The 48,516-nt window shown below is 43.7% G+C and carries 48 protein-coding genes and 1 pseudogene; 32 read left to right on the top strand and 17 right to left on the bottom strand.

The window, feature by feature from the left end; translation table 11 throughout:
• Positions 1 to 271: 271 nt before the first annotated feature.
• The 7 genes from ISR87_07860 to ISR87_07830 are packed head-to-tail and all read left to right on the top strand — an operon-like array spanning position 272 to position 6,082.
• A complete protein-coding gene (locus ISR87_07860) occupies positions 272 to 1,324 on the top strand; it encodes a glycosyltransferase family 2 protein (GenBank protein ID MBL7025359.1) in 1,053 nt (350 codons plus the stop codon).
• Positions 1,324 to 1,707, top strand: a complete 384-nt coding sequence (locus ISR87_07855; GenBank protein MBL7025358.1) for a DUF423 domain-containing protein — start codon at positions 1,324 to 1,326, stop codon at positions 1,705 to 1,707. The genes ISR87_07860 and ISR87_07855 overlap by 1 nt, the downstream gene beginning before the upstream one ends.
• On the top strand, positions 1,704 to 2,201 hold the full coding sequence (locus tag ISR87_07850; protein ID MBL7025357.1) for a GNAT family N-acetyltransferase: 498 nt from the start codon (positions 1,704 to 1,706) through the stop codon (positions 2,199 to 2,201). Before ISR87_07855 ends, ISR87_07850 begins: the two co-directional genes overlap by 4 nt.
• 27 nt (positions 2,202 to 2,228) lie before the next feature.
• Positions 2,229 to 3,596, top strand: a complete 1,368-nt coding sequence (gene glmM / locus ISR87_07845) for a phosphoglucosamine mutase (GenBank protein MBL7025356.1) — start codon at positions 2,229 to 2,231, stop codon at positions 3,594 to 3,596.
• A 50-nt stretch (positions 3,597 to 3,646) separates the two neighbouring features.
• Positions 3,647 to 4,204: a GNAT family N-acetyltransferase gene (locus ISR87_07840; protein MBL7025355.1), complete on the top strand. Its 558-nt coding sequence runs from the start codon at positions 3,647 to 3,649 to the stop codon at positions 4,202 to 4,204.
• A gap of 6 nt (positions 4,205 to 4,210) precedes the next feature.
• Complete coding sequence (locus ISR87_07835; GenBank protein ID MBL7025354.1) at positions 4,211 to 5,482, top strand: NAD(P)/FAD-dependent oxidoreductase; 1,272 nt, start codon at positions 4,211 to 4,213, stop codon at positions 5,480 to 5,482.
• A gap of 3 nt (positions 5,483 to 5,485) precedes the next feature.
• Positions 5,486 to 6,082, top strand: coding sequence for a lysophospholipid acyltransferase family protein (locus ISR87_07830; protein ID MBL7025353.1), 597 nt, complete (start codon positions 5,486 to 5,488; stop codon positions 6,080 to 6,082).
• Between the two features lie 9 nt (positions 6,083 to 6,091).
• Here the strand turns inward: ISR87_07830 and ISR87_07825 are convergent, their stop codons facing one another.
• The 4 genes from ISR87_07825 to ISR87_07810 form a co-directional block, all read right to left on the bottom strand.
• A complete protein-coding gene (locus ISR87_07825; protein ID MBL7025352.1) occupies positions 6,092 to 7,039 on the bottom strand; it encodes a c-type cytochrome in 948 nt (315 codons plus the stop codon).
• A gap of 13 nt (positions 7,040 to 7,052) precedes the next feature.
• On the bottom strand, positions 7,053 to 7,601 hold the full coding sequence (locus tag ISR87_07820) for a hypothetical protein (GenBank protein ID MBL7025351.1): 549 nt from the start codon (positions 7,599 to 7,601) through the stop codon (positions 7,053 to 7,055).
• 188 nt (positions 7,602 to 7,789) lie between these two features.
• The gene (gene radC / locus ISR87_07815) at positions 7,790 to 8,473 is read right to left on the bottom strand and encodes a DNA repair protein RadC (protein ID MBL7025350.1); all 684 of its coding nucleotides are present in this window, start codon (positions 8,471 to 8,473) and stop codon (positions 7,790 to 7,792) included.
• Positions 8,474 to 8,647: 174 nt separating this feature from the next.
• Entirely contained in the window at positions 8,648 to 10,270 is a 1,623-nt protein-coding gene (locus tag ISR87_07810; GenBank protein ID MBL7025349.1) for a CTP synthase, read from the bottom strand.
• Between the two features lie 340 nt (positions 10,271 to 10,610).
• Here ISR87_07810 and ISR87_07805 point away from each other — a divergent pair, with 340 nt between their 5' ends.
• From ISR87_07805 to ISR87_07745, 13 genes and pseudogenes are all read left to right on the top strand, one after another.
• On the top strand, positions 10,611 to 11,888 hold the full coding sequence (locus ISR87_07805) for a 4Fe-4S dicluster domain-containing protein (protein ID MBL7025348.1): 1,278 nt from the start codon (positions 10,611 to 10,613) through the stop codon (positions 11,886 to 11,888).
• A 27-nt stretch (positions 11,889 to 11,915) separates the two neighbouring features.
• A pseudogene (locus ISR87_07800) lies at positions 11,916 to 12,509 on the top strand (YdeI/OmpD-associated family protein).
• Positions 12,510 to 12,609: 100 nt separating this feature from the next.
• Positions 12,610 to 12,987 carry a VOC family protein gene (locus tag ISR87_07795; protein MBL7025347.1) on the top strand — a complete coding sequence of 126 codons (378 nt, stop codon included), beginning with the start codon at positions 12,610 to 12,612 and terminating at the stop codon, positions 12,985 to 12,987.
• 9 nt (positions 12,988 to 12,996) lie between these two features.
• Entirely contained in the window at positions 12,997 to 13,494 is a 498-nt protein-coding gene (locus ISR87_07790; GenBank protein MBL7025346.1) for a DUF4199 domain-containing protein, read from the top strand.
• A 132-nt stretch (positions 13,495 to 13,626) separates the two neighbouring features.
• Positions 13,627 to 14,262 carry a hypothetical protein gene (locus tag ISR87_07785; protein ID MBL7025345.1) on the top strand — a complete coding sequence of 212 codons (636 nt, stop codon included), beginning with the start codon at positions 13,627 to 13,629 and terminating at the stop codon, positions 14,260 to 14,262.
• Between the two features lie 88 nt (positions 14,263 to 14,350).
• Positions 14,351 to 16,900: a phosphoenolpyruvate carboxylase gene (locus tag ISR87_07780; GenBank protein ID MBL7025344.1), complete on the top strand. Its 2,550-nt coding sequence runs from the start codon at positions 14,351 to 14,353 to the stop codon at positions 16,898 to 16,900.
• A 38-nt stretch (positions 16,901 to 16,938) separates the two neighbouring features.
• The gene (locus ISR87_07775) at positions 16,939 to 17,631 is read left to right on the top strand and encodes an SGNH/GDSL hydrolase family protein (protein MBL7025343.1); all 693 of its coding nucleotides are present in this window, start codon (positions 16,939 to 16,941) and stop codon (positions 17,629 to 17,631) included.
• A 272-nt stretch (positions 17,632 to 17,903) separates the two neighbouring features.
• Entirely contained in the window at positions 17,904 to 19,709 is a 1,806-nt protein-coding gene (locus ISR87_07770) for a DEAD/DEAH box helicase (GenBank protein ID MBL7025342.1), read from the top strand.
• Positions 19,710 to 19,718: 9 nt separating this feature from the next.
• Positions 19,719 to 20,996, top strand: a complete 1,278-nt coding sequence (locus ISR87_07765; GenBank protein ID MBL7025341.1) for a DEAD/DEAH box helicase — start codon at positions 19,719 to 19,721, stop codon at positions 20,994 to 20,996.
• A 63-nt stretch (positions 20,997 to 21,059) separates the two neighbouring features.
• The gene (locus ISR87_07760; protein MBL7025340.1) at positions 21,060 to 21,491 is read left to right on the top strand and encodes a hypothetical protein; all 432 of its coding nucleotides are present in this window, start codon (positions 21,060 to 21,062) and stop codon (positions 21,489 to 21,491) included.
• Between the two features lie 38 nt (positions 21,492 to 21,529).
• Positions 21,530 to 22,459 carry a TIGR01777 family protein gene (locus ISR87_07755; GenBank protein ID MBL7025339.1) on the top strand — a complete coding sequence of 310 codons (930 nt, stop codon included), beginning with the start codon at positions 21,530 to 21,532 and terminating at the stop codon, positions 22,457 to 22,459.
• A 97-nt stretch (positions 22,460 to 22,556) separates the two neighbouring features.
• Positions 22,557 to 23,057 (top strand): thiol peroxidase, encoded by a 501-nt coding sequence (gene tpx / locus ISR87_07750; GenBank protein ID MBL7025338.1) that lies wholly within the window; start codon positions 22,557 to 22,559, stop codon positions 23,055 to 23,057.
• A 145-nt stretch (positions 23,058 to 23,202) separates the two neighbouring features.
• Positions 23,203 to 24,867 (top strand): hypothetical protein, encoded by a 1,665-nt coding sequence (locus ISR87_07745; protein MBL7025337.1) that lies wholly within the window; start codon positions 23,203 to 23,205, stop codon positions 24,865 to 24,867.
• Here ISR87_07745 and ISR87_07740 read toward each other — a convergent pair.
• The 4 genes from ISR87_07740 to ISR87_07725 are packed head-to-tail and all read right to left on the bottom strand — an operon-like array spanning position 24,854 to position 28,394.
• On the bottom strand, positions 24,854 to 26,125 hold the full coding sequence (locus ISR87_07740) for a hypothetical protein (GenBank protein MBL7025336.1): 1,272 nt from the start codon (positions 26,123 to 26,125) through the stop codon (positions 24,854 to 24,856). The genes ISR87_07745 and ISR87_07740 overlap by 14 nt on opposite strands.
• Positions 26,122 to 26,619 carry an HAD-IIIA family hydrolase gene (locus ISR87_07735; GenBank protein MBL7025335.1) on the bottom strand — a complete coding sequence of 166 codons (498 nt, stop codon included), beginning with the start codon at positions 26,617 to 26,619 and terminating at the stop codon, positions 26,122 to 26,124. The genes ISR87_07740 and ISR87_07735 overlap by 4 nt, the downstream gene beginning before the upstream one ends.
• Before the next feature lie 12 nt (positions 26,620 to 26,631).
• On the bottom strand, positions 26,632 to 27,681 hold the full coding sequence (locus ISR87_07730; GenBank protein MBL7025334.1) for an N-acetylneuraminate synthase family protein: 1,050 nt from the start codon (positions 27,679 to 27,681) through the stop codon (positions 26,632 to 26,634).
• A gap of 29 nt (positions 27,682 to 27,710) precedes the next feature.
• Positions 27,711 to 28,394 carry an acylneuraminate cytidylyltransferase family protein gene (locus ISR87_07725; GenBank protein ID MBL7025333.1) on the bottom strand — a complete coding sequence of 228 codons (684 nt, stop codon included), beginning with the start codon at positions 28,392 to 28,394 and terminating at the stop codon, positions 27,711 to 27,713.
• A gap of 95 nt (positions 28,395 to 28,489) precedes the next feature.
• Here ISR87_07725 and ISR87_07720 point away from each other — a divergent pair, with 95 nt between their 5' ends.
• Positions 28,490 to 29,377: a DMT family transporter gene (locus tag ISR87_07720; protein ID MBL7025332.1), complete on the top strand. Its 888-nt coding sequence runs from the start codon at positions 28,490 to 28,492 to the stop codon at positions 29,375 to 29,377.
• Here ISR87_07720 and ISR87_07715 read toward each other — a convergent pair.
• From ISR87_07715 to ispD, 5 genes are all read right to left on the bottom strand, one after another.
• On the bottom strand, positions 29,374 to 30,009 hold the full coding sequence (locus ISR87_07715) for a glycosyltransferase family 29 protein (protein ID MBL7025331.1): 636 nt from the start codon (positions 30,007 to 30,009) through the stop codon (positions 29,374 to 29,376). The two genes, ISR87_07720 and ISR87_07715, sit on opposite strands and share 4 nt — an antisense overlap.
• Positions 30,010 to 30,012: 3 nt before the next feature.
• Positions 30,013 to 31,098: a LicD family protein gene (locus ISR87_07710; protein MBL7025330.1), complete on the bottom strand. Its 1,086-nt coding sequence runs from the start codon at positions 31,096 to 31,098 to the stop codon at positions 30,013 to 30,015.
• Positions 31,095 to 31,775 (bottom strand): phosphocholine cytidylyltransferase family protein, encoded by a 681-nt coding sequence (locus ISR87_07705; GenBank protein MBL7025329.1) that lies wholly within the window; start codon positions 31,773 to 31,775, stop codon positions 31,095 to 31,097. The genes ISR87_07710 and ISR87_07705 overlap by 4 nt, the downstream gene beginning before the upstream one ends.
• A 124-nt stretch (positions 31,776 to 31,899) precedes the next feature.
• Complete coding sequence (locus ISR87_07700; protein ID MBL7025328.1) at positions 31,900 to 32,964, bottom strand: CDP-glycerol glycerophosphotransferase family protein; 1,065 nt, start codon at positions 32,962 to 32,964, stop codon at positions 31,900 to 31,902.
• Positions 32,965 to 32,983: 19 nt separating this feature from the next.
• Positions 32,984 to 33,664: a 2-C-methyl-D-erythritol 4-phosphate cytidylyltransferase gene (gene ispD / locus ISR87_07695; GenBank protein ID MBL7025327.1), complete on the bottom strand. Its 681-nt coding sequence runs from the start codon at positions 33,662 to 33,664 to the stop codon at positions 32,984 to 32,986.
• Between the two features lie 183 nt (positions 33,665 to 33,847).
• Here ispD and ISR87_07690 point away from each other — a divergent pair, with 183 nt between their 5' ends.
• The gene (locus ISR87_07690; protein MBL7025326.1) at positions 33,848 to 36,208 is read left to right on the top strand and encodes a glucosamine-6-phosphate deaminase; all 2,361 of its coding nucleotides are present in this window, start codon (positions 33,848 to 33,850) and stop codon (positions 36,206 to 36,208) included.
• An 8-nt stretch (positions 36,209 to 36,216) separates the two neighbouring features.
• Here ISR87_07690 and ISR87_07685 read toward each other — a convergent pair whose 3' ends face one another.
• Together ISR87_07685 and ISR87_07680 are read right to left on the bottom strand one after the other, a co-directional pair.
• A complete protein-coding gene (locus ISR87_07685) occupies positions 36,217 to 36,738 on the bottom strand; it encodes a DUF4416 family protein (GenBank protein MBL7025325.1) in 522 nt (173 codons plus the stop codon).
• On the bottom strand, positions 36,735 to 37,544 hold the full coding sequence (locus ISR87_07680) for an arylamine N-acetyltransferase (GenBank protein MBL7025324.1): 810 nt from the start codon (positions 37,542 to 37,544) through the stop codon (positions 36,735 to 36,737). The genes ISR87_07685 and ISR87_07680 overlap by 4 nt, the downstream gene beginning before the upstream one ends.
• Positions 37,545 to 37,827: 283 nt before the next feature.
• On the opposite strand from ISR87_07680, the gene ISR87_07675 reads away from it, so the two are divergent.
• The 9 genes from ISR87_07675 (at position 37,828) to ISR87_07635 (ending at position 44,910) form a co-directional block, all read left to right on the top strand.
• The gene (locus ISR87_07675) at positions 37,828 to 38,187 is read left to right on the top strand and encodes a DUF4180 domain-containing protein (protein ID MBL7025323.1); all 360 of its coding nucleotides are present in this window, start codon (positions 37,828 to 37,830) and stop codon (positions 38,185 to 38,187) included.
• 17 nt (positions 38,188 to 38,204) lie between these two features.
• A complete protein-coding gene (locus ISR87_07670) occupies positions 38,205 to 39,359 on the top strand; it encodes a DUF819 family protein (GenBank protein MBL7025322.1) in 1,155 nt (384 codons plus the stop codon).
• A gap of 42 nt (positions 39,360 to 39,401) precedes the next feature.
• A complete protein-coding gene (gene udk / locus ISR87_07665) occupies positions 39,402 to 40,031 on the top strand; it encodes a uridine kinase (GenBank protein ID MBL7025321.1) in 630 nt (209 codons plus the stop codon).
• On the top strand, positions 40,021 to 40,470 hold the full coding sequence (locus ISR87_07660) for a GNAT family N-acetyltransferase (protein MBL7025320.1): 450 nt from the start codon (positions 40,021 to 40,023) through the stop codon (positions 40,468 to 40,470). Before udk ends, ISR87_07660 begins: the two co-directional genes overlap by 11 nt.
• 95 nt (positions 40,471 to 40,565) lie before the next feature.
• A complete protein-coding gene (locus ISR87_07655) occupies positions 40,566 to 41,735 on the top strand; it encodes a divergent polysaccharide deacetylase family protein (GenBank protein ID MBL7025319.1) in 1,170 nt (389 codons plus the stop codon).
• 28 nt (positions 41,736 to 41,763) lie between these two features.
• Complete coding sequence (locus tag ISR87_07650) at positions 41,764 to 42,450, top strand: pyridoxine 5'-phosphate synthase (protein ID MBL7025318.1); 687 nt, start codon at positions 41,764 to 41,766, stop codon at positions 42,448 to 42,450.
• Positions 42,447 to 43,430 carry an asparaginase gene (locus ISR87_07645; protein ID MBL7025317.1) on the top strand — a complete coding sequence of 328 codons (984 nt, stop codon included), beginning with the start codon at positions 42,447 to 42,449 and terminating at the stop codon, positions 43,428 to 43,430. Before ISR87_07650 ends, ISR87_07645 begins: the two co-directional genes overlap by 4 nt.
• A gap of 116 nt (positions 43,431 to 43,546) precedes the next feature.
• Positions 43,547 to 43,975, top strand: coding sequence for a dCMP deaminase family protein (locus ISR87_07640; protein MBL7025316.1), 429 nt, complete (start codon positions 43,547 to 43,549; stop codon positions 43,973 to 43,975).
• 35 nt (positions 43,976 to 44,010) lie between these two features.
• On the top strand, positions 44,011 to 44,910 hold the full coding sequence (locus ISR87_07635) for a serine hydrolase (GenBank protein MBL7025315.1): 900 nt from the start codon (positions 44,011 to 44,013) through the stop codon (positions 44,908 to 44,910).
• Here the strand turns inward: ISR87_07635 and ISR87_07630 are convergent.
• Complete coding sequence (locus tag ISR87_07630; GenBank protein MBL7025314.1) at positions 44,876 to 46,750, bottom strand: prolipoprotein diacylglyceryl transferase; 1,875 nt, start codon at positions 46,748 to 46,750, stop codon at positions 44,876 to 44,878. The two genes, ISR87_07635 and ISR87_07630, sit on opposite strands and share 35 nt — an antisense overlap.
• Positions 46,751 to 46,764: 14 nt before the next feature.
• Complete coding sequence (locus tag ISR87_07625; protein MBL7025313.1) at positions 46,765 to 47,505, bottom strand: hypothetical protein; 741 nt, start codon at positions 47,503 to 47,505, stop codon at positions 46,765 to 46,767.
• A 738-nt stretch (positions 47,506 to 48,243) separates the two neighbouring features.
• Here ISR87_07625 and rplU point away from each other — a divergent pair.
• Positions 48,244 to 48,516: 50S ribosomal protein L21 (rplU, locus tag ISR87_07620; GenBank protein ID MBL7025312.1), on the top strand; the 273-nt coding region annotated here is incomplete at its 3' end.

The raw sequence follows: 48,516 nt of genomic DNA, 5'->3' as shown, positions 1-48,516 counted from the left end.
AGGGCGCTATCCTTTTTATGGCAATACGAAGTACCCCCGTTTTTTATAAAAACAGCCTCCGCCACTTGCAGAATCCGCCAAGTCATTACTCACCAATACTTTAGAAGCTTTTTAGCCCAGGTTTCGGGGGAACTTCAATTGTCTTAAACCAAGCGTTCTGGTGCATTTAGGATGCCATCCATTTGTGTTGTTGCAGAAAACCTCTGGTTGATTGAACTTTTTAAATCCACAATGATTTGAATCACCATTCCTCTCGTGTATCTTTTAAGCTATGACAACAATACAAAAAAATGGTCCCAAAGTGACAGTTATCATTCCGCATTGGAATGGAATTGAGGTGTTAGAACCCTGCCTTCGCTCATTGGAAGCCACTCAGTATAATTATCTGGAAATTGTTGTCGTAGACAATGCCTCATCAGATGATAGTGTTGCCTTTGTTCAACGAGAATTCCCTGGTGTAAAAGTTATTCAAAATTCTGAAAATCTGGGATTCGCAGGTGGCTGTAATGTTGGATTGCGAGAAACTGAATCAGAATATTACCTCGTACTTAATAACGATACAACTCATGATTCGGATTGGATTTCCCCTCTGGTTGAACAGATGGAGATGGATGCCAATATTGCGGCAGTGCAACCCAAAATTATGTCCGCTCAAAACCCTGAAGTCTTTGACTATGCAGGAGGTGTCGGTGGGCTGATGGATATATTGGCCTTCCCTTACGCTCTGGGTAGAATTTTCACGACTACTGAGAAGGATGATGGCTATTACGATACACCGAGAGATATCTTTTGGGCCAGCGGAACAGCTCTCCTGATACGCGGAGCAGCCCTTGAGGATGTTGGCTTGTTTGACGAAGATTTTTTTGCCCATATGGAAGAAATTGATCTATGCTGGCGATTCCATAATGCAGGTTGGCGTGTGGTCAATGCCCCAAAATCAAGAATATTTCATCATTCCGGCTGGACCCTTCCACCTGATCGCTACCAGAAAAAGTATTTGAATCATCGCAATAATCTGATGATGATTGTCAAGAATTACCCCTTTGCCTATCTCGCTGCCATATTACCAGCCCGTCTTACTCTTGAAGGAGTGGCCTTTGTATTCTCAGCCTTGATTCGTGACTGGAAACGCATGGCTGCCATTACCATGTCTATTGGATGGAATTTTTCCCACCCCTTTCTCCTGATAAAGAAACATCAAGAAGCTGGTAAAAAGCGAAAACCTCAAGCAGTAACGGCGACTCTGCGAAGGATGTATGGCGGATCCATTTTCTTTCAATACTTTTTACGCGGGCGTAAGCGAGCCAGGGACATACAGGGATGATGCCGGCAACGTTTTTTGCCTTCATAGGGGCCCTATTTGGAATCCTAACGGTTGCCTTAGGTGCATTTGGAGCACATGCCTTAAAATCAATTTTGGATAGCTACGGCCAAAACATTTGGGCGAAGGCAGTTTTCTACCAGGCTATTCATGCCCTCCTGCTCCTACTTCTGCCAACTTTATCAAATTACTTAACCCCCAAAGCATTGAACGTTACTGGGGACATGATTATCTCGGGTGTTTTGCTGTTTTCAGGAAGCCTTTATATTCTGGCTCTCAGTGGAAAGAAATATTTTGGAGCCATTACCCCCATTGGTGGTGTTGCACTTATTTTAGGGTGGTCATGGTTAGCAATCTCACTATTTAAGGCTACTTTTCGATCATGAATGGAATACGTCCCTGGCGTCGATCCGATCTGCCCTCTATCCAAAGGGTTGCCTGGGAAACCTGGGCTGATGCTTATGGGGCCTTCGTTCCTGAGGAAGACCGAAAAGATTTCCATGAGTCTTACTATGCTCTTCAAAAACTTCAGAATCTGTATGATTCAAAAATAGTTGATGGTTGTGTCGCTCTGGTTGACGATCTCATTGTAGGCTATAGTAAAACATACTGGAATCAACAGGACCTCCAATTTTTTATTACATCGCTCTATGTATTGCCATCGTATCAAAAGTTGAAACTGGGAAAGCGTATGATGGAATACGGAATCAATATCGCTAAAACAAATTATAACGTTGATCGTGTTTGGCTGGGTGTCATGGTTGAAAATCTGCCAGCTATTGACTGGTATAATCGTCAGGGATTCATCTTTGAGGATAGCAAACCATTTACCATCGGTAAAACGACCATAGAACATCTATATGGGTATAAACTGATCTAAATCAGATTTATCCCCCAGGGAGGAAATATGCCAATTTTAATTTCAGGAATCTCAGGAGTCCGCGGAATCATCAATGATGGGTTCGACGAACAGGTCGTTAAAGTATACACACGAGCTTTTGCTCAACTCATGGATAAGGGGCGGATCGTTATTGCCCAGGATAGTCGACCATCAGGAGAAATGTTCAAAGGGATAGTTGAAGAAACCTTAAGCCAATTGGGGTGTGAAATCATTGATTGTGGGATATGTCCCACGCCAACTGCTCAGCTTATGGTGAAAGACCTGAATGCCAGAGGTGGAATCATTGTTACCGCCAGTCATAACCCCATTGAGTGGAATGCCTTGAAATTTGTTGGTGCTGAAGGTCTGTTTCTTGACTCAGATGAGCACAAGCAGCTTCAAATCGAATTGGCAAAGGTAAAGGAATCTGGTCCCTTAAATACTGAGCGGAGCGGTTCCGTAACCAAACTTGATGATAGACTTGAACGGCATATTGAGAATGTAATGGCCCTGGACCTCATGAATGTGAGCGCTATTCGAGAATTGAAACCCAAGGTTGTTATTGACGCCATTAATGGTGCTGGATCAGAAGTTTTACCTGCCTTCCTGGAGCGGTTGGGATGCGAAGTATTTCCCATCAACTGCAACAATGATGGAAATTTTGTCCATACCCCTGAACCCTTGCCTGAAAATCTCATGGAACTTAGAAAGACAGTGAGTCGATTAGGTGCTGACATTGGATTTGCTACGGATCCTGATGCTGACAGGCTGGCTGTTGTTGATGCTTTTGGAAATCCCCTGGTTGAAGAATACACACTGGTATTGGCCGCCTACCATGCCCTGCGACATGCCAGCGAGGATGATCGTCGACCCCTGGTGACCAATTTAAGTTCAACCAAAGCTCTGGATGATCTGGCTGAGCGTTATGGAAGACACGTTATAAGAACACCCGTTGGTGAAATTCATGTTGCCCGTAAAATGCAACAACAAGACACACTGATTGGTGGCGAAGGTAATGGCGGCGTAATTTTAGCTGAATCTCACCTGGGTCGTGATTCCCTGGTAGCATCTGGACTGATTCTGTCGCTTATGGCTGAAACAAAGCAATCAATACGTGAAATCGCAGATGATCTTCCCCGGTATGAGATGGTGAAGGATAAAATCAATGTGCAAGGGTATCAACCTGCAGAAATTCTTCAGTCTCTGGCGGAAAAATATGCCAGCCTTGTTCCCAATCTTGAAGATGGGGTAAAGATTAGCTGGAAGGATCGCTGGGTTCATTTTCGTGCCTCAAACACAGAGCCCATTGTCCGTATCTTTGCTGAAGCTTCGACCCAGACCATTGCGGCTTCTCTGGTGAGTGAGTTTAAAACGGAGATTCAGGATTTATTATAACGACATGCAATCCATATGATGGCTAACACCAGCGTGGGTGTAAGTATCCCATGAAAAATTATCCGGAAATCAAAACAGATCGTCTCCTACTTCGAGGATTTCAACCATCTGATGCCCTGGAGATACAGAAGTTAGCTGGCGCTCTTGAGGTTGCTGAAATGACCCTCAATATTCCCCACCCATATCTGGATGGCATGGCAGAGACCTGGATGGAAAACCATCAAAAAGATTTTGAATCAGGCGAAGGTTTGGTTTTCGCCATGGTTGATCTGAAATCAGACAAATTGTTGGGTGCTGTTGGCCTCACCATTACACGTCGATTCAATCGTGCCGAACTTGGCTACTGGGTTGGTAAACCTTTTTGGGGTCAGGGCTTTGCCACTGAAGCCTCAACGTCGGTGCTGGCATATGGCTTTGAGATAATACAATTGAACAAAATTCATGCGAGTCACATGACGCGGAATCCAGCCTCCGGACGGGTCATGCAAAAAATAGGCATGGAGCCGGAAGGTGTCCTCAAACAACATGCCATCAAGTGGGATCAGTTTGTCGATCTGGCTGTCTATGGGATACTGTCATCAACCTGGCTGGCGCAACATACGCAATGATTTGATATGCTAGAGCCTCACTACAATACCGTCATTATTGGTGCTGGCCCAGCTGGACTTATTGCTGGCGTTGAGGCCCACAATCCTGATCATAGTATTGTTATTCTGGAAAAAATGCATAAAACAGGTATCAAGCTGCGTATTTCAGGCAAGGGTCGCTGCAATATCACCAATGAAGAGAGCATGCGGAGCTTCCTGAACCGATTTGGGAAGAAGGGTCGTTTCCTCAAGTATGCGTTTTCACAATTTTTCAATCATGATTTGCTCAAATATATAAATGATCTGGGGGTTCCTACAAAGCTGGAGCGGGGTGGGCGCTACTTTTGTGAGAGCGATAGAGCGACGGATATTGCTGTAGCGTTCGAAAAGAAACTAAGCGAATTAAATATCCCTATCGCCATGAAAGCACATGTGACCAGAATTGAAAAAAATGATGGTGGTCAATATATTCTTCAGGTAAAACAGGGAGAACATCAGACTCAAGTGCTGGCGGATCAGGTGTGTGTTTGCTCTGGAGGATTGGGGTACCCGGCAACTGGATCAACTGGAGAGGGATACGCCATGGCTCAAGCCTTTGGCCATACCATCGTTGATACGGCTCCATCTCTCGTACCCGTTTTAACTGCCGGTGATATTGCAAAACGAGTGATGGGTGTTAGCTTGCGAAATATTTCTCTCTCAATCTGGGATGAGGGCAAAAAAGTCACTGAAATGTTTGGGGAAATGATGTTCACACGAAAGGGAGTGACAGGTCCCATTATTTTGACCTTAAGTGAAACCCTGGTGACCATGCTTGACTCCCGGAGGGAAGTTCAAATCAAAATTGATCTCAAACCTGCTCTGGATCATAAGAAATTGGATCAACGACTGCTTAGAGAGTTGTCGAATAACAGCAAAAAGAATTTCAGAAGCTTGCTGAAATCTCTTTTGCCCCTGAAAATGATCGATCTATTTGTAGATTTGCTGGAGGTGGATCCAGAGAAGAAATTACATCAGGTGACTGGAGAAGAGCGGAAACGGTTGAGGATGTTGCTCAAAGAATTTCCCATGCAAGTTATTGGTCATGATTCCTATGATCATGCCATAGTAACTTCAGGTGGGATTTCCTTAAAAGAAATAGACCCAACTACCATGGAATCCAAGTTGGCGGAGAATCTGTATTTTGCAGGCGAGGTTATTGATGTAAATGGTGAAACGGGTGGCTATAATCTGACCTCAAGCTGGTCAACTGGATATTTAGCAGGACGATCGATGCGAAACAAGAATCTGGGAGTGTAAATCATGAATAAGAACAAACGCTCAGGGGTGATCAAATTGATGCTGGGTAAAATCTGGCTGAAATTGACGGGCTGGAAATACGAAGGGCATCTGCCTACAAGGGGTAAGTATATTCTGATTTGTGAGCCTCACACCAGCAATTGGGATTTTATCTTTCTATTGGCAGCCATGTTTATGGATCGTATTAAAGTGTCCTGGCTGGGTAAGCACACCTTGTTTAAAAAGCCCTTTGGCGGATTTATGAAATGGCTGGGTGGAATACCTATTGATCGCAGAAGTACTCATGGTGTTGTTGAGCAGATAGCTGACCATTTTGCAGCAAATGAGAATTTGATGATTGCCCTGGCTCCCTCAGGAACGAGAGCCAAGCGAGATCACTGGAAATCTGGATTTTATCATATGGCATATTCGGCACAGGTACCACTTTTGCTTGGATATGTAGATTTCCCCACAAAAACTGTGGGAACGGGTCCGCTAATAAACCTCTCGGGAGATATCAAGAAGGATATGGATATGCTCCGGGAGTTTTATGCTGATATCAGGGGAGATCATCCTGAACTTGAGTCAGACATCATTTTGAGAGAAGAGCAAGAAGCCTAAATTCATGCCCTACAATTCGGGGTATTTAATAACTGTGTTTTCTATGGCAGGAATACTTCGTAAATAATCGTAAATCGCCCCCAAATCTTCAGCTTTCATTGTGGCATAATATGTCCAGGGCATTGGTGTATTGATCTGACCCTTTGCAAGAGGAATTTCGCGGGCTGCAGGATTGTCCAAGACCTTAAAGCGCTGGATAAAGGCCTCTTTCGTCCAGCTTTTAATTCCTGTGGCATGGGGCGTAATGTTGGCTGAATTCACAGTACCACCAGACAACATCCCCATGGTGAAGCCACCTGCAAATTCCATCCCATCTATAGGCATTCCCTGCTCCATAGGGGTATGGCAGTCAGTACATCCTGCCGCCGTGGTCATGTATTTCCCATAGGCGATGGCATCAGTTTTATAGGGGAGGCTACCAAACTCAGCTTGCTTTGGGATGGTCCGAACGATCAGGTTAAGGGGGAAGTTAAGTTTTCGCGGAGGAACCTCATTTGGGATGGGGTCCAGGGTTCTGATATAAGCCACCATGCTATAGATATCCTCCCGACTCATTCGGGCATAGTTAGGATATGGCATAATGGGAAAAAGCGGGATTCCATCCTTGTTCACGCCACTGGTTATGGCTCGAATAATTTCACCGTCAGTCCAGGATCCTAAAGCAGCGGGGGTAATATTGGGAGCATAGATGGTTCCTGGAGTTCCCATTTCCTCGTTATAGACTTCGCCTCCAGCACCGCGAGTACCTGGTTTGACGGGTGCCATAAAAATAGACCAATCTCTTTGACTGTGACAATCCGCGCATCCCACGACATGTTCAACAAGATATTCACCTCGCTGAAGACGTTCAGGTGTCGATTCCACATCAATATCTTCAGCCTGATCAACTTTGATGGGCAAAAAAATACCACAGGAGATGAAACAAAATGTGAGGACTAGCACAAAAATAGTTTTCATGACTTATTCCGTATTATAGCAATTGATTGTCTGCAAAGGAGAAGCACTGGGTCCGACCCACAATGAGATGATCTAAGAGATCGACATCGATGGTTTCTAGAGCCTGCTTCAAGTTTTTAGAAATTTCCCGGTCGTTCTTATAAGGTGTTGATGATCTTGAGGGGAGGCACTGGACCAAAATTACTGAGGCGGCTTTGTGATCTGTGGCTTTTTGTGTTACTTCTGACATGTAAATCGATGGGGTTGAGAGGACTTCTGGTCCTAACTCATTCATATCTATAACCTGGTTTTTTTTATCAAGAAGAATGATTAAGACAGCATCACGATTGCGATCACGATGATGCGTATTCAGGTACTCTGACACTGCTTTGCTGGAGTTCAGACAATTCATGCCGTCTGGCTGGACAAATAGATTGCGGCTCCCGGCCACATGTGTTTGCTCGATGATATATTTACCTGAGTGAGCTCTCCTTGAAGCGTGACGGGCAGTTGGATCAGCATTGGGCGACAAGCCACAAGATGATAACCCTGCCACCAATAGAATTAGATATATATTTCTCAAACATTCTCCCCGATGATAATTAAATCTTAATGATGAGAATATATATCACATTTAATAGTTGTCAATATAAAATGCTGTTTTGGCCTGTCGTAGGTTTAGGTAAAATAATAAGATGCAATTCTAAACATGATGTGGGATATGTCTACACTTTCAGGTCTTATTTGACTGCTATGAAGGATTATGGGATATTACAAAAGTCGATGATCGGCGAATGAGAAAAAATCGTTCCCACCGACAATGAGATGATCCAGGATTTCAACATCAATGGATGTCAGCGCAACTTTCAACTTTTTGGTCACTGCCCGATCACTTCCTGAGGGGGTGAGGGACCCTGAGGGGTGGTTGTGTACCAGAATGACGCTGGCAGCATCATAACTCAATACCTTTTGGATGACTTCCCGGGGATAGATGGCCGAAGTAGTGAGCGATCCGGTAAAGAGCTCTTCCATTTTGATAATCTGATTTTGACCATCCAGAAAAATGACCAGAAAGACCTCGCGATTCCTTTCCCGCAAGTTGTGGGTGAGGTAATCCTTAACTGTTTTGCTGGATCTGAGATAATCTTTGCCCTCAGTTTGTTCAAATAAATACCTCCGGCCTACAGCATTGGGAAGTTTAAGGGCAAAAACATTTGATAGCCCCAAGCCTTTTATATCGAGGAGAACCGAAGTGGGAGCTTCCAACGCTCCGGCCAGGCTTCCAAATCGTCTAATCAATTCTTTTGCCTGAGGTTTCATATCCTTTCGAGGTGTTGCAAGGGTGAGGAGGAGTTCCAGAACCTCATAATCGTGGAAGGATTCTATTCCGTTTTGAAAAAATCGTTCTCTCAATCTCTGTCGATGACCTGAACTTGAAACAGCTTTTGCTTTCATGGTAGACTCCCAATCTAGATAAGTGAAATTTGGTGTCATTGACACCAGTCGATTGTAACTACTGAGATAGGGTTAGCTGATCAGGGTGTAAATTTAAAAATTATTGTTTGAAGTTCAATGCCAGGAATGGAAAAGATCACGCCTTGTTGAACACATGAAATGTTCGCACTCAGTTTATTGATTTTTAAAGGTAAGTGCCGCCTTTACAAAATCTTTGAACAGAGGATGTGTTTTAGCTACTCTGGATTTGAACTCGGGGTGGGCTTGAGTTCCAATAAACCAGGGGTGATCGGCAACCTCAACCATCTCAACCAACTCGTTGTCTGGAGATGCTCCCGAAATGATCATACCAGCTTTTTCCAGTTGATCCCGATATTCATTATTTACTTCAAATCGATGTCGGTGACGTTCAGAAATATTTACTTCACCATAAGCATTAAAGGATTTGGTTCCCTCCTTGAGGACACAATCATAAGCGCCTAAACGCATTGATGCACCTTTGTGGGTCACATGATGTTGTGAGAGCATGAGGTGAATAACAGGATGAGGGGAGGTTTCTGAAAACTCTTCAGAGTCTGCATTTTCCAGACCTAGGACATTGCGGGCATATTCTATGACTGCCACCTGTAAACCAAGGCACAAACCCAAAAATGGGATTTTCTTCTCTCTCGCATACTGGGCGACTCGAATTTTACCTTCGATGCCTCGAGAGCCAAACCCACCGGGTATTAAAATTCCATGAACATGGCCCAATACTTTTTCCAAACCGGCATCAGACTCCAGATCTTCGGTATCCACAAATTCAACTTTCACTTCACATCGATTGTCGACTCCAGCATGAATAAAGGATTCAATGATGCTCTTATACGCATCCACCATGGCTGTGTATTTACCGGCCACTGCTACGGTAATGTTATCTTCAGGATTTAAAATGTGATGGACAAATTGTTCCCACTTTGAGGTATCAGACTCAACGTTTTCCATGTGAAGTTTTTCCATGACAATACCAGCGAGGTGTTCTTTTTGCAGGAGGAGGGGGACTTCATAAATTGATTTTGCATCAAGACCTTGAATCACAGCATTGGGCTTTACATTTGTGAATAAGGCCAATTTCTGTCTCACATCATCGGTTAGCTCATACTGGGTACGGCACAAAAGAATATCTGGCTGCAAACCTATCTCTCTTAAGCGCATGACAGAATGTTGACTGGGTTTTGTTTTTAGCTCTTCGCTGGCCTCAATGTATGGAATGAGGGTAACATGCAGGATGATGACATTCTCATGACCACGAGCCTGCTGAAATTGTCGAACTGCCTCCAGGAAGGAAAGACTTTCGATATCACCAACGGTTCCACCAATTTCGGTAATAACCACATCCAGGTTTGGATCAACTCGTTCCGGCTTTTCAATTCTTTTGATGATCTCATCAGTGACATGTGGAATGATTTGTACAGTCCCACCCAGATAGTCCCCGCGACGCTCTCTCTCCAAAACCTCATAATAGATACTGCCAGCCGTGCTGTTATTAGCCTTGGTCATGTCGGCATCAATAAATCGTTCGTAATGACCTAAATCAAGATCGGTTTCTGTCCCATCATCAAGAACAAATACCTCTCCGTGCTGGAATGGATTCATGGTGCCGGGATCAACATTCAGGTAGGGGTCAAGTTTCTGGATGGTTACTTTTTTGTTTTTTAGCTCCAGCAACATTCCCAGGGAAGCAGCCGCAATACCTTTCCCAAGACCGGAGATGACCCCCCCTGTTACAATGATGTGTTTGGCTTGATGCGCTTCCATAATGTCCTCAAATATTTCTTTTAATTGACTGTAAGTTAGGTGGAGTCTGTTTTGCTGGTGGAGACAGTGCCAGTGTGAAAGCGTTGGGACTGATATATTCCACCTTGAAATGCATGGTTTAGCTTATGCGAAGCTTCCATCGGTTTAAAGCATAACCTGCCAGGGTTGTTGCTTTTGTGAGGTCCGAGATGAGGGGGAAATTTTGGGTCACATGAATGCCAGCTCTCATGTGGAGCAATATAGTAAAAGGTCTCCCAAGGCCAAGCTCTTTCAATGAAAAACAGGGCATATATTGTTGCTCTTCGCAGCTATATTATTCGCTAATCAATTCGAGGGTACTATGGGACATATTGTCAGTGAGCACCGAGACTACCGTCTGCTTCAGCAACGTTTTGACCGACATATCACGGGCGCGCCAGCCTCACCTACCTTTACCAAAATTTTAGAACTCCTATTTACACCTGATGAAGCCAGACTCGTACGCCGTTTCCCGACAATACCAACTCGAACCGCCAAATTAGCAGTAAAACTCAATATGGACGAGGACAGGCTAAACGATTTGATCCAGGATTTAGCGCATCGTGGGCTTGTGGTGGATATTGAGCGTAAAGGCCGCCGCTATGTTGCCCTCCCACCTGTAGTCATTGGTTTTTTTGAATACACCTTTATGCGATCCAGACCGGATGCTCCCATGGCAGAAATAGCCCGATTATTCGAAAAATATATGCTTGAAAATGATCGTTTCAGTCGAGCTGTTTTTGAAGGACAAACCCAGGTGGGGCGTTCGCTCCCCCGAGAGGAGTCTCTACCCCAGGGTGATCATATCGAAATCCTGGATTATGATAGAGCATCTCATGTGGTTAAAAACGCCAGTTCCCATGCAGTCTCTCTGTGCGCTTGTCGGCACAAGGCCGAGCATCTTGGAAAAGCTTGTGACCACGAGCAGAGTAATTGTCTCTCCTTTGGAGGAGCCGCAGATGTCCTGGTCCACAATGGTCTGGCTCAACATATCTCTGTCTCAGAATCCATGCGCCTGTTGGAAATGAGCAAGGAGGCAGGCCTGGCCCAAACAGGAGACAATGTCCAGAATGACTTGAGCTATATCTGTAATTGTTGTGGATGTTGCTGTGGGATGATGGAAGCCATAAAGACTTTCGATATGAATAATGCCATTGTGTCTTCAAGCTGGATTTTGGATATCAATGAGGAGACCTGTACGGGATGCGCAAAATGTGAAGCTGCCTGTCCAGTTGATGCCATTGAAATGGTGAAGTATGAGCAGGATGGTCGCAAGAAGCAAAAAGCCACGCGGGATGAAGAAGTTTGCCTGGGGTGCGGTGTTTGTCCAACCTATTGTACTACGGGTTCAGCAACAATGAAAGCGCGTCCCCAGAGAATTTATACCCCTGAAAGCAGTTTTGATAAATATGCTGCCATGGCCATAGAACGGGGTAAGCTTTCGGATCTAATCTTTTATGACTACGATGGATTTAGTCATCGAACTCTGGGACGTGTTCTAAGTGTCCTGGAAAAAACATCACCTGTAAAAGCACTCATGGCTATTGAGCCCCTAAAATCTATTTTCCTAAATAAACTGGTGAGCCGTCGTAGTGGATAAACCCCCAAAACCCGCTTAGATGTAAACATGCTTAAAGCCAAAAATGTAGATCAATATATCTAATCTCAACCCCACTGGGCTGAAGCAATTACGAAGCTCAGAAAAATCCTAAAAGAATTAAATTTAGAGGAGACCATTAAGTGGGGTGGTCCGGTTTACATGTATGAGAAAAAAAATATCGTTAGCATTGGTGGATATAAAGCGTTTTTCAGTTTGTGGTTCTATCAGGGTGCCTTGCTTAAAGATGAAAAAGGTCTATTGGTAAATGCCCAGGAGGGTGTGACCAAAGCTCAACGCCAGATGCGTTTTCAGCATGTTGATGAAATAGATGCCGGAGTGGTCAAGATTTATACCCTGGAGGCAATAGATAACCAAAAGGCTGGCAAAGAGATCAAAGCAAATACCAGGAAGCCAATTATTATTCCCGCAGAACTTGAAAAAACCTTAGAATCCCATTCGAATTTACGCTCCAGTTTTGAGACCTTGACCCTCTCAAAACAACGGGAATATGCTGAATATATTTCTAACGCAAAACGAGCGGAAACAAAACTCAATCGCCTGGAAAAAATTATCCCCATGATCCTGGATGGTGTGGGGCTATCTGACAAATACCGTCGCTGAAAAGCTAAATCTTTAAACGGGCTTGTATTTTAACTGGACAAGGTGAATATTAAAAGGTGACCGATGGAGTCATGTATTTAATCAAGTTAAGGAGTTTTTTATGAGTCAATCAAACGTCGTTGGCTGGTTTGAGATTTATGTCGAGGATATGGATAGGGCAGTCAGTTTTTATTCGTCAGTATTACAGTGTGGGGAGTTCACAGATTTCAGTTTCGGCGGTGAACAGCTTATGGGTTTCCCAGGGGTTGAAAACGGTCTTTATGCAGCTGGAGCGCTGGTGAAGAGTGATGGATACTCACCAGGAAAAGGTGGAACCATGGTCTATTTCAACTCAGTGGATTGTGCTGGGGAGGAAGGACGTGTGGTTGCAGCTGGAGGCAAAGTCCTGGTTCCCAAACATGCCATTGGAGAACATGGCTTTGTTACCATACTTCAAGATAGTGAAGGTAATTCCATCGGAATCCATTCGAGACAATAGGAGGATGCGGTGAACAAATTCAAAACTGAAATAAAATGGGCTCTCATCTTTATGGGGGTGACCCTGGCTTGGATGCTTCTGGAACGTCTTACTGGTCTGCACAGCACCCACATCGATATGCATGCGACCTATACAAACTTTTTTGCGCCGATAGCCATCGCAGTTTATGTCTTCGCATTAAGGGATAAAAGGGCCACTGATCTGAGTGGAAAAATGACATATATGGAGGGACTTATAAGCGGCGTGATTATCTCGGTTATCGTTGGAGTACTAAGCCCCTTTGGCCAGATGATTACAGCTTATGTCATTAGCCCCAATTATTTTGAGAATGCCATCAGTCACGGCGTTGCGAATGGATTAACGACACTGGCAGAAGCAAAGGCGTATTTTAACCTAAAAAATTATATTATTCAGAGTTCGATCTTCGCTCCGGTTATGGGGGTTTTTACCAGCGCCGTCGTTGCCTTCTTTCTTAAATCAAAACCGGAAGCTAATACACAGGCATAGGAAAGATCTGCTGTAATTCGAATTAGAACATGATATTTGCCTGAAACCTGGCTGGTGTGTCCTGTCATTATGCTTTTTCTTTATCCCCTGAGGATTAATTTGACCTCAAATTAATAACTAAGGGGAGGCAATATGCCCAGTGATTTTTCGCAACAAGCACTGACACATCTACGTGATGGTTCAAACTTCCAATGGTACGTCATTCCATTACTGGCGTTTGTGTTTTATGTCTATGCCGTTGAGATGGAGAAAAAGAATTATGTTGCCGTTCTGGCAGGGCTGGCTTTCTGGGGCATGGACTGGTTCAATGAGATCATGAACTCAGTCATTTTTAAACTTGCAGGTTGGGCGCCACTCTGGTGTACACCTGGTGACACCTCATATCTCATCCTCATCGGGCTGAATATTGAAATCATGTTTATGTTTGCCGTGTCAGGTATTATCTGGACAAAGTTTTTACTCCCCAATAAAGAGGATAAGATTCTAGGCGTTCCAAACAGATGGTTTATAGCTATTGCTGGCTCCATTTTTTGTGTGTTTATCGAGGTACTCCTCAATGCTGTGGACGCCCTTACCTGGGATTGGAGCTTCTGGGATGCTAATACTCCCTACCTTATTTTCCTGTTTGGCTATCTCACCTTTTTTGTCGTTGCCTTCTGGGTTTATGATATGCCCACTATGAAACAAAAGCTGGTCACTGTAGGAGCAATCTGGGGAATTGATGTATTGGCTGTGTTGATTTTTGGTCTGGGATTAGGGTGGTTATAATACAGTTGTAATCCACTCACCCTGGGATAAGATAAGCTGTCTCCTGCTCATGATGACCAGGAGACAGCTTATGAGGATAAATAGGTAATTGAAGAATCAATCTGCACGAATCGAAACCTACGAAAAGTGGGTTAAAAATAAATTTAATATATACAACAGTCTGTTTTTAAATCTTCCGTCGGAAAGTATAAGTAATGTTGGAATCCTCATTCCACTATTGCACGAAGTGGCAAAGAAGGGACTGGCGGATGGTTTGGAACCGTTGGAAATTCTGGATACATTTTTCAATACCCATACAAATATTAGTACGGAAACTGAAAATATTGAATTCATGTTCAATGTTATCCAATATGTTGAACGGCAGGTGGTCTTGTTTGACAGTGTTGAAGATGCTTCCTTTGGTGAGCTTCAAAAACACAACACAGATCTCTCCTTAAATGATTTTTTTACCCTCTTAAACTCCAGAAACAAAAGCGATGAAATTTTAGAAAAACTCTCTGTATTTAGTGCCCGGTTGGTTCTTACGGCCCATCCAACTCAATTTTACCCCCAGGCGGTTCTCGATATCATCAGTGATTTACGGAAACTCATCAAGAAGAATGATATCAATCATATCGACCAGGTGCTTCAGCAACTGGGGATGACCTCATTACTCAACGCCAAACGACCCACACCATTTGAAGAGGCCCAAAATCTGATCTACTACCTCAAATATGTGTATTATGATGCCATTGGGGATCTCTATTGGAAAATCAAGCATAAGCTTGGCAGTGATGACTTTGACAACCCTAACATTATTCAACTAGGTTTTTGGCCAGGAGGGGATCGAGACGGAAATCCCTTTGTCACTTCAAAAACGACCATGCAGGTCGCCAATGATCTAAGAATGAGTCTGATGAAGTGCTACTATTGGGACCTCAAAGGCCTGGCATCAAAATTGACCTTTAAGGGTGTGGATCAAATTATCGGTGAATTGCGAAACAAACTCTACAAAGCCACATATGATTCTGACAAAGGTATCCCATATAGAGATATCCTCGATCCCCTGCTGCTGGTAAGGGATACAGTTCAAACAAAAAACAAGGGATTGTATCTGGATGATCTGGACAGAGTGATTGATAAAGTGAAAATATTCAAATCACATTTTGCATCATTGGATATCCGCCAGAATCATGATGTTCACTATAATACAATCGAAGCTATCCTGGTGAAAGAACAGCTGGTTCATGCCAACCTGAAAGAGCTTGATTCAGATGAGCTCATAGCCATCCTCACTACAAAAGAATTGTTACTGGATATTACTCAGTATGATGATGAACTCATCAGAGATACCCTCAGAACCATTTGTTCCCTGAAAGAGATCCAGGAAAAGAATGGAGAGATAGGCTGTCATCGCTATATCATCAGTAATTCTGAGGATATCTTTTCCGTACTGTTTGTTTTTGCACTTTTTAGATGGTGCGGTTGGAAGGGCGATCAACTACCCTTTGATATTGTTCCTCTTTTTGAATCTATGAGAGGTATGGGTCAATCAGAGGCGATTATGGATACACTCTTTAATATAGCTATATATAGAAATCATCTGCTGCAGCGCGACAATAAACAAACGGTCATGCTGGGCTTCTCTGATGGAACCAAGGATGGTGGCTATCTCCAGGCAAATTGGGCAATTTTTAAAACCAAGGAAGCCTTGTCAGCCACTTGTGAACGTCATGATATCAAAGCCATCTTTTTTGATGGTCGTGGTGGACCACCGGCTCGGGGTGGAGGAAAAACAAATCGTTTCTATGCGTCGCAGAGTAAACAGATTGCCAAGCATGAAATTCAAATGACCATTCAGGGGCAGACCATCACAAGTCGTTATGGAACCAAAGAGCATTTCACCCACAATTGCGAACAATTACTAACAGCAGGATTATCCAATGTCATTTACGACAGGGAGATCACGATTTCTAAAGTGGAGCGGGACCTGCTCGAGGATCTGGCGAAGTTGAGCCACGAGAAATATGTCAACCTCAAGAATCATGAGATGTTTATTCCCTATCTGGAAAATAAGAGCACCTTACAATATTATTCGGAAGCCAATATCGGAAGCCGGCCCGTCAAGAGGGGAACTCTAAAGAAATTGGAATTGGATGATCTGCGAGCGATACCTTTTGTCGGTTCGTGGAGTCAGATGAAACAAAATGTGCCAGGCTATTTCGGCGTGGGAACCGCCATTAAAACGCTGGTTGACAAGGGGAAGTTGGATGAGCTGAAACGACTGTTTGTGGATGTTCCTTACTTCAAAGCCCTCATGCTCAATAGTATGATGTCCCTTTTTAAATGCGATTTTGATCTGACTCGATATATAGCCAATGATATCGAGTATACTGAATTCTGGAATGTTCTTCTGGATGAATACAATTTATCGAGTGAAATGCTTCTATCCATCTCAGGTTTTGATCATCTCATGGAGGAAGAAGCAGTTTCCAGAGAATCTATTGAAGTTAGAAAACGAATTGTACTACCTCTTCTATTGATTCAACAGTACGCCATGCAAAAGATTGAAAAAGGTGGTGATAAAAAAAGTAGCTATGAGAAGATTGTTCAGCGATCCCTGTATGGGAACATTAATGCAAGCAGGAATTCAGCTTAAAATTAGAACTTAATATTTGGTCTAAACCAGAGGAAAGCATGAAACTTTCTCATCACATCATTATTGTCTGTCTGTTATTCGTCGGACTGTCCCCGGATATAATAGCTCAGGATTGGGCAAACCTGAAGCGCTTCCAGGAAGAAAACCTGAGCTTGAGCGCTCCAGCAGCCGGAGAATCACGAGTGGTGCTCATGGGGAATTCCATCACTGAAGGATGGCCAAAATTCTATCCTGAATTCTTTGAGAATTCCTCCTACATAGCGCGGGGTATCAGCGGTCAGACCACTCCCCAAATGCTGCTGCGCTTCAGGCAGGATGTCATTGATCTTAAACCTGATGTGGTGGTTATTCTGGCAGGAACGAATGATATTGCCGGGAACACTGGTCCCATGACCCTGGATGAGATTCAGGGCTACATCGTTTCCATGTGTGAGTTAGCGCTTGCCAACGAGATAAATATTGTTCTGTCGTCTGTTTTGCCTGCATTCGAGTATCCCTGGAAGAAGGATATTCAGCCTGCAGAGCAGATCGTGGAGCTGAATAAAATGTTGCAGGAATATGCCAAAGCAAATGAGATCATCTATCTGGATTATTTTACTCCCATGGCGGATAGTAAAAATGGTCTGAAGGAAAAATACACCTATGACGGGGTGCATCCCAACCAGGCAGGCTATATCAAAATGTCAGAACTACTTAAGCTGGCACTCAAGGAAGTAAGTAAGCGCTCCTAAGTAATATAAAATATGGTCAGTTGAAACAACGTCGCTTCCCGTTTTTGACCTGTAAGGCCTAACATCTATTCCCAATTTCCAATCATTTAGGGCTTATAGCTGTATTTTTGGGGTATGCAGATTGGCCACATCCCTTGCCTGTCAACATTCAAATCAAAAAACACTGTTTTGCTCTCATTTTCAGATATGGTTAGTTGAAGGGTTGAACTCGTTTATACTAAACGAAATGAAAATAACAACATACTAAATATTAATTGGATCAAACTATCACAATGAATGCTTTTGCTCAACTCGGCCTCAATGATGACATTGTTCAGGCTATTCAAGAACTGGGTTTTGAAAACCCAACCCCTATTCAGGAACAGACAATTCCCCATTTATTAACCTCAACTCAGGACCTGGTAGCCTTTGCTCAAACGGGGACAGGAAAAACTGGAGCTTTTGGTTTACCGGCCGTACATCTCACAAAACCTGAAGATAAAAGAACGCAGACACTTATCCTTTGCCCTACCAGGGAACTCTGTATCCAGATTTCAAAGGATTTGAATAATTATGCTAAAAACATCAAAGAAATCGGTGTCGTCGCAGTTTATGGTGGCGCAGCTATTGACACTCAAATTAAGGCACTCAGAAAAGCTGCTCAAATTGTAGTGGCCACACCTGGTCGAGCCAAAGATTTGATTAAGCGAAAAAGACTGCTCCTGGGGAATGTAGAGCGGGTCATTTTAGATGAAGCTGATGAAATGCTCAACATGGGTTTCAAGGAAGACCTGGATGCCATCCTGGCTGAGACTTCGACCACAAAACAGACGCTCCTTTTTTCAGCGACCATGTCAAGAGAAGTACAGCGGATGACCAAGACATACATGGATAATCCCCTTGAAATCGCTGCCACAAAAATGAATACTGGTGCTGTAAACGTTAAGCATATTTATTATATGGTTCAGGCCAAGAATAGATATGAAGTTCTAAAGCGAATCGCCGATTCAAATCCAAATATTTATGGTCTCGTTTTTTGCCGCACCAGGCAAGAGACAAAAGATACAGCCCACAAATTTATGCACGACGGGTACAATGCAGATGCCTTGCATGGTGAATTGTCGCAGGCCCAACGCGATGAAGTGATGCAAAGATTTCGATCTAAAAAAATTCAGATTCTAGTGGCAACTGATGTTGCTGCACGTGGACTGGATATAAACGATCTCACCCATGTGGTTAACTACAACCTGCCCGATGATTCAGAAGTGTATATCCATAGAAGTGGTAGAACGGGAAGAGCTGGAAAGAATGGTATCTCTATTGCCATCATCCATACTCGTGAGTATGGAAAAATCAGAGCCATTGAAAGTAAGTTCAAGCTACAATTCACAAAAGAGCTCGTCCCAACAGGGAAAGATATTTGTACCAAACAGCTTTACTCTTTGATTGATAAAATTGAAAAAGTTGAAGTTGACGAAAAGCAAATCGGTCCCTTCATGCCAGCTATCTATGAAAAACTGGAATGGTTGAACCGGGAAGAGCTTATAAAACATTTTGTGTCAGCAGAATTCAATCGCTTTCTGACCTACTACAAGCATGCTACTGATATCAATGTTTCGGCAGATGACAAACCGGAACGTGGGGAACGCCCCGGCCGACGAGACAGAAACAAGCGGAGTGAAAAGCGGGGTGACAGGGTGGACAGCAGAAAAGAGCAGGGTCCCCATCATAAAACTTTCACCAGACTGTTTATTAACCTGGGAATGAAAAACGATTTAACACCAACTCGCCTCATAGGTTTAATCAATAAAACTTTAAATTCCAATGAAGCTGATGTAGGTGCCATCGAAATTATGAAGAAGTTTGCCTTCTTCGATATCGAACAGGGCGTGGTGAATAGACTTGTTGAAAAATTGCATGGTCAGAAACATGAGGGCGTCAAAGTTCAATTGGAGGTTTCCACCGACAAGCCAACTCCCTTGCCAACCAAAAACAAAAAATTTTCCAAGCAAAAAGAATATGGAATGACCCAGGGCGGAAGACGTGGTAGCAGAAGTAAAAAGAGCGGAATTAGTCCGCGTCGAAGTCGTAATAAGTGATAGCCTAGTATGACCTTTCAACAGTTAGGGGTTATTGACCCTATCCTAAGGGCATTGAGTTCTGAGGGCTATACAAATCCAACTCCCATTCAGGAACAATCCATCCCCATTTTATTGAGGGGAAAAGATCTTCTTGGTTGTGCCCAGACGGGCACAGGAAAAACAGCTGCTTTTGCCATTCCTATTCTCCAACATCTATATCTGAAACAGCAAAATCAGCAGAACCAAAGAGGCCATCGGAAAATTAAAGCCCTCATCGTTACCCCTACGCGGGAACTGGCTATACAGATCGGTGAGAGTTTCAGTGTGTATGGAAAGCATACCGGCATTAAAAATACAGTCATTTTTGGCGGTGTAAAACAGGGAGCACAGACAAAGATACTTGAAAGAGGTGTTGATGTCCTGGTTGCAACCCCGGGCCGCCTCCTCGATCTCATTGGACAGGGATTTATCAGTTTGAAGGACGTGGAATATTCTGTTCTGGACGAAGCAGATAGAATGCTGGATATGGGGTTTATCCATGATATAAAAAAACTCATAGCCCTACTACCGCCAAGGCGTCAATCTTTGTTTTTCTCTGCAACGATGCCACCGGATATTGTGGCTTTATCACGTAAGATTCTGGGGAATCCTGAAAAAGTTTCTGTGACGCCAGATCAGACCACAGCTGAAAAAGTTGAACAAGCCATTTACTTTGTCAGTAAACCAGCTAAAACAAAACTACTCATTCATTTATTACAATCTATATCAATGGAATCTGTCCTGGTTTTTTCCCGGACAAAACACGGTGCCAATAAAATTGTCAAGCTATTGGATCGAGCAGGCATTTCAGCTGAAGCAATTCACAGCAATAAGTCACAGACGGCTCGTCAACGGGCGTTAGGAAACTTTAAAAGTGGAGAGACTAAAGTTCTGGTTGCAACCGACATTGCTGCACGTGGTATTGATATTGATGAATTGTCCCATGTGGTTAACTATGACCTTCCAAATATTTCCGAGACTTATGTGCATCGCATCGGTCGAACAGGGAGGGCTGGTTTGAGTGGTATAGCCATTTCCTTTTGTGATGAGGAAGAAAAAGCATTTCTCCGTGATATCGAAAAATTGATCAAACAGAAAATTAAGATTGTGTCTGAGCACCCCTTTGTGAATTATAAACCAGAGGTCGCTGCAAAAGATGCAGCAGTGCCCTATGGACTTCGGAAAAAATCGAGACCGTCTAACTCTGGTAGTGGAGGTAGTCGGCCAAAGCGCCGTCGTTCATCAAGTCGCAGAACACCAGAGTAAACGCTCAAAGTTCATACTTAGATTTAATTTCCTAATTCTTAGTAAGTAATATGGGTTGAGACAATGAGAATATGGTCGCTTCACCCAAGGTATTTAGACAGCAAAGGATTGGTTGCTCTCTGGCGAGAGACCTTATTGGCCAAACATGTCCTGGAGGGCAAAACCAGGGGGTATCTAAATCATCCCCAACTTCAGCGCTTTAAGGCAACAAGTCATCCCCTATACCACATTAACTCGTATCTCTCAGCTGTTCTGGAAGAAGCCAAATATCGAGGATACAATTTTGATGAGAGCAAAATTGGATCATCTGTGGAGGTAAAATTTATACCAGTGACGACGGGACAGATTCTCTATGAAAAGGATCATCTCTTGGAGAAGCTCAGGGTCAGGGATTTGGCTAAATATCATAAACTGAACGAGACTATTGATATACAGCTTCATCCCTTGTTCAATTTAATCGAAGGAGATGTTGAAGCATGGGAAATCACGAAGTAGCAGTTTAATTAAATGTCACATTTTATGAGATCACAGATATGAGTACAGTTTTAATTTCAGGTGGAACCGGTTTGGTGGGCCAGCAACTTGCAGCAGCATTAACAGAGCGAGGGTATGAAGTCATGCTTTTAAGCAGGAAGGACGCCTCCGATTTCACCTATTCCACATACCAGTGGAATCCTGATGAGCAGGAGATAGCCCACGATGCTATTGCCCGAGCTGATTACGTCGTTCACCTGGCTGGGGTAAATATCAGCGAGAAAAAGTGGACGGACGCCAGAAAGCGAGAAATCGTTGAGAGTCGCGTCAAATCTGGTAAACTTTTGATGGATAGTATCCGCAAGAACAACAAAAAGATAAAAGCATTTATATCCGCTTCAGCTGTTGGGTATTACGGCGCTGAAACCAGCGAAAAAATATTCAGCGAAACTGATTATCCTGCTTCTGATTTTTTGGGGAGTACCTGTGAAGCGTGGGAAAAACCAGCTGGTGCAATTTCGAAGCAAGGGATTCGGTCAGTAATTTTGCGCATTGGGGTAGTGCTTGCGCGTGAGGGCGGCGCTTTACAAAAAATGATATCGCCCATAAAATATGGTGTAGGGTCAGCATTGGGTGATGGTAATCAATATATCCCCTGGATTCATGTGGATGATTTGATTGGAATATTACTCAAGTCAATCGAAGATGAACAAATGAAGGGTGTCTACAATGCAGTGGCTCCCGAATCAACCAACAATGAATCGTTTACAAAACTTGCTGCTGATATATTGAAAAAACCTATGCTCATGCCAAAAGTTCCAGCATTTGTCTTGCGTCTGGCTCTGGGTGAAATGGCTGTTATTGTTCTCAAGGGGTCCAGGGTTTCAGCTGAGAAGATCGCACAAGCTGGTTATAAATTTATCCATCCTGAACTTAAAACAGCCCTCCAGGATTTATTACTTGATCTTCCACCTGAAGAAGTAAATTGAGGGCGTTAAAGTGAATTTAAATTCTGGATACGTGTCGATATACTCGCTCATGTCCACAATTTCATCCATTAATATCATAAAGTAAGGAGTATAAAATATGGCTACAATAACACTTAAGGACAATCCTATCCATACCATCGGCGAATTGCCTGAAGTAGGGACACAGGCCCAGGACTTTGAACTTGTGGCAAAAAATCTGGCTCGCGTTTCAATGGCTGACTTTGGTGGATCGAGACTTGTGCTCAATATTTTCCCAAGTCTTGATACAGGTACATGTGCAGCTTCTGTCCGATATTTTAACGAGTTAGCAGGGAAACTTGCTGATACAAAGGTGCTATGTATTTCCCGGGATACTCCTTTTGCACAATCACGATTCTGTGGTGCCGAGGGACTTGAAAATGTCCACACACTTTCTGACTTCGAAACGGGTCAATTTGGAAAGGACTATGGACTTCAAATGATTGATGGTCCTATGAAGGGCTTTCTTTCACGTGTGGTCATTGTTGTTTCCGCCGATGGGAAGGTGGAATACACACAACAGGTTCCGGTTTTGTCAGATGAACCCAACTATGATGAGGTTGTCACTCATCTAGGATAAAACCTTTGCAATAATTGCATACATTTAATTGCCTGACTATTACCATGAAGAGCCACGGGAAATAGTGAGGCGATTTGATTTAGATTAAAACGTAATGTTTTAAACATAAAACTCTTGAGTAACCCCTAGGAGTACTGAAAGCAATATGGAAAGATTTAAGTTATTCATTTTTGGGCTAGCTTTACTTGCGAATGTAGCTAGTGGCCAGACATGGTCAGGTGATACATTACGAATTAACCCAATAACTTTTAATGATCCGAGTCCCGTCGGATGGAATGCCCAATATACAACTATCGTTCAGTTCCCTGAGGATAAGATACGGTGGTCCAAAATACTTATGGTTCAGACATTAAAGTGCGATTCTTCTACAGCAGGAGACAAGTATCCCTGTGGTGAATGGGATTACATCTGGAATACCCTTATTGAAGTTCCACAAGGCGATAGTACTGAGGTCTTTTCCTTGGGAGGTTTTGTAACGCCATATGGAAAACGTTTAAAACTTGGCGATGAGAAGGGTTGGGAGTGGGTGTATGATATAAGTGAGTATGCGCCATTGTTGAAGGGACCTCGTGAATTGATTACAGGCAATAATCAGGAGTTATTGAATCTGGAGTTTGTGTTTATTCGAGGTGTGCCATCCAGGGAAGTGTTGTCTGTTGAGAACGTATATCCCTATGGTGAGTATAAGTATGAATATCTTTCCACTGACAGCTTGTTACCAGAGAGGCAGCTCATCTTATCTAAGGATGCTACTGCTTTCAGCCTAAAAGCGACTATCTCTGGCCACGGACATGCAGGACCGTACAATTGCTGTGAGTGGGAGAGTAAAACTCACACCTATCGTATCAACGGCTGGAAAACCTTCAGATGGAATGTCTGGAAAGACTGTGGCAACAATCCAATTTATCCACAAGGGGGAACCTGGCCCTTTGATAGAGCTGGGTGGTGTCCGGGATCAAAAGTAGACGAATACGAATTCGAACTCACTCCAATGGTTTCACCAGGAGATACTATTACTTTGGATTACAGTATAGAGCCTTTCTCAGACAATGGTGAGAAGGAGGGAACTTTAAGAATAAGCCATCAGCTCTTTAGTTATGGTCCACCTAGTTTTAGATATGATGCAACAGTGGTTGAGATTTTGATACCTAACTCAAAAGATAGCTATTCCAGGATGAATCCAAGTGCTGGCAATCCGGTTGTTGTCATTAAAAACAGGGGCGCGTATCCATTAAAAGATATAATTATTAAATATGGCCTTGCAGGTCACAGAAAGAAGAGGATAATCTGGAATGGGAATCTGGAGTTTCTTGAGGCTGAAGAGGTCACGCTTCCTGCATTGAATTGGAAACATGTGAGGGAATCCGGGGCGTTTGAAGTGGAACTTGTGCTTCCCAGAACTATTCAAGATGAGTACCCTGAAAACAATTTGTTGAGATCCGACTTCGAAAAACCACTTAGCCTTCCTCAAGAGTTCATCTTATCAATCCAAACAAACAATCTTGGACGGGCATCTGAAAATAAATATTATATAAGTGATGTTTCAGGGATGATCTGGTATTATAAAGACGAGTTTAAAGATAGTACAACCTATCATATCCCTGTCGAGTTAGCTCGTGGTGTTTATCAGTTCAAGTTTAGTGATGATATGGAAGATGGCATATCCCAACATTGGTGGAATAGAAACGCCGCTCCAAATCAGGTTGGTATAAATGGATCAGTTCAGTTCGAATCAATGTTTGGGGATACGTTATTGATTTTCCCGGCGGATTTTGGACAGGAATTGCTGCTTAATTTTATCGTGGAATAAGCGATCGAAGTAAGGGTTCGCTTGCAAATATTTTATCAGTGGCTCCAAGTCGCTGGTTGACAAAGGATTCAATTTTTAATGAAAGCTCATTAATGTTGTTCTCAGGCATCATCAAAAAGTTGGTAAGGTCATGAGCTTCATTTATGACTGTTGAAAGACCTTCATCCACCAAATCTATGGCTTCAGCGAGGATATCGTACTTTGGCCCATGTGCACTGGGAACATGATATACCGCGGCTTCAGTCACCGAGTGTACTCCAGCTCCAAATCCAGCACCAATAAAAGCCAGATCAGCATATTTATACAGGTCTGCCAATTGGCCAACACTGTCCCAGATCATCACGCTTTCATCTTTATGCTGATCAATTTCAGATTTGCGGATTGATTTTACTTTTTGCCTAAAGAGTTCAGTCTCCCAGGGAATAAGATCCCGTTCAGCAGTCTCATGGGGTACGATAATATGCATGAAGGCCTTGTCAGCAGCGGCCTGAGCGATTGAATCAGCAATAATCTGTAAATCAGTATTCCCTACGGATCCATACACAACGACCCGCCGGTCAGAGATCAACTCCTTAGTTATCAACATTTCAGTGTTGCTAAGAGACCTTTCTTGAACTTGATCGAATCGTGAGTCACCTACCACGTCTATTGGACCAGCGTAGATTTGCTTCAACAAAGATTTAAGACTGTCAGATCCAGTATAGATGTGATTGATGTGATCAAAAACCAGGGAGTTGACGCCGCGAAAGACAGGTAGAAGTCGCTTCGAATCCTGATACAGGTTGGCATTGATCAAGATGTTCCTGATCTGATTACGTTGAACTGAGAGCTGGAGATTTGGCCAAATATCGTGTCTGGTATTAATGAGTAAATCAGGTTTTAGCAGTGTAACGAAACGATTCACTCGTGGGTATAGGTCCCAGGGCAAAAAGCAAACCCCATCAAAAATCTTGTTCTGCGAAGCCTTATAGTAGATGGTAGCAGAGGTGAATGTCTGGAAGATGTATACATCCATTTTAGAAAGCCGAGATAATACTGGGCGCATTTGCTCAAACTCTCCAGCAGAGGCAGAATGGGTCCAGACGACTGGCTTTGGATCAGACTTAACTTTATCTTGAAAACGTAAAACTCTTGAAGTTATGTCTTTCTGCCCCGTAAAACTACCACCAAGTTTATCATTAATGAAAGCACCAACCCATATTATGGGTAAGGCGATGTAAAGAAGAAGATTGTAGATTAAATAAAAGAGTATTTTCATTTCTGTGATGCTATGATGAGATCGGCAAACTCACGAAATGCTCCATCGCCCCCGGCACGGCTTAATAAAATATCCGGTTTGAGAATATGAAAAGCTGGGGTGCTTGAAGGGGCAGCTGTAAGTCCAGCAACCTGCATAACAGTATAGTCATTCAAATCATCACCAATGTAGGCTGCCTCAGAAGGAGAAAGATCATACTTTACCAGAAGAGATTCAAAGACTTCCAACTTATCATGGACACCAAGGAAGACATCCTCAATCTTCAGCTTTTCAGCTCGCCGGGCCACAGGCTGGGAGTCCTCTCCAGTTATGATGGCTGTTCTAATGTTGGCCTTTGTTAAGAGGGCTGTTGCCATCCCATCATAATAACTGAAGGCTTTCATTAATTCCCCATGTTCAGTATAATAGATTTTAGCATCTGTCCAGACACCATCAATATCCGTTACAACTAACTTGATCTTTTGAGCTTTGGTTCGCAGTGCTTCAGATATCATTTAAACTCCTGTTTACCAGTTGATGTCTTCATCCTTGAGAACCACATCGGCAGCAATATCCTTGATAACCATTTTTCCTAAGAGCTCATCCATCCGAGCCGGTGAAATCCCAGTTCCCGGACCCTTTGTGGTAAGCATGTCTCTTGTCAGAACTGTGCCTGCAGAAAGGTCTACCTGGGAAACAATGCTTTTGGCCAATTTCTTGAATATGGGTGCTTCTGAATCTTGTATTCGTTTGGTCTTTACACCCATAGCTGCTTCGATATGTCTGATATCTCGGACAAGCTTCGAAAACCCACCTGGTTCAAGAGATGCTGCATGATCCCCACCCTTCATGGTTCTGTCCAGGGTGAAATGGCGCTCCACAATTTTTGCCCCCAGGGCCACCGCTGCCTCAGTGATGGCAATTCCCAATTCGTGACCAGAATAGCCGATCACAGCATGGGGAAAGCTTTGTTTGAAAGTGTTGATCACACTCAGGTTTACCTCTTCAAATACTGACGGATACGTCGATGTGCACTGAAGCAGGCACAGGGGTACAACATATGGCTTAATGGCATTAACAGCTGTTTCCACCATTTCCATATCAGCCATACCAGTGGAGAGAATCATGGGTTTGTGCTTTTTTGCAGTATGGATCAGTAAGGGGATATTGGTCAAATCGGCTGAAGCCATTTTGAAAAATGGCACACCAAGGGCATCCAGAAAATCGATACTCTCTTCATCCCAACCAGAGGCAATAAAGTCAACATTATGCTCGCTGGCATAATCCATGAGTTCCTGATAATCGGTTTCAGATAACTCCAGAGCTTTTTTATGCTCGCCGTAGGTCTTGCCAAATGAATTGCGATTATCATAAGGCATTTCAAGACCCTCGTGGGTCAGGATGCGCTTGATGCTCCGCTTTTGAAATTTTACTGCATTAGCGCCAGCATCAGCAGCTTCTTTAATAAGTTTTTTTGCAATCTCCACTTCACCCTGATGATTAATACCTATCTCAGCGATGATGTAGGTTGGTTCACTTTCACCAACGATTTGTGAACCTAGCTGTAAAGTTGGCAATGCAACCTCCAATATTTAAATAAAGCGATCTAGCTTTTCAAATTCTGAGCAATTTCTTCCAGCAAGGTAAAATCACTTGAAATATCTATCTCCGGACTGAATGCTTCGGGGAAAATGGTATAGCCTATCTTTCCCCCCAGTCTATTCCCAGCGCGTTCAAAATGGCCTGTTGAAAAAATATAAACAGACCCATTTTCAACATATCTGATATCAGATTCTACCATATCCTGACGTCTTGGTCGATTCATAAAATCATATTCAGCATGTGCTTCTTCCCCGCTGACCTTCCAGAAAAACCGATGAGTGGGAGAGATACTAAGCAGGGAATCGAAACCCCCAGTCCTAAACTTTTCAAGAGCCTCATCCAGTGAGCCATCGGGACGAAGGGGACTGGTAGCCTGTAATAAAACAATGATTTCGGGGGTTAAATTCTGCCCTCTCCACCATTCGATTGCATGTGAAATGGCAGACTCGGTTGTAGCGGTATCACCAGCAATCTCAGTGGGTCTCGGAATTACTTCAGCTCCATCGCCTCTGGAAATCTGAGAAATCTCATCATCATCAGTAGATACAAACACACGGTCAACAGATTTGGATGCCATAGCATATTGGATGGTATGGCTGATCAATGGCTGTCCCAGAAATGGAGCAATATTTTTATGTGGAATACCTTTTGAGCCACCACGAGCCGGAATAATACAAAAAATTGACATGCCTCAATATATATGGAGAGACGCCCATCACAGCCCACATTTTTTTGGGACTTATCTGCTGATATAGATTTATACAATAAGGACCTAATCAACACGTGCCCATAACAACCACCCGGTTTATGTTCAAAGCCATGAACAACAGAATTTATATCATTCTTGTATTTGGACTCCTGGGGGTCAGCTTTGGGGCGCCCCTGGCCCGGTTTCTTCCAGAAATGGCTGCACTAACTATTGCGTTTTGGCGGATGGCTGGCGCTTCAACCCTGTTGTGGAGTCATGGAGTTATCCAAAAGCAAGAGCCTCTGGGGAGAAGTAAGTTTCCAGCAATTATCGTTGCCGGAATATTTCTGGCTCTGCACTTTGCATTTTTCTATTCTGCCGTCAAGTTGACATCAATTGCAAGCGCCACCCTTTTTGCCACCCTGGCTCCCATCTTCACGCTGGTCTATGAACGCTTCGCTTTAAAACATAAATTTCCTGTGGGTGCGCTGGTTGGCTTGTGGATGGCTATTTCAGGCGCAGTCATTGTCCAGGGGACAGAGTTTGCCTGGGGGTCTGAAGCAACCCAGGGAAATTTTTATGCCCTGGCCAGTTCAGCTTTTATGTCAGTTGTGCTTATCATTGCACAACGTATACGTAGTGAAATCACCAATATCATGTACACCCGATGGTTGTATTTGTTTGCCGCTCTGACACTGGCTTTGATCATTTTCAGTCTGGGGATTGACATAAGCTTTCAGCTCGCAGATTCAAAATGGTTATTGGGACTGGTTATTTTACCAACCCTTATCGGACATAATAGCATGAGCTATGCCGTAAAATATCTTCGCCCAACCATTGTAGGCTCTATGCCTTTTGGTGAACCCATTCTGGCTTCCATTTTGGCCTGGTTGTTTTTTGGGGAAATGGTTGGATTGAATGTGATAATCGGAGGGGCAATCACCCTTTCAGGTCTGGTACTGCTCACCTTAAAACGAGATTAATTAGCGTCTAAAACCTTTATTTGCCCCTTGTGGATGAGCGCTTCTATAAATTCTTTTTCACCACTCACATCATGCTTGGCAGCCTTCTTAATAAATCCCTTATCCTTGAGCCAGCGCTTCAGGGAACTATCAAAATAATGAGCTGTTGACCCGACGAAGAAATCGAAACCGTGCAGCGTCACGTCAAGACCCAATAAATAAAAGAAATATATGGCAAAGAATCCAGTGGTCGGTCGGTCTAGACCACAACTTGTTTCCATCTCAGACATGATTTCCAGGGGTAAAAGAGAATAGTTTTTGGTCCCAAGTCGTTTTTGAATTCGGCCGTGGATGGCTTGCCCTTTATGATTCAAGACCACAGGAGGTATCATCACCAAAATCTTTTCTGGGGGAGTCATTCGCTTTTTTAAACCCTGATTGGCACCATTCACCCAGATGTCTGTACGGGATCCTACTCGTGATTCCATATGATCGGTGACAAAATTGTTAATACGAATGATCTGGTCAAACTTGTCAACCTCTAGGCCCATCTCGTGCCTGGCAGCACTGGGTCCATTCCCAATGATGAGGATGGAGGCATCTTTTAGTGACTGATATTCTTGGGGGAGATCTTTTAAGCTAAAGGTGGTCATGTCTCAATCTTCTTTGTAGATGGATCCATCATCAAGGGCAACATTCCACTCCTTTTTGGGGGTACGCCAATCCTTGCCATATTTGACCTCAATAAACTGCTCTGCTTTGGCAGGGACGGGAACCTCGCCGCCATAAAAGTTAATGGTCTCTGTGGTGTCAAAGAATTCCTTGCGGTGGTAGGCATTTCTGTCCCAGACCACATATTTGTAGACAAGCTCATCCTTGCCGGGCAGGGTCCCCTCGTAGTAAACAAAGAGATCGAGACACAAATCTTCTTTAAAGAACAGGTTTTTCCGTGGATATATTTTTAGCACTCGATAATTCCCCAAATGCCAGATTTTGGAGGTCCTGGGAAAGGATCGTACACTTACATAAAAGTGACGACGCAACTTTCGAATGAGTCGCTTCATTTGGGCTTCAGATTCGTACTTCATTCCAAAGTCAAGATCATGATCCCAGGGAATTAATTTTTGATCTCGGAGAGCTCCGAGAAGGGTTCCGCCTTCTATCCAAAAATCAATGCCTGCCTCATTCATTGCTGCCACATTTTTATGCATGAACCGGACAGCTTTTTTCTCAGATTCAGAATCAAACTGAACCCCATGTTTCTGGTAAAAACCTGACATCAATTCACTACGGTATTTTTGCTCAAAATTGATGTGATCTTCTGGAACCATGACAGAAAGATCGTTTAGTTCAATTTCCTGAAGGGAAGTTTGGTTTAAATCTTCAGTCGAGAAAAATGTGTCATGCCCTCCTAAAAATGCAACAAACCCTTCATTGGTGGATTCCAGAGGTAGAACGCTGACAAATGTTGATTCCTTTTTCAGGAGACTCGGCTTGTACCTCAGTTTATAGAAAAGTCGCCCCTGGGTATACTTAGGCTTAAAAATAACACCGGATTTCAGAAGCTTAAAGGCCAGCAAGATGATTCGAAGGATAGAGGTGGGGAACAGGTAGATGCGCAGATTGTGGGTGTATTTGTAAATGTCACCTTCAACAAGTCCAACCAGCGATTCAGCGCCAATGGTATAGCTTAAATTTGATTGTTGGAAGACCTTCAGGGCTGTGGAAAAGGAATTGCTCACACCTCTCCTAATTCGCTGTTGGCTTTTTCAAGATCTTCAGTGAAGTCAACCTCAATACACAGCACATCTGAAACATCAACAGGATAGATTTTCAACCCAGCGTTAATGGCGAATTCAATGCCACGTTCAAAATAATGATCATCTTCACAACGTTCCAGCATCTCAATCAGGAGGGGCACATCACTTGATATGATTTTGTTAATGCCCACAGACTCACCCAGGGCATTCTTTACCGTTTTGGAGACCTCATTGATTGAACCATCAGTAGACAGGGTATATTTGACCTCTTCTTCAGCCACTGATGAGGTGTTGACTGCCATACATGATGTTTTTGAATCAACTACTCTAGCCAGAACTTCAGGATCGAAAACCACATCGCCGTTAAGCCAGATGACATCATCTGCTCTGACCTTGCGCATGGCCTTCAGCAGGCTTTTTGAGGTGTTCGTTCTATCATAGACGTTGTTAAAGACATAGGTCAGTTCAGAAAATTCTTCCATGATAAGGTCTTTTTTAAACCCAATCACAACAAAAATGTCATCTACTGAGACAACTTGTTTTAGATAATCAACCTGTCTGCCCATAATCATTTCCCCCGTGGAAAGTTTGGTCAGGGGCTTAGGACGGGGATTCCCAAGGCGGGAACCTATACCGGCTGCTAGAATTATTGCTCTCACATCACACCTTTATTTTTTTCATAAACCTAAGATTTTAATATCATTCAAGATGAATATCCCGCCCTACAGTTTCAGGACCTGATTATATAATTAAGCAAACTGTAAAGACAAGGTTTCACTGACATTAGTGTGTTACCTGTGTGGCTGAGCCATCCTTCAAATATTGCTCAATCATATGACTGATTCGACTTGATGATTTGCCATCGGCCTTCCAACAGCTCTGTTCAGCCCAGTACTTTCGTTGTGCTGCGAACTTCTGAGGATTTTGTAGAGCATCCTGAATCGCTGCTTCAAGTTCAGGGGCTTCTGCAGTGTGTCCCATAATCCAATCTTCATCCACATAGGGAATCTTAAACGGACGGACAGAACGGTCTGTCAGCTGCTCCCTGGCCAGGATATCCTCAGAAACCCAGTTCCCCGTTTTCCGCGTTTCAACCTCAGGGAAACATCCGGGATAAGCCGGCAGTATGAGTTGGACCACGGGCTTATCTAAAATCGCAGCCTCTGCCAGTACTGAAGAAATATCGCTGATCACCACATCAGCAAGATGCAGGAACTGATTAATATTACCGTCACCCGGTTTCACTGCCCCATACTTTTTTGCCAGGGGGTAGTCTGCAGAATGGGGAACGATAAGGAGGTTCTCAAGAGCGGTGAGGTGCTTAGCGTTGTGAATGCCTGAATTCTTGTTCTTCTTACCACCCCAGGAAGGGGCAAAAAGGATGACCGGTTTACTAGGATTTAAGCCATATTTCGAGCACAATTGATTTCTATTAATCTCTAATTTTAACAGCTCGTCCACTTTGGGATAACCTCCCAGGAGCCCGCGCTCAAATTGTGGATTGATGGCTTCCATTTTGCGCTTGAAAACTTCTCCAGGATAAAAAAGCAGAGCCGCCCTCTGGAAGAAGTCATACTTATACGTGTAATACTTCATGGGGCTAAGACCGTGCTCGATATAGATGAACTCGCCCTTCCATCCGCATTTTTCAAGGCGGACAAGGGGTTTGTCATACGCGATGACAACCATTGAGGAGATCGTTTTTAGCAGCTTTCGATTCAGGAAACAGTTGCGATGGATTTTCTCTAGCCTGACCTGCCATCCCATGGCTTTCATGTGGGAGAAGAGGGGGAGGAGGCTGGCATATCCCTTGGTAGTTGAATAGACTAAATCGAGGGTTGGTGTCATAAATTAGATTTCTGACTAATTATTTTTCTGCTGCGTCGAGATAGATCTCAATAATTTCCAGATCAATGGATCTGGTCACTTTCATAGTTTCCGGTGCACCTTCCACGAAACCGAGGTGTGCGTGGGGATTACTCTGTTTTACGAGACCCATTTCATCAGTATCAATTTTTCCCGACGCATGAGCGGCTTTGAGGATAGCCATATTGAAGCATTGCGGGGTTTGGATAATCCGCAGGGTATCGCGGCTTAAATTTTTGAATCCAGAATTCTCGAGTTGAACCATTGAATCAACTGGCACTAATGCTGGTGCAACACCATCGTATGTTTCCAGGCTGGAGAGACAATTATCAATAACCCTGGAAGGAACCAGGGGACGGGCAGCGTCATGAATCAACACGATGTCCGTATCTGGGGAGCAGGCCTGTAATCCATTGAAAACGGAATCTTGTCTTGTTTCGCCACCCACAACCACCTTGCAGTCAGGGTATTGGTGGATAACATGATCTAAATAATTCGCTGATGTGACAATGATGACCTCGTTAATCTCCGGATGTTTCAGAAAGGATTGAACTGAATAGGCCAGGATTTCCACATCTTTCAATTTTAGAAATTGTTTGGGGGTTTCACTGGCCAACCTACTGCCACTCCCGGCTGCTACAATGATTGATGAATTCATTTTTCCATTCATATCGTTTAACATAGCCAAGAATCCCGGGGATTACAATTTTCTCATTGGTCTTAATCTCCAAGTAAATAAATAGTTGAGGTTGGTAAATTAGATTAACAAACGATAACATGCAGATATTGATAATATTGTGGTTATGGAAAAAACGTCATGTAATAAATTGTTGTAATTTGCTTTTTTCTCAAGCATAATGCGGCCATGAATAAAAAGAATATTTTTAATCCGCCCACACCTGTAGAAAACTACTTCCTTAACCGTTCAAGGCTTGCTTTTAGGTATGATCCAGAGGAAAAAATTCCTGTCATCCAGGTAAATAACTTTCCCAATCTGGGCCAGTTGACGGCCTTGAGATTTTTGGAGTGGGTTCAGAACAATCCTGAAGGAGTTGTTTCGCTACCAACTGGCAAAACACCTGAATATTTCATCCGCTATGCTGAACACTATTTGAAGCATTGGGAAGAGCAATCAACCAGCGCCTTCCTGGAAGAAGTGGGTATAGATCATTCACGGAAACCCCGCTTGCAGGATTTGCAGTTTGTCCAGATAGATGAATTCTTTCCCATTTCTCCCACTCAGCATAACAGCTTCTTTGATTATGTGATGAAATATTATATCAATGGCTTTGGGATCAGCGCTGAACGAGCTCAACTCATTGATGCAACCCAGATCAACTTGCCCAAGGGGAAGACGTATCGCGAGATATTCCCTGACGATGTGGTTGATCTCAGCCTGAGATTTAGTCAGCCCAATACAACCAAAGGTCGTCTGCAAAAGGAAGCCATCGAAAGGGTCGATGAGTTTTGTACCAATTATGAAAGACGGATTCGGGAGAAAGGGGGCATTGGATTCTTCCTGGGGGGTATTGGACCTGATGGCCACATCGCCTTTAATGTTCGTGGATCCGATTATTTTTCGACGACACGTCTGACACCCACCAATTTTGAAACACAAGCTGCAGCAGCTGGCGATTTAGGTGGTATTGAAGTCTCTCAAAAACGTCTGGTTATTACCATTGGTCTTCAGACCATTACCTACAACTCCGATGCAACCTGCTTGATTTTTGCAGCAGGGGAAGCCAAAGCAAAAATTGTTGCTGGATCTGTCCAGAAGCCGGCCAGCAATACCTATCCTGCTGGTGCCCTGCATAGCATGCGAAATGCTCGCTTTTATATCACCGCGGGAGCTGCAGTCTTTCTGGACCGAAGACAGGTTCATGAAATTGAAAGTGCTGCAGAAGTGTCTGAAGAGATTGTGGACCAACATCTCATCACCCTTTCCATGCGCTCACGAACACCTATTCATAATATTACCGAGGCGCAAGTCGCAGAAAAGCAAGTTCCTTCAATTGCCCTTAAACGGAGCAAGGCAAAGCTACCAGAGATCAAGGAGAGGATTTTCCAAAGCCTGCAGGCAAAACTCAATCGAGGACTGACGCCAGTAGAAGACGATGTGTTTTTCCATACCGCTCCCCACCATGATGATATCATGCTGGGATATCTCGCCCATATTGTTCATCTCGTTAGAACACCTCGCAACGAACATCATTTTGCCTACATGACCAGCGGTTTTAATGCAGTGACCAACGAATTTGTAAAAAACCAGATCCTCAATGCCATGGAACATATGGAGACGGATCAGTATCATCGTCTCAGGGCAGAAAATTATTACGATGCGGACAATTATGCAGGTGCCCAGAGAGATATATACACCTATCTGGATGGTGTTGCACATCATAGTAGAACGCTGCGAAACAACGGCTCTTCCCGCCGTCTTATCCGTAATTTGCTCATCTTATATCCAGAGTATAACCTGGATACTCTCCAGGCTAAGATGAATGAACTCATTGAGTATCTGGATTCACGGTATCCCGGTCAAAAAGATAACTCCATTATGCAATTACTCAAAGGGCGTATCAGAGAGTGGGAAGCAGACCTGGTCTGGGGACATTATGGAACCCCCATTAAAAATGTTCACCACTTGCGCCTTGGTTTCTACAAGGGAGATATATTCACAGAGGATCCCACCATGGATCGTGATGTCCAGCCCATCCTTGAGTACATGGAAAAAATTCGACCTACAGTAGTCACCCTGGCCCTGGATCCTGAAGCCAGTGGCCCCGACACCCATTACAAAGTAATGCAGGCTATTGCCGAAGCCATCCGGCTCTATAAAGAGAGACATCCTGACGCACCCTTGAGGGTGTGGGGGTATCGCAATGTCTGGTTCAAATTTCAACCCACAGATGCCAATATTTTTGTGCCGGTGTCATTAAATTCCATGGCCATCATGAAGGAAACATTCAAGTATTGTTTCCAGTCACAGGTGGACGCTCCTTTTCCCAGCCACGAATTCAACGGACCCTTCTCAGGTTTAGCCCAGGCCATTCAGGTGCAGCAGCATCAGGATATGAAACGGGTGATGGGACGCGATTTCTGGTACGAAAACGCACATCCAAGGGTGAGAGCAGCCCATGGTTTGGTCTATTTGAAAGAGATGGAGCTGGAAGAATTCTACACCAGAGCAAGAGAGTTACAGAAGGTAACTGAATCTCAAGTTTAGTGAATGATTCAGGTCTTGATCTGAGCCTTGTAGGTGTTGCGGATTTTGAGAAAAACTGAATGATAGGTATTTGATTTAAAGTCTGGGAAGGTGTTTTCAAACGCATGGAATTGCCCTCCCTCAAAATACAGTGTGGGATCTGCGTAAACGCCCCGATCTAAATAGATTTTTTGACCATTGTATTTGGCTGAGGCCAAGACCAATTTGTGAAAATCCAGATAGCCCACATCCAGATTCACCTTCCTGGATCCATCCACCATCAACGCATCCTCAATTTCATTGCAAATGACTTTTAGACGTGCCAGTTCCCCAGGAGATAACAAGGCATCAAAGCTGAATATGATTCTGGAGATGGCAGTACCAATCTCATCATCATAATAGGAAGTCACATCAAAAGGGAATGGATCGGATCTCAAGTCGATTTCTCCAATCCGTTGTTCACAATGAGATATGGCCCGCTCCAGGAGTTCAGCGTCTGAGTATAGGGCACCAATAAAATATTTAACCGGTTGCGGTTGTGTGGTTTTCATTTCTGCCTTTGCTTCAATACATATCTGGCTTCTTCAAGCTTCTCAAGGGGAATCCTGAATCGTTCTTTAATCACTTTCTCAGCAAGATTAACCTCACGAATTTTTTCAATGGACTCTGGCGACGTTATCTTTATAAAATCTCCCTGGACAAAAATCATCTCATTACCTTCCACACGGGTGAGGGTGAGATCATCCATACCAGGCATCTGAAAGGAATCCTCCCAGAATGTAGCAAACTGTTCCCAAGAGACTGGCTTGTCCATAAATCGATAACGTCTCACAAACTGTCCCTTGCGATAGGTATAAACAGCATACTCATCCAAATCTCCATCAAAACGCAGTGATAGTCCGGTTTCAGCAGAGAGTCGAGCTTCAATATTTGACTTTCTTAACTGAAGCGGTCTGAAAATCATATACCCAGGATCCACAAGATACCTTGATCCTGCAAATTGAATGGCTACTGCTGAATGTGTGTTTTCTCCCCAATTCAAATGACAGATTAAGGGTTGGACCTTATAACCAAGTATGCTGTATATCCCGCACAGGAAATAAGTCAGAGAGAAGCAGGTCCCTCCCAGATGCCAGGCCATATGATCATGGGTAACCTCATCAGGCAACCTCAGTCGGTTTGTTCCAAGTGCCTGGTCTCGCTTTAATATCTTGCTGATATTCTCATAGGGCAGCCTGCTGAAAAACCTCGAGACTTCGGCGATATGCTCAAGGGAGGGTTTTTCCCCACCAAAATCAAATCGCTCAAGAAAGGCGACGGTTTCTTTTTCAAATGATGCAGGATCAATGAGGGTCATGGTAATCCATTTATAGTTGCTTCTTCTTTAACTTAAAATAGTTCATGATTTTGTTGCAACAAACTGTCCGCACGATTTTTCAACAATTATTATGGATGGTACAATACTAAACACGAGCTTTCTGGGAAAGAACTTATTTATCCAATTTGAATCTATCACTCCACATAATTGCCAATGAGAACATGGAATTCATCTTAATAATTCATAGTAAGAGTCATGCTTGAAAAATCGTGCTGTTTTAGTGTATATTGAATTCCCTACGAATAACAGGAGAGTATGCAGGATGGATAGTGCCTTAATATCCTTGAGAGGTGTGAATTACATTGATCTCACAGAAACCGATTCGCGTATCAATGGCGAGGGGGATTTGAATAATCTCCTGAGTTTGTGCTATTACCACAATTCAAATCTGCTGCTGTTGAGTGACAAAAATTTATCATCCGATTTTTTTAATTTAAGAAGTGGCCTGGCTGGCGCTGCCATGCAAAAATTTGCCAATTATCAGGCGAAGGTGGCCATCCTTCTGCCTCCAAACGCCGAGCAATCCCAGAGATTTAAAGAACTGATGTTTGAAATGAGCAGATCAAATCATTTTAGATTTTATGATAACAGAGAAGCTGCTGAAGTCTGGCTCACCACTTAAGTTGAAAGGTTAACCACATGATACCAATTCCAGTCCTCATTGCGTTCTACTTCCTTATGCCAGCACTGATATTGTGGTTGTGTTATAAATCAACCCTTATGGACAAAATTGGATCGGTGATACTGGCTTATGTATTTGGCATTCTACTGGGGAATAGTGGTCTCTTACCTGAGGGGGCGGCTGGTGTGCAGGATGAGTTAAGTGGAATTACCGTGGCTCTGGCCTTACCCCTGCTCCTGTTTTCCATGGATGTTCCTTCCTGGGTGCATTCTGCAGGGAAGGCCATTCTATCCATGCTTGGTGCCACGGTCCTGGTTGTTTTTGTGGCGGGTCTGGGTAGTTGGATGGTTCAAGGCAATATTGAAAACGCCTGGCAGTTTGGCGGCATGGCCATTGGGCTTTATACCGGAGGTACGCCCAATCTGGCTGCGATCAAAACCGCCTTGAATGTGGATTCAACCCAGTACATCATGATGCATACCTATGATGCAGTCAATGGAATTATATATCTCATTTTTGTCATGAGTTTTGGGCAGAAGGTTTTTAATAAGGTGCTGCCTAAATACAGATCTGTGATTATAAAAAGTAACAATCTTGAAAGCAGCGAGAACATCCATTCATACGAAGGTATATTCAAATCACGAATCCTTTTGGGCCTCCTGGCTGGTCTGGGTATTTCAATCGTCATCCTGGGTGTGAGCTTTGGATTGTCCCAACTGATTCCCGAAGAATATTCAACTGCTGCCATTATGCTGCTGATTACCACATTTGGTATTGGCTCTTCATTTATTCCAAAGATCAGAATGATTCCCATGACCTTTCAATTCGGGATGTATATCATTCTGGTCTTCAGTCTCATTGTAGGATCCATGGCCAACCTGGAACAACTGGTAAATATTAATTGGTCCATGATGTTTTTCGTCAATTTCATTGTGTTCGGTACCATGCTGCTCCATGCTGTTTTCTGTAAACTCTTCAATATTGATACGGATACTTTCCTGATCACGTCGGTTTCAGCAGTTTGTTCACCACCCTTTGTCCCTGTTGTGGCAAAAGCGCTGAACAACAAAGAGATTATTTTGTCTGGTTTGACAACAGGAATTATAGGATACGCCATAGGGAATTATCTGGGTGTTGCATTCGCCTATATTTTCCGGGCAGTACTCTTTTAATTAGTTGTACTATCCTACAATACAATTGCTTGAGGAAAAGGCATGAAATCAATAATAATTGGAATCGCAGGTGGTACTGGTTCAGGGAAAACCACCATCGCTAAAAATATTGTCCAGGAATACGAGCCAGGTGAGGTGTTATGTCTGGATCTGGATTCATACTACCGGGATTTGTCTGACCTGAGCGTTGAAGAACGGGCTGAAATCAATTTTGATCACCCCTCCTCTCTGGAGATTGACCTGCTTGTTCAACATGTGGAGGAACTGTGTCAGGGGAAAACGGTCCAAATTCCCATTTACAATTTTACTACGCACAATAGAGCCAAAGAGACACGCACAGTAAAACCCCATAAGGTCATCATTATTGAAGGAATAATGGCACTCTACTTTGCTGAGCTAACTGCAAAGATGGATTTGAAACTTTATGTGGATACGCCTTCTGACATTCGCTTTATTCGTCGGCTGAAGCGCGACATTATGAAACGTGGAAGATCCGTAGATTCTGTAATTGAGCAGTATAAATCAACGGTAAGACCCATGCACTCCCAATTCGTTGAACCCAACAAGTTCCTTGCTGATGTGATCATTCCTGAAGGCGGGATGAACCACGTAGCAGTAGATCTCATACGTGCAAAGATCGACTCTGTGCTAATGGAAAAATATGAGGACTGAAACAAAAATCGAGTTACGTGAACTGAGTAAGTCCAATTATAGGGACATTCTTAAACTAAAGGTGGCTCACAACCAAACCGGTTTTGTAGCCACAAATGCAATTTCACTGGCCCAGGCACTGTTTCATCCTCAGGCCTGGTATCGGGGAATTTATAATGATGATACTCCAGTAGGTTTTGTCATGCTTGATCTTGATATGGACAAACCGGAATACTATCTGTGGCGTTTTATGATAGACGAGAAATTTCAGGGACAGGGGTATGGCTTGAAGGCTTTGGAGTTGGTGATTGAACAGGTTAAAAACCTCCCTGACAGCACTGAATTTCTCCTCAGCTATGTTCCAGAACAAGGCAATCCAAAAAGATTTTATGAGAAGCTTGGATTTATAGATACTGGTATCATGGAAGAGGGGGAAGTCATCATGAAGCTGGAATTTTAATAATTGAAAAAAGACGGAGCAACCGGGGTGAATTATCTGCTGGAAACAATGTTTTTCGGTGGACTCAGCCCAGTAGAAAAGTATAATAAGTCATCATGAGATATCAATATTATAAAGAGCGTATAAAAGCCAGTCCCAATAGCGGTAATATTCTTAAAATCTTCCTTATGGCCCTGATCCTGATTGTAGTAGTAGTCTGGGTCATCATGTGGAACCAGGCCAACACTTATGAACCTGAACTTATGTCTGAGCAGGGTTTTTATGAAGGTTATTTCACCCTCAATACGAGAATGGATCAGACCCTGACCCGTCGTTTCCCAAGCCTGGAGTTTGTTGAGGGTCGATTGAGTGATGATGGTCTTGGTACTCGTGTATTTAAAATTACGGATCAGAAAAAAATTCGATCCTCAGATATTGAAAAATTGCTGGAAAGCACATTAGGTGGTTTCGGTTTCCAGGTTGAACAGACTGCAAATGCTGATTATTGGGAATTTCAGGTTGGTAGCGATTCAACCGTGTGGTCGGTATACAGATTTGAGTATCCTGAGGAAAAGGCTGCTCCCACATCAATATTACCAGCGGATATTGCAAAGGTCACAAAAAGACCCCGGTTGGCAGTCATTATTGATGATTTTGGTTATTCCATGAATGAAACCATTACCGGTTTTATCTCACTCAAGGAACCCTTTACAGCAGCTGTCATTCCAGGGCGACCCTATTCTACCCAGGTTGATGAGCGTTTAAACAGCAGATCCATACAGACCTTGATTCATATGCCCATGGTGACAGTGACCAACTCAACCAGTGAACCAGATTATGCTTTGTCTGAAGATCTTAGTGATGGTGAAATCGTCAGGCGTTTGAAAAAAGCTCGCAAAGATGTTCCCAGGGCCATCGGGATGAATAACCATCAGGGAAGTGGTGGCACCCAGAGCCGCAAAGTGATGACTGGTGTGACAGATTTTCTAAATGAGCAGAAAATGTTTTTCATCGATAGCAGGACCATTGCGGCTTCAGTCGGAGAAACTGTTGCCAGAGAACGTTATGTACCGACCAACAGCAGGGACGTTTTCCTGGACGAGGTTGATGACCAGGAAGCCATTGCAGGTGAACTCTTTCGTCTCGCTCGTATCGCCAAGGAACAAGGGGAGGCCATAGGAATTGGCCACTGTAGACCGAATACATTAAAGACATTAAAAAAATATTTACCTGCACTGGCTGAGGCAGGATTTGATCTGGTTCCAGTTTCAAAACTGGCGAAATGATCACATAAAGCAATAAATCGAGGATACTATGGCTCAAATGGAACTCAATCTGGACGGCTTTATCAGTGCCCAACAGCAACTCAAAGTAGATGGTCTCACCTTGCCTGGCGTGGTGACTATTGCAGGGCTATCAGGAGTGGATGGTTTTAGTCTGACTTATGACGGACGTTCCCCAAACTTTACTGAGAAGGATCTGGAATTGACCATTGCGGCTGCCATGGGTACACGATTTGCCTTGAGGATTACGCCACGAGCTGATCTTCTTCAGCTTGCTCTCAATCTCCCAATAAGTCAGGTAACTTTTGCCGGGGACAATATTTTTGAGGACTTCGGTGCCGATCTTGAAACCTTTGTCCCTCAATTGAAAGATGCCGGAAAGCTTATTTCTTTCTGTCTGGAACCTGAATTATCGCTGCTCAAGAAAGCTTATCGTCAGCAGGCGGATATGGTTGAGCTTAATGTGCGCCATTATTCTGAGAATATCAGTGTGGCCGGTCAGGCTGAGGCACAGGAACAAATAGCTCTCATGGCAAAAACAGCTGAGAAAAATGGTCTGGGCGTTGCTGTCAATGGCGGCATATCATTCCAAAACGTTTTGCCCCTTGTGAGTATTGAAGCCGTAGAGAATGTGGTTGTCGGTCGAGCTATCATTGGTCGTTCAATCTTTGTTGGGCTGGAAACGGCTGTTCGGGACTTCAAAGCCCAGGTTCAATGAAATCACTGATCACCCAGGTTACAAGATCGGGTCATGTTGAAAGCTTCCATGTGGGTTATGGGGTTATTGTTGATGCTACTGGCAAAATTGTCAGAGCCTATGGTGATACAGAATACTTAACCTATGTCCGTTCATCTGCTAAACCCCTTCAGGCAATGGCAGTTTTACGTTCAGGTGCCTACGACGATTTCAAGTTTACTCCAGAAGAATTGGCCGTCATTTGCTCCTCCCATAGTGGTGAACCTGTTCACACTGAAACCGTATCCCGAATCTTTTCGAAAGCAGGGATCGGCCCAGACCTCCTGGCCTGTGGCATTCATCCCCCCATTCACAGAGAGAGTGCCCAGGCACTTCAAAATGCCGGTATAACTCCGCAGCAAATTCACAATAACTGCTCGGGGAAGCACTCTGGCATGTTGGCCACCGCAGTTCAATTGGGACATGCTCCGCTGGACTATTTGAATCCAGAACATCCCGTGCAACAATACATCTACGACATTGTGAAAGAATACACCGCTTCTGATCATATTCATCGAGGAGTGGACGGTTGCTCGGCTCCGGTTTTTCACCTGCCACTCCAAAAAGTTGCCATGGCTTTTGCTCGAATAAGCCAGCAGGAGAATCAGGAAAGTCGCCAGATATTTCAGGCCATGAATGGTCATCCCCATCTGGTTGGCGGTGAGGGTCGTTTTGATACAGCACTCATGGAAAGTTATCCAGAGAGAATTATGTCCAAGGGGGGTGCTGAAGCTGTTTCAGCAGCCGGTTTTATCATGCCTGACGGCCAGGTCTATGGTCTGGCTGTGAAAGTTCTTGATGGTAATTACCGGGCCATAGGGCAGATGGTGCTGAAGCTATTGGAAGACATTGGCTTTGCCAAAGAGCCCTTGTCCGAGAAGCTGATGAAATGGTGGCAACCGGAATTAAAAAATCATGCCCAGCTTGTCATTGGCACAACCAAAACGATCATTTCAGAATAATAATGAAAAGATTCACAACGAATCTGACGAAGAGTACGAAAAGACACATAGCAAAATGTGGAGAAGCATTCGTTCATTTCGTTTTCTTCGTTGTAAAATATAAGGATTAAACTTCAATGGTAAAAAATAGAACCTCCTGGGATAAATATTTCATGCAAATTGCTCTGGATGTTGCCACGCGATCCACCTGTGATCGTAAATTTGTGGGTGCCGTTATTGTCCGCGACAAAATGATTCTATCAACAGGATACAATGGCTCCATCCGTGGTTTACCCCATTGTGATGAAGTTGGCCATGAAATGGATAACGGTCACTGTGTACGCACTGTCCATGCTGAAGCGAACGCTATCGTTCAGGCTGCCAGAAATGGTGCTGGTATTGAGGGGGCAGATATCTATGTCACAGCCAGTCCCTGCTACAACTGTTTCAAGCTTATCGCGAATTCTGGTATCAAGCGTATTTTTTATGGTGAATTGTATCGAGATGAAAGAATTAAAACCCACGCCAAAGAAGCTCAGATCGAGCTGATTCATCTAGCTGAATAGGTCATCACCAGATAGACACTTAAGGGGGTCATTCCATGCATTTTCGTAGATGCGGCCAAGTTGTCATCCTGCTGAGCATACTCATGTTTGTTGGAGGTTGCTCATCGACGAAAAAATCATCATCAATCGATGTGAAAACCTTAGAGCAGAATCTCAACAATCTGGTCACACCTTTCAGGGGAGATGTCGGGATTTACGCCAAAAATCTGAAGACCGGTGAGGAAATAGCCATCAATGCTGATGTTCTTTTTCCCACTGCCAGCACGGTCAAAGTGCCCATCTTACTCACACTCTTCCAAAAAATACAAAATGGCGATATTGATTACGATTCAACCTTTATCTGGTCCGCTGATGTGGTGAATTACTCAGATGATGGCCTGTTGAGTTGTTTTAAGGACAGTTCAAGCATTTCACTGACTAAAATCATTTCTCTCATGATCACATACAGCGACAATCTGGCCAGTTTGTGGTGCCAGCAATTATCAGGAGGAGGGATTGAGATCAATCTGTGGCTGGATGCCTATGGTTTCACCCAGACCCGCATGAATTCCCGCACACCGGATCGCCAGGATGATTGGGAGATTTACGGATGGGGGCAAACCACACCTCGGGAAATGGCCGGAATGGTCCAATTAATTCATGAGAATAAGGCAGTCTCCCCCTGGGCCAGCGAAGAGATGTATCGCTATTTAACCAGAATCTACTGGGATGATGAAGCACTGTCATCCATTCCCCGGACGGTTCAGGTTGCATCCAAACAGGGAGCCGTAAATGCCTCACGCTCGGAAGTGCTTCTGGTAAACGCTCCCCGGGGTGATTATGTGTTTTGTATGATCACCAAGAATCAGGAAGACGAATCCTGGGGTGAGGACAATGAAGGCTATGTGCTCCTGCGGGAAGTCAGCGCCCTGCTCTGGAGTGCCTGGGGAATTTGAAACCCACAGTTGTAGAAAAACCATAACCCTCACCGATCATGTGAAAAGTCAGATCCAGTTTAGGAAGATTCCCAAGCTGCAGGTTAGATACAGTCGCATACGGTCCACTCGTGACGAAAAGTAAGGGTCCGCGGTTCCCTATGCCCACTTGATAACTCTGTCCCCGGGTTGATTTATGGCCCAGACTAAAACGAATATTTGCGAATCCGGGTTGGACATAGTAGCGATCATTGAGCCCTGCTTCCAGGTGGAATTCACGGGGTCCCAGTCTTAAATACAGACTAGGAATCAAGGGTACATTGTCACCATCAAGTCCTGGGCTGTAAGCCACACCAAGACCCAATCCACCACCAATAATTTCCCGCTCGAGACCAGCATTGACCACACCAAAAGCATATCTATAGCCACGGGATGGTTCGTCATCAGTTTGAAACGTCCCGGAACTGTATTCTAACCGGCCATTCAAGTATGACGACATGCGATTGTTCACTGCTTTCTCTTTATCGATTACTGCAATAAGACTGCTGGAGGTCACTGTCTCTGTCATGCTTTCCCCACCACAGGAAACCCGTTCATATTCAAATTTCGTAAAGCTTCCGCCAACTGAATAGCTTAGGCGAGGTGTCTGTAAATCCTGCATTGCTTGCCTGTGGAGGGTAGAATCCTCAAAGAAAATACCGTTCTGTTTGCTCAAGACTTTCTTGACACGAGCATAATTATTGAAGGTCAAATTTTGATTGCCAATGCGGACCAGCTTTTGGTTGTTTTCGTTTATCCCATAGAGCCATTTACTTTTGCTTACCAGGGGAGATTCATCCTGATCAGGTGAAGCCAGAAACGTATTGGTGCTAAACAGGAGAAGGAGTCCCAGTGCTCCAAATGTCTGCGGTGAAAAACGCAGATTCAGAATTGATTGGGACGCTAAATAAGTTGAGACTCTCAGATAAACCAATCCTGCCAAAAGAATCAATAGAAGGATGATTTGGATTCGTTGGAAATGATTTGACAGCAGAATGGTTCCCATAAACATAGTGAAGAGTATGGGGGATATAGCCTTTTGGGGGTTGGTACTGAAGTGCTTAAGCAGTGAAATCTCAGCCAGTAGATACATGGAAAGTCGGACAATGTAGATCAGGTTCAAAGCGCTTATGCCAAGAAGAAAGATTTGGAACAGTGATACAGGACCAAAATAGACTTCGCTCCACCAGACATTGCTCATGTCGCGAATAAATTCAATGCCGAAGCGAAACAGGAAGTAGCTGCTTATGAACCCGGACAGAATTATTCGTCCGTCGATTTTTCGCCGCATCGCTTGAAGCGCTGCAGGTAAGGCTCCTAAAAGAAGGAATAATGATTCATAGAGTTGGACAGGATGAATATTCAGACTGGAGCCATTTATATCATTGATCTGACCTGTATGGAAATGCAGCCAATGAGACAGATTGCCCAGGCCATATGCTATTCCCCACGGTAGGTCGGTTGGGGTTCCGAAACAGCAACCAGAAAAAAGACATCCAAGGCGACCAATACCGATAAATATTATAGCATAGATGGTAAATAGATCTGCAGTAGGGTGAGGAAATTGTAGGAGGTGTTTTGCCAGCATGAAAACCAGGAGACCTCCAAGAAGTGCTCCTATAATGCTGGGGAGGAACATGGTACCCAAACCGGTTCCAAAAATGAATGATGTGACCAGGAGTGTCCAACGCGTGTGATCCCACCCTCGTTTGTAACCCATAAAAAGCAGGACGCCAGTGGACAACAAGACATTCAGGTAACCGAAAAAATGCCAAATATTGATATGCGCTTCCAGCCATTGTTGGGTCACATTGAATACCATATTGTTCTCCATAATTATCTGTCAATATCAGATTCATATCTCAGGTATTCAATTAAAATTAATCCCCAGGTAATTCCTGCTTGGAATGATTCCAGTTGCCTCATAAATAAAGGTAACCGAAGCCAGTTAAAGTTCTTCATGGATAATTCGATGTTAATGGGAGTAGTTTTGTTGAGCAAGATTTTGATTTTTTCCTCCATAGATTGTTGCAGTTGGAATGGATCAAGCGTTTGATAGAACTGAGTTAGTTTCTGTTTTGTTTTTCTTGATATCTGTCTTGATTCCATGATTCTTTGGTAAGGAGTTTTGGGATCATCATATAATTTTTTAACCTTAGCCCCGATTCTTTGCTTTTCCAATAGCTTTGCCGCAGGTCTGAAAAAGTTCATAATTAATCTCCACTCCTCCCTATATATATCGTTGAGTTGTGGAGCCAATGTGGGGTCATCAAAACGATTATAACCCAGGTATTGTCTCACGATCGACCAGTTTTTTTCTTCGATATGGGCGTTATCATTTTTGCGATATGGTCTGGATCGTGTGAAGTGAACTGGCTTTGATCTTTCTTTATAGTATTTGTAAAGGTGCCAATTTAAAAATTCACCCCCATTATCAGAGTCAAAGCCCCGTATTTCAAAGGGCAGCATTTTCTCCACGTCGATCAGGGCTTCCTTAATACCCATATACCCTTTTCCCCAGACAGCTCTCTGTTCAGACCAGCCCGTGGCTATATCTACTGCATTTACAGTATACACGAAGGATCCTGCCACAGAAGTGCCACAGTGGGCGACAGTATCTGACTCCAGATAACCCGGTCGTTTCTCATTCCACTGATCTGTGTTGATGGGAATGTGTGATCTGAGAATGGAACCTGGCTTGGTGGTGGCAAGACCAAGCTTTGAGTAATTGGCCTTTCTGTGAGCCATGAGTCGGTCTATAGTGGCATGGGAGATAGACAGTAGTTTCTCCTTAATATCATCAGGAAGAACCGTGCTATAATGACTCTCATAGAAGGGTAGCCAAAGAGCTATACCTGTCTTAAGTCTCCTTGAACAGGGTAGATTCATAACTCGCCATATCCGAAGGAGGACCTCCATAATTACCGGGTCATGATACTGTTTGGGCCTTCCGGGTTTTCCTGGGCTTCTGATCTTGAAGGTTTGATTCAAAATGCGGATAGCATACTTACGATTGTACCCACACACTTCACAGAACTCATCCAAAATGGCTCTCTTTTCTAAACGGTCTGCTTCAAAGTACCGCCTACGGATTGTTCGACGATACTCTTTACGGGATTTTTTGCTCATGTTCATGCACCTTATTTAAGGGTTACATTATTTATGAGGCAACGACCTTTTTCGAAATGGCTTAGGGTTACATTAATTTTGAGTCAATGCATGATTGAACTTGAATGGGAAAAATGAGGATAATCCGTTGACAGCGGAACAGGTGCCGTCTATATTCGCTGGCTTTTTAATAAAGGAGATAAAGTTATGTACGCAATTATCCAAATTGCAGGGAAACAGTTCAAGGTGAAACCTGGCATGGTCCTGAACGTTCCCACACTCGATGCTGAACCTGGTAATAAGGTCAATGTCGAGCGCGTACTGGCTTACTCTGACGGTAAAAGTCTTGAGGTTGGCACACCTGTGCTAACCAATGTTGACATCGACGGAACAGTTGTGGCTCATGGTCGCGCTAAGAAAATCATCGTCTTCAAGAAGAAACGCCGCAAGGGTTACCAGAAGAAACAAGGACACCGCCAG

Source organism: Candidatus Neomarinimicrobiota bacterium (assembly GCA_016784545.1).
Lineage (GTDB): Bacteria > Fidelibacterota > UBA8477 > UBA8477 > JABMPR01 > JABMPR01.
This window is presented reverse-complemented; position numbering and strand designations above follow the sequence as displayed.

What these genes read in the sequence shown, in the direction of transcription:
- ISR87_07860 (MBL7025359.1), top strand. Translation starts at nt 272, where the DNA reads ATGACAACAATACAAAAAAATGGTCCCAAAGTGACAGTTATCATTCCG.
- ISR87_07855 (MBL7025358.1), top strand. Translation starts at nt 1,324, where the DNA reads ATGCCGGCAACGTTTTTTGCCTTCATAGGGGCCCTATTTGGAATCCTA.
- ISR87_07850 (MBL7025357.1), top strand. Translation starts at nt 1,704, where the DNA reads ATGAATGGAATACGTCCCTGGCGTCGATCCGATCTGCCCTCTATCCAA.
- glmM (MBL7025356.1), top strand. Translation starts at nt 2,229, where the DNA reads ATGCCAATTTTAATTTCAGGAATCTCAGGAGTCCGCGGAATCATCAAT.
- ISR87_07840 (MBL7025355.1), top strand. Translation starts at nt 3,647, where the DNA reads ATGAAAAATTATCCGGAAATCAAAACAGATCGTCTCCTACTTCGAGGA.
- ISR87_07835 (MBL7025354.1), top strand. Translation starts at nt 4,211, where the DNA reads ATGCTAGAGCCTCACTACAATACCGTCATTATTGGTGCTGGCCCAGCT.
- ISR87_07830 (MBL7025353.1), top strand. Translation starts at nt 5,486, where the DNA reads ATGAATAAGAACAAACGCTCAGGGGTGATCAAATTGATGCTGGGTAAA.
- ISR87_07825 (MBL7025352.1), bottom strand. Translation starts at nt 7,039, where the DNA reads ATGAAAACTATTTTTGTGCTAGTCCTCACATTTTGTTTCATCTCCTGT.
- radC (MBL7025350.1), bottom strand. Translation starts at nt 8,473, where the DNA reads ATGAAAGCAAAAGCTGTTTCAAGTTCAGGTCATCGACAGAGATTGAGA.
- ISR87_07810 (MBL7025349.1), bottom strand. Translation starts at nt 10,270, where the DNA reads ATGGAAGCGCATCAAGCCAAACACATCATTGTAACAGGGGGGGTCATC.
- ISR87_07805 (MBL7025348.1), top strand. Translation starts at nt 10,611, where the DNA reads ATGGGACATATTGTCAGTGAGCACCGAGACTACCGTCTGCTTCAGCAA.
- ISR87_07795 (MBL7025347.1), top strand. Translation starts at nt 12,610, where the DNA reads ATGAGTCAATCAAACGTCGTTGGCTGGTTTGAGATTTATGTCGAGGAT.
- ISR87_07785 (MBL7025345.1), top strand. Translation starts at nt 13,627, where the DNA reads ATGCCCAGTGATTTTTCGCAACAAGCACTGACACATCTACGTGATGGT.
- ISR87_07775 (MBL7025343.1), top strand. Translation starts at nt 16,939, where the DNA reads ATGAAACTTTCTCATCACATCATTATTGTCTGTCTGTTATTCGTCGGA.
- ISR87_07770 (MBL7025342.1), top strand. Translation starts at nt 17,904, where the DNA reads ATGAATGCTTTTGCTCAACTCGGCCTCAATGATGACATTGTTCAGGCT.
- ISR87_07765 (MBL7025341.1), top strand. Translation starts at nt 19,719, where the DNA reads ATGACCTTTCAACAGTTAGGGGTTATTGACCCTATCCTAAGGGCATTG.
- ISR87_07760 (MBL7025340.1), top strand. Translation starts at nt 21,060, where the DNA reads ATGAGAATATGGTCGCTTCACCCAAGGTATTTAGACAGCAAAGGATTG.
- ISR87_07755 (MBL7025339.1), top strand. Translation starts at nt 21,530, where the DNA reads ATGAGTACAGTTTTAATTTCAGGTGGAACCGGTTTGGTGGGCCAGCAA.
- tpx (MBL7025338.1), top strand. Translation starts at nt 22,557, where the DNA reads ATGGCTACAATAACACTTAAGGACAATCCTATCCATACCATCGGCGAA.
- ISR87_07745 (MBL7025337.1), top strand. Translation starts at nt 23,203, where the DNA reads ATGGAAAGATTTAAGTTATTCATTTTTGGGCTAGCTTTACTTGCGAAT.
- ISR87_07740 (MBL7025336.1), bottom strand. Translation starts at nt 26,125, where the DNA reads ATGAAAATACTCTTTTATTTAATCTACAATCTTCTTCTTTACATCGCC.
- ISR87_07735 (MBL7025335.1), bottom strand. Translation starts at nt 26,619, where the DNA reads ATGATATCTGAAGCACTGCGAACCAAAGCTCAAAAGATCAAGTTAGTT.
- ISR87_07725 (MBL7025333.1), bottom strand. Translation starts at nt 28,394, where the DNA reads ATGTCAATTTTTTGTATTATTCCGGCTCGTGGTGGCTCAAAAGGTATT.
- ISR87_07715 (MBL7025331.1), bottom strand. Translation starts at nt 30,009, where the DNA reads ATGACCACCTTTAGCTTAAAAGATCTCCCCCAAGAATATCAGTCACTA.
- ISR87_07700 (MBL7025328.1), bottom strand. Translation starts at nt 32,964, where the DNA reads ATGACACCAACCCTCGATTTAGTCTATTCAACTACCAAGGGATATGCC.
- ispD (MBL7025327.1), bottom strand. Translation starts at nt 33,664, where the DNA reads ATGTTAAACGATATGAATGGAAAAATGAATTCATCAATCATTGTAGCA.
- ISR87_07690 (MBL7025326.1), top strand. Translation starts at nt 33,848, where the DNA reads ATGAATAAAAAGAATATTTTTAATCCGCCCACACCTGTAGAAAACTAC.
- ISR87_07685 (MBL7025325.1), bottom strand. Translation starts at nt 36,738, where the DNA reads ATGAAAACCACACAACCGCAACCGGTTAAATATTTTATTGGTGCCCTA.
- ISR87_07680 (MBL7025324.1), bottom strand. Translation starts at nt 37,544, where the DNA reads ATGACCCTCATTGATCCTGCATCATTTGAAAAAGAAACCGTCGCCTTT.
- ISR87_07675 (MBL7025323.1), top strand. Translation starts at nt 37,828, where the DNA reads ATGGATAGTGCCTTAATATCCTTGAGAGGTGTGAATTACATTGATCTC.
- ISR87_07670 (MBL7025322.1), top strand. Translation starts at nt 38,205, where the DNA reads ATGATACCAATTCCAGTCCTCATTGCGTTCTACTTCCTTATGCCAGCA.
- udk (MBL7025321.1), top strand. Translation starts at nt 39,402, where the DNA reads ATGAAATCAATAATAATTGGAATCGCAGGTGGTACTGGTTCAGGGAAA.
- ISR87_07660 (MBL7025320.1), top strand. Translation starts at nt 40,021, where the DNA reads ATGAGGACTGAAACAAAAATCGAGTTACGTGAACTGAGTAAGTCCAAT.
- ISR87_07655 (MBL7025319.1), top strand. Translation starts at nt 40,566, where the DNA reads ATGAGATATCAATATTATAAAGAGCGTATAAAAGCCAGTCCCAATAGC.
- ISR87_07650 (MBL7025318.1), top strand. Translation starts at nt 41,764, where the DNA reads ATGGCTCAAATGGAACTCAATCTGGACGGCTTTATCAGTGCCCAACAG.
- ISR87_07645 (MBL7025317.1), top strand. Translation starts at nt 42,447, where the DNA reads ATGAAATCACTGATCACCCAGGTTACAAGATCGGGTCATGTTGAAAGC.
- ISR87_07640 (MBL7025316.1), top strand. Translation starts at nt 43,547, where the DNA reads ATGGTAAAAAATAGAACCTCCTGGGATAAATATTTCATGCAAATTGCT.
- ISR87_07635 (MBL7025315.1), top strand. Translation starts at nt 44,011, where the DNA reads ATGCATTTTCGTAGATGCGGCCAAGTTGTCATCCTGCTGAGCATACTC.
- ISR87_07630 (MBL7025314.1), bottom strand. Translation starts at nt 46,750, where the DNA reads ATGGTATTCAATGTGACCCAACAATGGCTGGAAGCGCATATCAATATT.